The organism is Synechococcus sp. WH 8016 (assembly GCF_000230675.1).
GTDB lineage: Bacteria > Cyanobacteriota > Cyanobacteriia > PCC-6307 > Cyanobiaceae > Synechococcus_C.
The window spans coordinates 930531-985245 of record NZ_AGIK01000001.1 but is presented as its reverse complement, the minus strand read 5'-3'; the positions used below and the strand labels follow the sequence as shown (position 1 = coordinate 985245).

General features: G+C 49.7%; 59 protein-coding genes and 6 pseudogenes (1 of these 65 running past the window's edge). 30 read left to right on the top strand and 35 right to left on the bottom strand.

Going from position 1 to position 54715, the window contains the following annotated elements:
- Window positions 1-157: 157 nt before the first annotated feature.
- The gene (locus tag SYN8016DRAFT_RS05300) at window positions 158-1057 is read left to right on the top strand and encodes a hypothetical protein (protein ID WP_141561378.1); all 900 of its coding nucleotides are present in this window, start codon (window positions 158-160) and stop codon (window positions 1055-1057) included.
- Between the two features lie 319 nt (window positions 1058-1376).
- Here the strand turns inward: SYN8016DRAFT_RS05300 and SYN8016DRAFT_RS15000 are convergent, their stop codons facing one another.
- From SYN8016DRAFT_RS15000 to SYN8016DRAFT_RS15305, 5 genes are all read right to left on the bottom strand, one after another.
- Window positions 1377-2099: a hypothetical protein gene (locus SYN8016DRAFT_RS15000; RefSeq protein WP_141561377.1), complete on the bottom strand. Its 723-nt coding sequence runs from the start codon at window positions 2097-2099 to the stop codon at window positions 1377-1379.
- A gap of 69 nt (window positions 2100-2168) precedes the next feature.
- Window positions 2169-2480 carry a hypothetical protein gene (locus tag SYN8016DRAFT_RS05290; RefSeq protein WP_141561376.1) on the bottom strand — a complete coding sequence of 104 codons (312 nt, stop codon included), beginning with the start codon at window positions 2478-2480 and terminating at the stop codon, window positions 2169-2171.
- Between the two features lie 261 nt (window positions 2481-2741).
- Entirely contained in the window at window positions 2742-2972 is a 231-nt protein-coding gene (locus tag SYN8016DRAFT_RS15310) for a hypothetical protein (protein ID WP_159098304.1), read from the bottom strand.
- 58 nt (window positions 2973-3030) lie between these two features.
- Window positions 3031-3360, bottom strand: a complete 330-nt coding sequence (locus tag SYN8016DRAFT_RS05280) for a hypothetical protein (RefSeq protein WP_006853289.1) — start codon at window positions 3358-3360, stop codon at window positions 3031-3033.
- A 31-nt stretch (window positions 3361-3391) separates the two neighbouring features.
- Window positions 3392-3535, bottom strand: a complete 144-nt coding sequence (locus SYN8016DRAFT_RS15305) for a hypothetical protein (RefSeq protein WP_006853288.1) — start codon at window positions 3533-3535, stop codon at window positions 3392-3394.
- Window positions 3536-3832: 297 nt separating this feature from the next.
- Between SYN8016DRAFT_RS15305 and SYN8016DRAFT_RS15940 the strand changes: the two genes are divergently transcribed.
- The gene (locus SYN8016DRAFT_RS15940; protein ID WP_256364594.1) at window positions 3833-3964 is read left to right on the top strand and encodes a hypothetical protein; all 132 of its coding nucleotides are present in this window, start codon (window positions 3833-3835) and stop codon (window positions 3962-3964) included.
- 303 nt (window positions 3965-4267) lie between these two features.
- On the opposite strand, the gene SYN8016DRAFT_RS14990 is transcribed toward SYN8016DRAFT_RS15940, so the two are convergent.
- Window positions 4268-4501, bottom strand: a complete 234-nt coding sequence (locus SYN8016DRAFT_RS14990) for a hypothetical protein (protein WP_141561374.1) — start codon at window positions 4499-4501, stop codon at window positions 4268-4270.
- Between the two features lie 352 nt (window positions 4502-4853).
- Complete coding sequence (locus SYN8016DRAFT_RS05270; RefSeq protein ID WP_006853284.1) at window positions 4854-5150, bottom strand: hypothetical protein; 297 nt, start codon at window positions 5148-5150, stop codon at window positions 4854-4856.
- A gap of 173 nt (window positions 5151-5323) precedes the next feature.
- Here SYN8016DRAFT_RS05270 and SYN8016DRAFT_RS05265 point away from each other — a divergent pair.
- Window positions 5324-5500: pseudogene (locus tag SYN8016DRAFT_RS05265) on the top strand (phage holin family protein); the annotation flags it as partial.
- A 10-nt stretch (window positions 5501-5510) separates the two neighbouring features.
- On the opposite strand, the pseudogene SYN8016DRAFT_RS05260 reads toward SYN8016DRAFT_RS05265, so the two are convergent.
- Window positions 5511-6155, bottom strand: a pseudogene (locus SYN8016DRAFT_RS05260) (class I SAM-dependent RNA methyltransferase); the annotation flags it as partial.
- On the opposite strand from SYN8016DRAFT_RS05260, the pseudogene SYN8016DRAFT_RS05255 reads away from it, so the two are divergent.
- Window positions 6141-6562 (top strand): annotated as a pseudogene (locus SYN8016DRAFT_RS05255) (DHHA1 domain-containing protein); the annotation flags it as partial. The pseudogenes SYN8016DRAFT_RS05260 and SYN8016DRAFT_RS05255 sit on opposite strands and share 15 nt — an antisense overlap.
- Before the next feature lie 199 nt (window positions 6563-6761).
- Here SYN8016DRAFT_RS05255 and SYN8016DRAFT_RS14440 read toward each other — a convergent pair.
- Window positions 6762-6991: pseudogene (locus SYN8016DRAFT_RS14440) on the bottom strand (arginine decarboxylase); the annotation flags it as partial.
- A gap of 122 nt (window positions 6992-7113) precedes the next feature.
- On the opposite strand from SYN8016DRAFT_RS14440, the pseudogene SYN8016DRAFT_RS14435 reads away from it, so the two are divergent.
- Window positions 7114-7406 (top strand): annotated as a pseudogene (locus tag SYN8016DRAFT_RS14435) (Asp-tRNA(Asn)/Glu-tRNA(Gln) amidotransferase GatCAB subunit B); the annotation flags it as partial.
- A 403-nt stretch (window positions 7407-7809) separates the two neighbouring features.
- Here SYN8016DRAFT_RS14435 and SYN8016DRAFT_RS14985 read toward each other — a convergent pair.
- Window positions 7810-8682, bottom strand: a complete 873-nt coding sequence (locus SYN8016DRAFT_RS14985) for a hypothetical protein (RefSeq protein WP_216725577.1) — start codon at window positions 8680-8682, stop codon at window positions 7810-7812.
- Between the two features lie 216 nt (window positions 8683-8898).
- Between SYN8016DRAFT_RS14985 and SYN8016DRAFT_RS05240 the strand changes: the two are divergent.
- Window positions 8899-9589 (top strand): annotated as a pseudogene (locus SYN8016DRAFT_RS05240) (DHHA1 domain-containing protein); the annotation flags it as partial.
- A 341-nt stretch (window positions 9590-9930) separates the two neighbouring features.
- Here SYN8016DRAFT_RS05240 and SYN8016DRAFT_RS14980 read toward each other — a convergent pair.
- Window positions 9931-11751, bottom strand: a complete 1821-nt coding sequence (locus SYN8016DRAFT_RS14980) for a hypothetical protein (RefSeq protein ID WP_141561373.1) — start codon at window positions 11749-11751, stop codon at window positions 9931-9933.
- A 298-nt stretch (window positions 11752-12049) separates the two neighbouring features.
- Here SYN8016DRAFT_RS14980 and SYN8016DRAFT_RS15300 point away from each other — a divergent pair, with 298 nt between their 5' ends.
- Together SYN8016DRAFT_RS15300 and SYN8016DRAFT_RS14975 are read left to right on the top strand one after the other, a co-directional pair.
- Entirely contained in the window at window positions 12050-12271 is a 222-nt protein-coding gene (locus SYN8016DRAFT_RS15300; RefSeq protein ID WP_006853273.1) for a hypothetical protein, read from the top strand.
- Window positions 12272-13663: 1392 nt separating this feature from the next.
- Window positions 13664-15361, top strand: coding sequence for a hypothetical protein (locus SYN8016DRAFT_RS14975; RefSeq protein WP_141561372.1), 1698 nt, complete (start codon window positions 13664-13666; stop codon window positions 15359-15361).
- Between the two features lie 1114 nt (window positions 15362-16475).
- Here the strand turns inward: SYN8016DRAFT_RS14975 and SYN8016DRAFT_RS05220 are convergent.
- Window positions 16476-17621: a thiol-activated cytolysin family protein gene (locus tag SYN8016DRAFT_RS05220; RefSeq protein WP_006853270.1), complete on the bottom strand. Its 1146-nt coding sequence runs from the start codon at window positions 17619-17621 to the stop codon at window positions 16476-16478.
- A 271-nt stretch (window positions 17622-17892) separates the two neighbouring features.
- Between SYN8016DRAFT_RS05220 and SYN8016DRAFT_RS05215 the strand changes: the two genes are divergently transcribed.
- The 8 genes from SYN8016DRAFT_RS05215 (at window position 17893) to SYN8016DRAFT_RS05180 (ending at window position 22940) form a co-directional block, all read left to right on the top strand.
- Window positions 17893-18303, top strand: coding sequence for a hypothetical protein (locus tag SYN8016DRAFT_RS05215; RefSeq protein WP_006853269.1), 411 nt, complete (start codon window positions 17893-17895; stop codon window positions 18301-18303).
- Between the two features lie 52 nt (window positions 18304-18355).
- Window positions 18356-18592, top strand: a complete 237-nt coding sequence (locus SYN8016DRAFT_RS05210) for a hypothetical protein (protein WP_006853268.1) — start codon at window positions 18356-18358, stop codon at window positions 18590-18592.
- Window positions 18593-18757: 165 nt separating this feature from the next.
- Window positions 18758-19645 carry a hypothetical protein gene (locus tag SYN8016DRAFT_RS05205; RefSeq protein ID WP_038013400.1) on the top strand — a complete coding sequence of 296 codons (888 nt, stop codon included), beginning with the start codon at window positions 18758-18760 and terminating at the stop codon, window positions 19643-19645.
- Between the two features lie 96 nt (window positions 19646-19741).
- Window positions 19742-19993 (top strand): hypothetical protein, encoded by a 252-nt coding sequence (locus SYN8016DRAFT_RS05200; RefSeq protein WP_141561371.1) that lies wholly within the window; start codon window positions 19742-19744, stop codon window positions 19991-19993.
- Between the two features lie 218 nt (window positions 19994-20211).
- Window positions 20212-20580, top strand: coding sequence for a hypothetical protein (locus SYN8016DRAFT_RS05195; protein ID WP_006853264.1), 369 nt, complete (start codon window positions 20212-20214; stop codon window positions 20578-20580).
- Between the two features lie 54 nt (window positions 20581-20634).
- Window positions 20635-21030: a hypothetical protein gene (locus SYN8016DRAFT_RS05190; RefSeq protein ID WP_006853263.1), complete on the top strand. Its 396-nt coding sequence runs from the start codon at window positions 20635-20637 to the stop codon at window positions 21028-21030.
- 332 nt (window positions 21031-21362) lie between these two features.
- Window positions 21363-22292 (top strand): hypothetical protein, encoded by a 930-nt coding sequence (locus SYN8016DRAFT_RS05185; RefSeq protein WP_006853261.1) that lies wholly within the window; start codon window positions 21363-21365, stop codon window positions 22290-22292.
- Between the two features lie 336 nt (window positions 22293-22628).
- Window positions 22629-22940 (top strand): hypothetical protein, encoded by a 312-nt coding sequence (locus SYN8016DRAFT_RS05180; protein ID WP_216725576.1) that lies wholly within the window; start codon window positions 22629-22631, stop codon window positions 22938-22940.
- Here SYN8016DRAFT_RS05180 and SYN8016DRAFT_RS05175 read toward each other — a convergent pair.
- The gene (locus tag SYN8016DRAFT_RS05175) at window positions 22920-23228 is read right to left on the bottom strand and encodes a hypothetical protein (protein ID WP_006853259.1); all 309 of its coding nucleotides are present in this window, start codon (window positions 23226-23228) and stop codon (window positions 22920-22922) included. The two genes, SYN8016DRAFT_RS05180 and SYN8016DRAFT_RS05175, sit on opposite strands and share 21 nt — an antisense overlap.
- A 462-nt stretch (window positions 23229-23690) precedes the next feature.
- On the opposite strand from SYN8016DRAFT_RS05175, the gene SYN8016DRAFT_RS05170 reads away from it, so the two are divergent.
- The 4 genes from SYN8016DRAFT_RS05170 to SYN8016DRAFT_RS05155 all read left to right on the top strand — a co-directional run bounded on the left by SYN8016DRAFT_RS05170 (window position 23691) and on the right by SYN8016DRAFT_RS05155 (window position 25313).
- Window positions 23691-23909 carry a hypothetical protein gene (locus SYN8016DRAFT_RS05170; RefSeq protein ID WP_141561368.1) on the top strand — a complete coding sequence of 73 codons (219 nt, stop codon included), beginning with the start codon at window positions 23691-23693 and terminating at the stop codon, window positions 23907-23909.
- Window positions 23909-24247, top strand: coding sequence for a hypothetical protein (locus tag SYN8016DRAFT_RS05165; protein WP_006853256.1), 339 nt, complete (start codon window positions 23909-23911; stop codon window positions 24245-24247). The genes SYN8016DRAFT_RS05170 and SYN8016DRAFT_RS05165 overlap by 1 nt, the downstream gene beginning before the upstream one ends.
- Before the next feature lie 173 nt (window positions 24248-24420).
- A complete protein-coding gene (locus tag SYN8016DRAFT_RS05160; protein ID WP_006853255.1) occupies window positions 24421-24738 on the top strand; it encodes a hypothetical protein in 318 nt (105 codons plus the stop codon).
- Window positions 24735-25313, top strand: a complete 579-nt coding sequence (locus SYN8016DRAFT_RS05155) for a hypothetical protein (RefSeq protein WP_006853254.1) — start codon at window positions 24735-24737, stop codon at window positions 25311-25313. The genes SYN8016DRAFT_RS05160 and SYN8016DRAFT_RS05155 overlap by 4 nt, the downstream gene beginning before the upstream one ends.
- A 366-nt stretch (window positions 25314-25679) precedes the next feature.
- Here SYN8016DRAFT_RS05155 and SYN8016DRAFT_RS05150 read toward each other — a convergent pair whose 3' ends face one another.
- Window positions 25680-26297, bottom strand: a complete 618-nt coding sequence (locus SYN8016DRAFT_RS05150) for a hypothetical protein (protein ID WP_141561367.1) — start codon at window positions 26295-26297, stop codon at window positions 25680-25682.
- A gap of 367 nt (window positions 26298-26664) precedes the next feature.
- Here SYN8016DRAFT_RS05150 and SYN8016DRAFT_RS05145 point away from each other — a divergent pair, with 367 nt between their 5' ends.
- Window positions 26665-27195 carry a MerR family transcriptional regulator gene (locus SYN8016DRAFT_RS05145; RefSeq protein ID WP_006853251.1) on the top strand — a complete coding sequence of 177 codons (531 nt, stop codon included), beginning with the start codon at window positions 26665-26667 and terminating at the stop codon, window positions 27193-27195.
- Here the strand turns inward: SYN8016DRAFT_RS05145 and SYN8016DRAFT_RS05140 are convergent.
- The 7 genes from SYN8016DRAFT_RS05140 to SYN8016DRAFT_RS05110 all read right to left on the bottom strand — a co-directional run bounded on the left by SYN8016DRAFT_RS05140 (window position 27180) and on the right by SYN8016DRAFT_RS05110 (window position 31317).
- A complete protein-coding gene (locus tag SYN8016DRAFT_RS05140) occupies window positions 27180-27578 on the bottom strand; it encodes a hypothetical protein (RefSeq protein ID WP_006853250.1) in 399 nt (132 codons plus the stop codon). The genes SYN8016DRAFT_RS05145 and SYN8016DRAFT_RS05140 overlap by 16 nt on opposite strands.
- Window positions 27579-27633: 55 nt before the next feature.
- Window positions 27634-27840, bottom strand: a complete 207-nt coding sequence (locus tag SYN8016DRAFT_RS05135) for a hypothetical protein (RefSeq protein WP_006853249.1) — start codon at window positions 27838-27840, stop codon at window positions 27634-27636.
- A 65-nt stretch (window positions 27841-27905) separates the two neighbouring features.
- On the bottom strand, window positions 27906-28160 hold the full coding sequence (locus tag SYN8016DRAFT_RS05130; protein ID WP_006853248.1) for a hypothetical protein: 255 nt from the start codon (window positions 28158-28160) through the stop codon (window positions 27906-27908).
- Between the two features lie 382 nt (window positions 28161-28542).
- Window positions 28543-28770: a hypothetical protein gene (locus SYN8016DRAFT_RS05125; RefSeq protein ID WP_141561366.1), complete on the bottom strand. Its 228-nt coding sequence runs from the start codon at window positions 28768-28770 to the stop codon at window positions 28543-28545.
- A 53-nt stretch (window positions 28771-28823) separates the two neighbouring features.
- Entirely contained in the window at window positions 28824-29495 is a 672-nt protein-coding gene (locus SYN8016DRAFT_RS05120) for a hypothetical protein (protein ID WP_006853245.1), read from the bottom strand.
- An 86-nt stretch (window positions 29496-29581) separates the two neighbouring features.
- A complete protein-coding gene (locus SYN8016DRAFT_RS05115; RefSeq protein WP_159098303.1) occupies window positions 29582-30502 on the bottom strand; it encodes a hypothetical protein in 921 nt (306 codons plus the stop codon).
- A 515-nt stretch (window positions 30503-31017) separates the two neighbouring features.
- Entirely contained in the window at window positions 31018-31317 is a 300-nt protein-coding gene (locus SYN8016DRAFT_RS05110; protein ID WP_006853243.1) for a hypothetical protein, read from the bottom strand.
- 516 nt (window positions 31318-31833) lie between these two features.
- On the opposite strand from SYN8016DRAFT_RS05110, the gene SYN8016DRAFT_RS05105 reads away from it, so the two are divergent.
- Complete coding sequence (locus SYN8016DRAFT_RS05105; protein ID WP_006853242.1) at window positions 31834-32091, top strand: hypothetical protein; 258 nt, start codon at window positions 31834-31836, stop codon at window positions 32089-32091.
- A gap of 14 nt (window positions 32092-32105) precedes the next feature.
- On the opposite strand, the gene SYN8016DRAFT_RS05100 is transcribed toward SYN8016DRAFT_RS05105, so the two are convergent.
- From SYN8016DRAFT_RS05100 to SYN8016DRAFT_RS05045, 12 genes are all read right to left on the bottom strand, one after another.
- Window positions 32106-32336 carry a TIGR03643 family protein gene (locus SYN8016DRAFT_RS05100; protein ID WP_006853241.1) on the bottom strand — a complete coding sequence of 77 codons (231 nt, stop codon included), beginning with the start codon at window positions 32334-32336 and terminating at the stop codon, window positions 32106-32108.
- 90 nt (window positions 32337-32426) lie between these two features.
- Window positions 32427-32630 carry a Nif11-like leader peptide family natural product precursor gene (locus SYN8016DRAFT_RS05095; protein ID WP_006853240.1) on the bottom strand — a complete coding sequence of 68 codons (204 nt, stop codon included), beginning with the start codon at window positions 32628-32630 and terminating at the stop codon, window positions 32427-32429.
- Complete coding sequence (locus SYN8016DRAFT_RS05090) at window positions 32627-32995, bottom strand: c-type cytochrome (RefSeq protein WP_038013829.1); 369 nt, start codon at window positions 32993-32995, stop codon at window positions 32627-32629. Before SYN8016DRAFT_RS05090 ends, SYN8016DRAFT_RS05095 begins: the two co-directional genes overlap by 4 nt.
- 113 nt (window positions 32996-33108) lie before the next feature.
- Window positions 33109-33468, bottom strand: a complete 360-nt coding sequence (gene petE, locus SYN8016DRAFT_RS05085; RefSeq protein WP_006853238.1) for a plastocyanin — start codon at window positions 33466-33468, stop codon at window positions 33109-33111.
- Window positions 33469-33502: 34 nt separating this feature from the next.
- Window positions 33503-34504, bottom strand: coding sequence for an NAD(P)-dependent oxidoreductase (locus SYN8016DRAFT_RS05080; protein ID WP_006853237.1), 1002 nt, complete (start codon window positions 34502-34504; stop codon window positions 33503-33505).
- On the bottom strand, window positions 34501-35559 hold the full coding sequence (hemE, locus tag SYN8016DRAFT_RS05075) for a uroporphyrinogen decarboxylase (RefSeq protein WP_006853236.1): 1059 nt from the start codon (window positions 35557-35559) through the stop codon (window positions 34501-34503). The genes SYN8016DRAFT_RS05080 and hemE overlap by 4 nt, the downstream gene beginning before the upstream one ends.
- A gap of 96 nt (window positions 35560-35655) precedes the next feature.
- Window positions 35656-37953 carry a 1,4-alpha-glucan branching protein GlgB gene (gene glgB / locus SYN8016DRAFT_RS05070; RefSeq protein WP_006853235.1) on the bottom strand — a complete coding sequence of 766 codons (2298 nt, stop codon included), beginning with the start codon at window positions 37951-37953 and terminating at the stop codon, window positions 35656-35658.
- 81 nt (window positions 37954-38034) lie between these two features.
- Window positions 38035-38775, bottom strand: coding sequence for a DUF3887 domain-containing protein (locus tag SYN8016DRAFT_RS05065; protein WP_006853234.1), 741 nt, complete (start codon window positions 38773-38775; stop codon window positions 38035-38037).
- Window positions 38776-38811: 36 nt separating this feature from the next.
- On the bottom strand, window positions 38812-40452 hold the full coding sequence (locus tag SYN8016DRAFT_RS05060; RefSeq protein WP_006853233.1) for a CocE/NonD family hydrolase: 1641 nt from the start codon (window positions 40450-40452) through the stop codon (window positions 38812-38814).
- The gene (locus SYN8016DRAFT_RS05055) at window positions 40442-40678 is read right to left on the bottom strand and encodes a hypothetical protein (RefSeq protein ID WP_141561365.1); all 237 of its coding nucleotides are present in this window, start codon (window positions 40676-40678) and stop codon (window positions 40442-40444) included. The genes SYN8016DRAFT_RS05060 and SYN8016DRAFT_RS05055 overlap by 11 nt, the downstream gene beginning before the upstream one ends.
- Window positions 40679-40817: 139 nt before the next feature.
- Window positions 40818-41222 carry a DUF4332 domain-containing protein gene (locus tag SYN8016DRAFT_RS05050; protein ID WP_006853231.1) on the bottom strand — a complete coding sequence of 135 codons (405 nt, stop codon included), beginning with the start codon at window positions 41220-41222 and terminating at the stop codon, window positions 40818-40820.
- The gene (locus SYN8016DRAFT_RS05045; RefSeq protein WP_006853230.1) at window positions 41219-41659 is read right to left on the bottom strand and encodes a Ycf51 family protein; all 441 of its coding nucleotides are present in this window, start codon (window positions 41657-41659) and stop codon (window positions 41219-41221) included. The genes SYN8016DRAFT_RS05050 and SYN8016DRAFT_RS05045 overlap by 4 nt, the downstream gene beginning before the upstream one ends.
- Window positions 41660-41723: 64 nt before the next feature.
- Between SYN8016DRAFT_RS05045 and SYN8016DRAFT_RS05040 the strand changes: the two genes are divergently transcribed.
- The 8 genes from SYN8016DRAFT_RS05040 to SYN8016DRAFT_RS05005 all read left to right on the top strand — a co-directional run bounded on the left by SYN8016DRAFT_RS05040 (window position 41724) and on the right by SYN8016DRAFT_RS05005 (window position 51813).
- On the top strand, window positions 41724-46145 hold the full coding sequence (locus tag SYN8016DRAFT_RS05040) for a translocation/assembly module TamB domain-containing protein (RefSeq protein WP_006853229.1): 4422 nt from the start codon (window positions 41724-41726) through the stop codon (window positions 46143-46145).
- Between the two features lie 3 nt (window positions 46146-46148).
- On the top strand, window positions 46149-47039 hold the full coding sequence (locus SYN8016DRAFT_RS05035) for an ROK family protein (RefSeq protein WP_006853228.1): 891 nt from the start codon (window positions 46149-46151) through the stop codon (window positions 47037-47039).
- Window positions 47040-47079: 40 nt separating this feature from the next.
- Window positions 47080-48402, top strand: a complete 1323-nt coding sequence (locus tag SYN8016DRAFT_RS05030) for a glutamate-5-semialdehyde dehydrogenase (protein ID WP_006853227.1) — start codon at window positions 47080-47082, stop codon at window positions 48400-48402.
- A gap of 5 nt (window positions 48403-48407) precedes the next feature.
- On the top strand, window positions 48408-48782 hold the full coding sequence (locus tag SYN8016DRAFT_RS05025) for a dihydroneopterin aldolase (RefSeq protein WP_006853226.1): 375 nt from the start codon (window positions 48408-48410) through the stop codon (window positions 48780-48782).
- Window positions 48782-49384 (top strand): triacylglycerol lipase, encoded by a 603-nt coding sequence (locus SYN8016DRAFT_RS05020; RefSeq protein WP_006853225.1) that lies wholly within the window; start codon window positions 48782-48784, stop codon window positions 49382-49384. The genes SYN8016DRAFT_RS05025 and SYN8016DRAFT_RS05020 overlap by 1 nt, the downstream gene beginning before the upstream one ends.
- A gap of 62 nt (window positions 49385-49446) precedes the next feature.
- Window positions 49447-50157 carry a hypothetical protein gene (locus SYN8016DRAFT_RS05015; protein WP_038013390.1) on the top strand — a complete coding sequence of 237 codons (711 nt, stop codon included), beginning with the start codon at window positions 49447-49449 and terminating at the stop codon, window positions 50155-50157.
- Window positions 50158-50161: 4 nt separating this feature from the next.
- Entirely contained in the window at window positions 50162-50713 is a 552-nt protein-coding gene (locus SYN8016DRAFT_RS05010) for a hypothetical protein (RefSeq protein ID WP_006853223.1), read from the top strand.
- A gap of 92 nt (window positions 50714-50805) precedes the next feature.
- A complete protein-coding gene (locus SYN8016DRAFT_RS05005; protein ID WP_253909782.1) occupies window positions 50806-51813 on the top strand; it encodes an alpha/beta hydrolase in 1008 nt (335 codons plus the stop codon).
- Here SYN8016DRAFT_RS05005 and SYN8016DRAFT_RS05000 read toward each other — a convergent pair.
- Both SYN8016DRAFT_RS05000 and SYN8016DRAFT_RS04995 read right to left on the bottom strand, forming a co-directional pair.
- Window positions 51731-53266 carry a hypothetical protein gene (locus SYN8016DRAFT_RS05000; RefSeq protein WP_006853221.1) on the bottom strand — a complete coding sequence of 512 codons (1536 nt, stop codon included), beginning with the start codon at window positions 53264-53266 and terminating at the stop codon, window positions 51731-51733. The two genes, SYN8016DRAFT_RS05005 and SYN8016DRAFT_RS05000, sit on opposite strands and share 83 nt — an antisense overlap.
- Window positions 53267-53276: 10 nt before the next feature.
- Window positions 53277-54715 carry the 3' portion of a M3 family metallopeptidase gene (locus SYN8016DRAFT_RS04995; RefSeq protein ID WP_006853220.1) on the bottom strand. Its footprint extends 679 nt past the window's final position, so the window shows 1439 of its 2118 coding nt (coding positions 680-2118); the start codon falls outside the window, past its right edge; it ends in the stop codon at window positions 53277-53279.

Genomic DNA, 54715 nt, shown 5'->3' with positions numbered 1-54715 from the left:
GCTGTTTCATAAATCGGCGACACTGAGCCCTAATGCTCTTGATCTCGCTTTGGGCAAGATTTCGATCAACGCTCTCCGAGGGAAGCTGTATTTGCTGGGAATGCTCCCGTCCAAAGACGGCTCTGGGGTTGTCAAACAGATGCGGATTCCGTTGGGCTTGTTTGATGCTCCGGCTGATCTCAAAATTGCAGAGAAACGCCGAGCACTTCTTCAACGGCAGGTTGATACAAATACGTTTGATTGGGACGACTGGACTGAGACAACTAAGGGAACGACTTGGAAGTCGGCCATTGATCAGCTCTATCGCAAGCGTGTCGTCTATGGACGAACGGGAGAGAGGACTTGGGAAATTTCTTATATGGGTCGCCTAAGGCAGATGCCAATGGGCAAGGTCGTCACAACTGAAGAAATCAAACGAGCTCTTACTCGCTACGAGCGTGACACAGCTTCCTATCGCGAGTTTTTCTATCTGCTCAAAGACATTTGCGACCTTATAAGCGTCACATTCCCTGAGGCTCCGGTTCCTACGTACGGCTCTAAACCTCCTGTTCTTGAGGTGCCGTCTGACAAAGAAATTGTTGAGTGGGTCCAAAAGGCAATGGACTATCTGCCTGAGCTCGGTTGGACTATGGGGATGATGGCGACCTATGGGCTGAGAGACCACGAGGTGGATACGTGCCGTTTTGTCGATGACAAACATCGGCTCTGGGTTGATAAATCGACAAAAACGGGTGAACGCATTGTTGTTCCCGTGCCTCGGGAGTGGGTGGAATTATTTGATTTGCGAAATGAGAAGAGGCGTAGTGGTCATAGTCCTGGCTACACAACGGCTAAGTGGCTACATGACCGTCGAAAGAAGATAGGCATGCCGTTCCGTCCATACGCTCTTAGGCATGGATTTGCGGGAAGACTTTGGAGCACTGGTAAGTCGAAACTTGATATCTATACAGCCTCAAGGTTGATGGGACATAGCCCCTCAGAGCACTCAAAAACCTACAGAGCATTTCTGGCTCCACACACCATTGCAGACAAGGCAGAAGAGGCGCTATTTGGTTGATAGTTATTTATTGATCAGTACGGCTTCCAAATTGACACGAATGGTCCTGCGAGCTGAGTGACGAGGACTGAGGTTGATCAATTCACGACCATATTTCCAACGGCTGCGTTTGGTGTCAGTGTCTGCTTCAGAAATTAAATTTTGAATGTGGCGAAGAGATACTCCGAGTGCAGTAGCTGCTTCCTTAGTAGTAAGTAATGTGGACACTTAATTGACTTCGTGTCCAGTTGTTGTTTGCGTCTATGTGCGTAGTAAACGAAATTTCAGCAAACTCTCAGATAGCGTAAAAATCCTGTTTCATGGCGCACGATTAGTAGGTCTATTTTTGTCGCTCAAGGCGATCCATCACCCAATTCAGATACGCAGTGGGATCAGTCTTTAGATCGGGAGCACCGAGGTCATCCAGCGTTGTTCGTTCGATTTCACTAAGCAGCTTGAGACTTGAGACCTGTTCAACGTGAGAGATCACCCCGTGGTCACCAGAGGCATTGTTTGGTGGTTGGTATTGGTTTCCATTAACACCAGCTTTCGTGTCCTCTGGGGACCTTCTGGGGTGCCTGACCACTCCAAGATGAGAGAGGTCTTTAGGCGGCGACTGAGCCCTTGGGCTCTGGTCGTCCGCTTCTTTTATTGATCTAAGAGGATTTTTAGTTTGATTAGTAGATGGACTAGTAGAAGTGGATTGATTTGAGACATCCGTTGGGATTGATTTGTTCCCACCGACCAACACAATGCTGACCTCAGGTTTGTCAGGGAGCGTGTAATGGAATGTATGTTTCCATCCGTTGAGGAACTTTTTCTGCCTTACGACAAGACCAATTTCTTCCAATCGTCTGAGTGACGCTTGGCATGTTTTTGGTGATAGGTCACAAAACATTTTCTCGCTAATGAATGAGGCGCATTGCTCAGCCGTGATTGCGGACCATTCAATGCCGTCGTCATCTACAAAGCCGATTTCGCCTTTACGTGATCGGACAGCACGAACCCAAAATGTGACTGCTTGTAGGCAAAGAGCCTGAGCAGGAGTGAGAGGAGGCGACAAAAACGAACATGCATACTATGTCCATAATAATCTGTTTTATGCCTCAAATCCTAGTTGTGGAGCGGGTTCTCAGCTTTCTGGTCGCCAGCTGAACTGAACGAGCTTCCATTCGTTTTCTTGGTCCATGGGCAGCATTACCAGCACAGCCAGATCATCTGGAAATGTCTCTTTGGACCTACTGATAAATGCCGTTAGATCGTCCGTGCCCATCAGCATGCTTCCTCGGCTTTCACGTTCGTCCACAAACGCCTGGTAGGCCTCAGCCCATGCTTCTCCGTGTTCGTCTAAATAGCGATTCATAGCCTCTTCAGCCCCAACTTTTGAGCTCAGAGCAATCCATCCCTTAAGTAATTCGTTGTCGATGGTTGTGCTGACGGGCACGACATTTGACAGCCCACCTACGGGAACAACTGTCGCTTGACTGTCGCTTCGTCTGTTGTCAATCAACACGACAGATGACGACAAGTCCCATACATCTGTGGACTTGAGCTGTTTATATGCGGTTTCTAAAACTGACGAGTGTCTCGCACACAACGACGTAAGAAGGCCTTCTGTCTCTGTCATAAGAGCGAGCATATAGTGCTGCATGCTTACTGACAATAAAAAAAGCCGACCGTTAGAGCCGGCTGGATGAGTTAGTGATCAGGAGTGGAGTGTTCTGAATTTGGTTTCAGCGTCGTCGATTGTGATGACAGAGCGATCAAGCATGTCGATTAGATAATGCTCAAGTGGCATTTCCATTGGAGAGTTCCAAAGGATTTTGGAGCCGAGAGTTTCGAGTTCGGATTTAGTTGTGGCGTTAATGACGGCGGTATCGATTTGGTTTTGAATGGAATCGAAACGTGCTTGAAGTTGTGAGGTAGTGATAGACATCTGGTGTCCTATTTGTTTGCCTCTTAACAATAGCATAGTGGCGTGCTTAATCAACTATTTAGTCTGAGAATTGGCTTTGATTTGCTCTATTAGTTGATGTGAATTTAGGCAGAGTTGGCAGCTCGATTTCTTTGTGTGTTGTGTAGGTCACGTTTGTGATCTGTCCAGCTCTGTCCGCTTCGAGTGCGGCATCGAACATGTCGTTGAAGATAATTCGTACACGAGTTCTTATCAAATCGATTTCAGCTGCTACTCGCTTTTCTGTTAAAGCCTGAGACCGTAGGCCTTTTGTTTCGCAGTCACGTGCGAGTTGCTCCGCTGTGTAGAGGCTGTTGGTTATAGCTGCAATGACGGCTGATTCAGCTGCTGATAGTTCTGAGAGAGTCATGGTTGGTTGGCTGTAGTTGTTGATTGGATGATCAGTCGTCGATGTTGTCGTCTTCGAGTTGGTCGTAAAGATGCTGTGCCCAGTTTCCGTAGGTGGAAAGGTCAGCTTTTGCTTCAGGATCTGATTCGATGGCTGCTAATAGCTGATAGGCCATTATTTTTGTTTTGGGTTGCATGACTTCCTGAGTCGTAGGTGATGTTTTAGGAATCTTATCTCTTATAGATATAGTAATCTTTTTGTGAGATTTGGGCATGCTAAGCACCACCGAATACAGAAGTTGTCCCTGCCTTGTATTTAATTAATTTCAATCGATAGCACTCTCTCGCGTGCTTTCACATCCCATCCTCGTTTGAGGTGATATTTCTCGATACCGGCAGCTGTGCTGACAACTGTCGGATCGATTAGTGATCGCCATCGATGCGATGAAGATCGACGACCTCCTTTCTGTCCCCATTGTTTGAAGGCATCACGAGTGAGTTCCTCCATCAGTGATCAAGCCAAAGCTCAAGACCTAAGCCGCTTAATGCGCAGGCTCTTCTTAGGCAAGAGCTTGCAGCTGACTCAATTGGTGGAGCACCAACGCTGTTTAGAGGTTCTGAGCTGACCGCTTCGTACGTCAGTGTCTTCGCCCCGATAGGGATTGTGAGACGACCAGAGACCATGACGTATTCGCCAATGGTCTTGATCTCCAATATCTGCCATGTCCAACCAGGCACTCGTGCATGGAGACATTTGGTCAGCACTGCCCATGGGACGTACTCGAGCTTGAACTCGCCATTGCGACTCTTCTGAGTGCGAGTGCGGATGTGACGCTGATCTATCGGTGAGCCAAGTACTGCCAGTGTCTCGCTGATAGGAGGTGGAGATGCTTGTGGCCGTATGGGATGGACATTTGTGATTTTGCCGCTCATCTTGCTGACCTCCGTCCGCGTTGGTAAGCCAGGTAGCCAGCACGCAAGTGTCTTGGGATGTCTTCCAGACCCACTCCCTCGTTGTGTTTGTCGCGATAGAAGTCGAGTGTTGCCTCGTCCTTATCGAAAGATGAGAAGCGATCTTGTGGTGCTTGCCGTTGCTTTGCTCTGATAAACGGTTTGCTGATTCCTTCAGTAATTAACTGCTTTCTGAAGTCGAATGACTCCATAGCATCCGTGCATCGAGCGTGGACTATGTAACCCGACTCTGTTTTTTGTATGAGATAAAAGTCGAAGTCCTGAGTTGGGAATGTCTGACGTGACCATGTGAGGTCCCATATTCTTTCGTTTTTGAGGTTTGTGACCTCATAGGGAGGATCAAAGCGTAAGATAGTCATCTGAGTGACTTAAGATAGGCGTATAAAGCAACCAGTTAGTTGCTAAATATCATAATAATTTGCATTAGCAGGCATGGCAAATTATGGCAAGTAAATGTAATAAAAATTATCTTAAACCTGTTGTGCAGTAGTGGGTTGACTCTTTTTGTTGCCCAACCTTATGTTCTGTCTTCGCCTTTTCTCTTCACTTCTTAGATGTTTTGAGGAACTTCGAATACTGATCGCGTGAGGGCAGTTCTCGATTTGTCATGAATGCATCGAAGTAGTGCAACACAGCATCTTCAACAACACTTGAGAGGCTGCTCAGGGAGTCTCCTTCTTGATCTTTCACCCATCTAAGGATTGCGATTTTCTTCGAGATCTTCTCCTCAAGAGCAATTCTGACGACTGGTGTCTTGCCGTCTTGATACCTATCGCGTTGAGGAAACCCTGCTTTGGACCGTTGAGGCTTGCTATTAGGCCTGTATTCCTCGATTGCCATAATTTAATCCTCCTGGGATGTAGTGGTGGCGGTCGATCGATTGATGCGCGTCTAATCAGTTTGAGGGATCGGGCCACATAGCTCATCTCGCTTTGGAGAATTGAAGACCCAAAGTGCTAGATCGTTTTCTACTGGACTTTCGAACAAAGCCGGATTGGGCAGGTTGCCACCGCTGGTCGTTGACCGCTTTCAGTTGGACGTTGCTGCAGTCGTTGCTCACCCTTGCTGTTTTGAATGTGGTGGTTGCTGGAGCGAGCTTGCGGATTGGAGGACAGCTGGCGAAGGGCCCTTATCTGCCCCAGACCCTTGAAGGCTTGTCCAAAACCACCCGTGCCGTGATGGGGCGTTGATCGGTCTTGGCTAACGCACTTGGTAATGGAGCCAACGGCAGTCGAGCCCTCCGTTGTTGATGGGGATACGTCGGGATGCTCTCATCCGGAGGGCTCCCGTGACGCCGGCATTTCCGCTGAGCAGCCAGAAATCCCATCCTGAGGCTTGGGTTTTCACCATTGCCCCGAGATCTCCGTAGAGCGCCTCGAGATCCTGATCGGCTCCGATGCGTAAGCCATAGGGAGGATTGCAAACAATCGTTCCCGGTCCTTCTGGAAGCTGGAGATCTCTGAAATCTCCCGTTTGGATGGAGATCAAGTGGGAAAGGCCAGCGGCCTCTGCGTTGTTGCGAGCCTGTTTGGCGATCGATGGATCCTGCTCGCAGCCAATGATCATGGGCTGGAATTGACCTTGCTCTTGGCGCGTGCGTGCGCGTTCTTTTTCTTCTCTCCAGAGGTCGTCATCAAAATCAGCCCAGCCTTCAAGGGCAAAGCTGCGGTTCAGCCCAGGGGCATGCCCTGCAGCCAGGGATGCCGCTTCGATCAGCAGGGTCCCTGAACCACAGAGGGGATCCACGAGCGGAGTGGTTCCTGTCCATCCGCTTAGGCGGATCAAACCAGCAGCGAGATTTTCTTTTAGTGGAGCATCCCCCATTTCTGCGCGATAGCCGCGGCGCAGGCCGAACTGGCGGTGGCCAAGTCAGCAGCATTGGCGTCTAAGGCAGTTGTGGTGGGCGACTTTCAGCTGCTGGTTGAACGCCTCGATGTGTGGATGGTGCTGGTCTGCAGGGGGCGGCGCAGAGCCTTGCTGATCAGTTGGGGGATGGCGCTGCGGTGGTGATCGGTGGACTGCCGGATCCAGCCGATCAGGGCAAGGTGATCCTGGTGGCGGCCTTCGGCAAGGAGGTGATCGCCGCCAATCTTCAGGCCGGCAAGTTCATTGGCGGAATCGCTAAGCGCTGTGGCGGAGGTGGTGGCGGTCGTCCGAACCTGGCTCAGGCCGGTGGTCGGGATGGCGCGGCCCTGGCCGATGCTCTTGAGGCGGCGCAAACCGAACTGGCGGAAACGCTTCGATCCGTTTGAACATTGTCTGCCGTTATGCAGTGGCAGAGCTCAAAGAAAAGAGCTGCGTTAATGAATAGCTGCAGCTTTGGAAGCTTTATTGAGCCTGCCTCAATTCTCTGTTCGGGTGGTCCAATATGATGCGTAAAATAGCTATTAATACGGGCCCTTTCTAGTAAAGGGTCAACCCATTCAATGTGTGATTTCAGTTGGATGGGACCTGGTAGCCGTTGCAGATCAACAATGCCTCGGGGTCATCCAGCAAAGAGAGGGCAATCAGCAGCTCCGCTTTGCTGCCCGCTTTCAGCCCGAAGTTCCAGCGCTTGCCGCGGCTTACTAACTTCACCACCACGTGTCGTTGTTGGTTGCACTTCGCCGGGAAGGGCCTTGGTATCGCCCTTGATAGCTGTACTGCGTGATGGCGCGTTCAAAGACTGCATGGAGCCGCTCTCAGCGGTTTTCTGCTGGTCATGGTGTCAGAAGAGGGCCCCATATTGATACCGCAGGGCAAAGCATTTGCTGCAGATCACGGCCGCATGGCCGACGCAGAAACCTAATCGGTCTGTGAGAAAGTGATTGGTCTTGAGACCCATGTGCAACTGGAAACGGACAGCAAAAATTTGACAGCATCGTCGTTCACCTTTGGCGATGACCCCCAACATCCACAGTGCCCCGGTGGTGTGCGGTTTGCCCGGCACGCTGCTGGTGCTGAACCAGAAGGTGCTCGAGTATGCGGTGAAGGCTGAGATGGCACTGAACCTCAACATCGCCGAACACTCCAAGTTCGACCGCAAGCAGAACTTCTATCCCGATTTCCCGATGAGTGATTCAGATCTCTCATTACGACCACCTATTCGTTGATGAAATTTGTTGCTTGAGCTGATCACGGGTGGTTGGTTTATATCTTCTATTAGTAGTGAAATGTCTTGCCTGATCTTGTTGACGCATGCGTCAATATTTAGATCTGCTTCATCCACTTCCCTGAAAATTTACCTCCTATGTTCTGATTGGGTGCGATCTGATTTGCAGAGTTTGCTTTCAGGCTTTGATTGTGATTTCCGGTTGCATGGAAATGAAATTAACTGTTTAGTCCTATTATCTAGCCGTTGCTTCTTTGTGTCTTCAATGTCATGAATGTCTCTTTCGCTTAGGTTGATCTTTGGGTTATCTGGTCGGTTATGGTTCTGTTGGGGTTTGGCTGTACCCTGAAGGATGGCCTCAGCGCTAGCGCCATTGATTTGTTTGCAAGTATCTATTTCCCTAGAATATTAACGTCTACGCTTGAATGGGCAGCCAATAGTATTTGGATTTTTAACACAATACTCTTCGACAAGCATCCCTGCTGATTCTGCATAGCAACCTGCCGTTGCCGCTTTGCAACCCCAGCCACCTTGGGGCCGTTGTTTGCCACTGCTGCAGATTCCGTGCCATGGATATTTTTGGTTGGTTTGGCCGTTATACCAATATTCGCCACTGAAGACGCATTCTGATTCAAAGTTAAGCCTAAATCCTCCTTGCTTGCCCTCTCGATTGCTGAATGTGCCATTCACTTCTGATTCTTGGCGTGGGCTTTCTCTCCAATATGTATTTGTGATCGCAATAGTCCCATATCCATTTCCATAACTGCCAGTTTGATATTGACCATTGCTGCTTTTGAATATGAGTGGGCCAAACGTTGTCGTAAACTTTTTTTTGTAAGCGGGTATGAAAAAGCCGGTCATGTTGATCCCGCTGTTTCCAGATCCAGTCATTTTGATTGTTCCTGTCCACTGCGCTCCGGGTGCATAATCGCATACTCCAAATTTTCCGCGAAAACTCTCGGAAGTAAACTTAAGAACGACAGGTCCCCAATAGTACGAACCATTTATGGGGTAATTGCAACGTGGGGTGTTGCGCTTGCTGTTGATCCAGTGCCCAGTGAAATTCCCTGTGGTGCTCCTTGCCCCTAAGAGCATATTGCCCTTGAAATTTCCAGCGTAATTGTTTCTCCCTTTTGATTGAAGTTGGAGCTCTCCTTCGCTGGTATTCCAGTATTCAATAGATTGTGCTTTCGCTTTGTTGGCCGAGCTCGTTCCCACTGCGCAATGAATTGCTAGAGCTGCTACTGAGGCCATCTTCAATGAGTTAATAATTTTGGTCACTGATCACGCTTATTTGCTGATCTAGCGATAGCAATAGCGAGATCCCAGGCCAGAATCTGTATCAGTTCTTAAAAATTATTTTGTGGCTTGAGATCGGTTTGTTCGAATTTGTGAGGTGGTTAGGTTGAATATATCTATCCCTTTGTTCTCATTTGCAGAGAATTCTCATGTGGGAATGTCTCGCTAGCGATGGCATTGCCCTCTCCATCTTTAGGGGCACTGAAGCAGTTGGTGGATCCTGGAATCGGCCAGGCTGGCTCACTAGTTAATTGCGATCGTCTGCGCTTCGACTTCCATTGTCCGCAAGAGGTGACGACTAAGCAGTTAGAGCAGATCGAATCCTTGATTAATGGCTGGACAGCCTAGGCCCATGGTCTGGTCGTGGAGGAGATCGCGATTGATCAGGCGAAGGCTGCTGGTGCCGTCGCCGTGTTTGACGAGAAGTATGCAATGCCTTGTCGCGGCTGTTATTCGCAGGATTGAAGCCGTGGATGGCGCTTCTGCACGGGCTGAATTAGCTGTTGCGAAGTCAGAGGTCTTGGCAACCCAGGCCGTAGCGGTTGGTGAGTATCTGCTCTTGGTGGCCCGTCTTGATGGTGTAGATGGTGACGGCTTACAGGGCGCTGCCTTGGGATTGCTGGATCAGTTGGGTGATTCCACTGCTGTTGTATTGGGAGGTTTGCCTGATCCGAGCGATCAAGGGAAGGTGATTTTGGTGGCAGCTTTTGGCAAGGCTGTGATCGCTCAAGGTCAGCAGGCAGGCAAGTTCATTGGTTCGATTGCCAAGCTCTGTGGCGGCGGCGGCGGCGGTCGCCCGAATCTTGCTCAGGCGGGCGGGCGCGATGGAGGAGCTTTGGATGGGACGCTTGAGGTTGCACGTGTGCAGCTCATGGGTGCAATGGGGTGACTCCCTTGGAGGGAATTTATATTTCTGTTTTGTAGCAGGGCGTATGGTGCTGCAGTTGAAATAGCAGCAGAAGTATTAGAGGAATAAATTATCGATCACAATGGCTTTCATGATGAGTTATCAATTAAGAACATTGCTAATGTAGGCACCTTGTAAGTTGTGGTCGAATCAAATAATTGGATGGGGGTTACGGCAAACGCTAACGATGATAAGTTGATCTAAGGGAGAAAATTTATTAATCGTACGCTCTAACTTTTCCTAAAAGCCATTCAGCAGAGAGTCCTTGATTGTAGGCACTCTGCCGAATAGATTGGCTTCAGCAAGATATCAAGAAGAAATCTTCATGGATATGAAATGTTGATCAATGGAATCTGACTTCTCATGAATGCGGGCGTGACAAATGGCACTTTGGGCTGATATTTTAGACTGATGGTTTTCGCGGTAGCATTAACATGAATATTGGGAACTATATCGGGATTTATTCCGAGAAAATATTCAAGTGGATTGGCGTTGATCCCAGGAATGGCTCCAATGGTAGGCATGGGAAATTTTCTCGCGCTTATTGGTCTTAGACTCGTTTGCAGGCTTTTACCAATACCTTTTGAGATAGTCTCCTGAACATTTCCAGTTATCTTACTTTTATTGACATTGAACGCTCTTAAAATGAAGTTAGGGGTGCCTGTCAGGTCAAAGCCAAATCCTGAGATATTGGTCGAGCATTCTCCCCTTGCACAATTTTTTAGCTGGTTAACTTTGATCGCATTGCCCTCCTTGACGATGGCAAAGGGAATCTTCATGTCGATTTTGCCTCGCTTTATCTCGTAGTCGTAATCAATACCCCCGTCGTTATAGATCTCACCCGTAACTTTGCTGACGTTGACTCTGAAGTTGATCTCAAACTGATTATTCTGTGAACTTGTTAGTCTCGCATTGCTAATGTTCATGCTCGGGCGATTGTCAATTGTAAGGCCTTTGTAATCCCCGTCTATATCTCTAGTGGTTTTGCCAACATCGACTGTCATTGTTTCTCCTGCAACCGTGACGGTCCACCGTGAACCTCTTGAGTTGGCTCTTACTGAGCCTCGAATATTGTTAATGCCTGCGATTGCATTAGTAAGGTTAACTATTTCAATGAATTGATTTCTATTTGAGGGGTAGATATTCCTGACAACATATAAGGATTTGCCGGGGCTTTTGAAAGTGTCTTGGAGCTTTTCTCGCACACTTGTGTTGAAGGACGATATTAATGATACGCTTTTATTGTTGCTGTCATATATAAATGTTTTGTAAGTTCTTCCTAGGCTCCAATAATTTTTACCAGGTGCGCCAGGTGCGCCAGGCATGCTCGATAATGCGGAGTTTGAAAAGTAAGATGATGCGCCTCCTGCTGTTAGTGCAATCATGTCGCTTAGCTTTAAGTTTTTAGTGATGAAACCAGAGCGCCCTTGAAATGTCCTGCTACACCATTGACTCAGTGCTGAATCCGATGCCCCGCTAGCTAGATAATTACTGCTTGTTCCATTCGCATTCACTCTCCCGATTCTTCCCCCAAAATAGGGAATGTAAGTAACTGCAGGGGGCCTTCGGCTGCATATCAAAAGTTCTGCCGCAGGTGTAGAAGTATTACCTTTAAATGCCATTCCTTGTCCCAGCTTGACTGATGTTGTCGCTGGATTTGGTCTTATCGTCAGTTCTGCAGATTCTCTGCTGATAGAGCGCAATGCTCCACCTGAGCGACATCGATCTCCAGGAATACATATCTGGAAGGTTGGCTCAAATCCTTGATGTCCTAAGCTTGCTTTAAATGATGCTCTTCTATACATTTCCGAATGGAGGGGGCCTGCGGAATGATTGAAAATTGCCTTGCTAGGACTATTTCGATCGATGATCCTAAATTCGAAATTGGCTGTTGCTCCAGGCCTCAATCTGGCTGTTTTGGTTATCGTGGCTCCTCTGCCAATAGTCTCCCATTGGCTTCCTTTCTTTTGTTGAATAGTGAATCTTAATGGGTTTTTGATGGTCAGGGTTCCCGTCTTCGTCGTGTGCAGCGAATTATTGATCTCCTCTACAGGCTTCCTTGGCGAGAATTGAGCTTTGGCTATTCCTATGTCCGTGGTAGTCGCTGCTAGGACTGCTGCCAGCCCAAGTGTTGTTGCTTTCATATGATTGGAATGCGATGCGTGCATACTCTTTAAGAATGCAACTGATATGCCTGTTGCATTCTGCTTCTTTACAATTCGCTTATGATCGCAGTAACTTTTGTAAACCCTTTTGTTTTTATTGGAGGTATGTATTCTTTAATTGATTGCATTGATTTGTGGATATTCCAAAGGTTTTTCGGGTTTTGATGGAGTTTTAGTTTGTTCGGGGGAGCTTTGATTTGCTAATTAACCTCTGTGGTTATTCTTCCATTGGCGAGGTCTCTTCTCATCTTGACGGTGTTGGAGAAACCTCTATGGTGTGACTATTTTTTTTAGAGGACTGCTCAATATTTTTAGTCTGCTTGCTGCTGTTTATATGGCGTATAACCTTTGGCAAGTCTTCTTGGTATTGGCATACGAGCATAAGGTCCTATTTACTGGCAGCATTTCAGTATTTGTGCTCTATCGAATAGCAGGGGTTGTAGATTTCGCCATTGCCGTTTTCGATGAAGCTGGAGTGCCTTGTTCTACCATTACTTGAGAGCAACTTCTCTTCACCTGTGCCTGAACCCTGGATAAAGGCCCGGGGTCGACATGTTCCGCTACGAGCACATTAATGTGTACCAGAAATCCCCATCTGTATCTACTCCAGTCGGAGCTATGTCGATTTTGGTTCGGTGATCTGTGTGTCAGTTGCGATGTTCCTTGGCGTTGGCTGACGCCCCATCTTTGCCTAGGTCATGTAACCCGATATTATTAACGCTTCTGGAGTGAGGATTAGGGCTTTCGCTTGAAAGGGCAGCCAAGAGTATTTGGGTTTTTAAGGCAATATTTTTCGACCAGTATTCCCCTTGATTGTGCAAGGCAGCTGGCGTTTAGGGCTTTGCAGCCCCACCCGCCTTTTGGACGCTGTTTGCCGCTGCTACAGATACCGTGCCATGAATACTTTTGGTTAATCTGTCTGTCATACCAATATTCGCCACTAAACGCACTCTAATTTAAAGTTAAATATAAACCCTCTTTGCTTACCATCTCGGTTTTTAAATGTACCATATACCTCCGATTCTTCGCGTGGTTGTTCTCTCCAGTATGAACGTGTGATCGAAATCATTCCATATCCGTCGCCATGACTCCCACCTTTATATTGCCCACTATTGTTCTTGCTGATAATCCAGTGCCCTGTGAAGTTCCCCGTTGTACTTCTTGCACCTAGGAGCATATTACCCTTAAAGTTGCCCCTGTAATTGTTTTTGCCCTTAGATTGTAGTTGTAGTTGTAGTTGTAGTTCTCCTTCGCTAGCATCCCAGTATTCAATTTATTGCGCTTTTGCTTTGTAAGGTGTGATTGTTCCTGTCGCAAAATGAACTCCTATTGCGGCAACTATCCCAATGTTCAATGAGTCCATGGCTTTTCTCATCGTCAACGCTGAGTCTCTGATCCATCTATAGCAATGATGATGAACAGGATGAGATGATGTTTCAGTTCTTGAAATCCGTTTTGTATGTTGAGATAGCTCTGTCTCGATTTGTGTTGCGGTTCGGTTGTGTACCTTGAACCCTTTTCTTCCATGTCAGAAAAACATTCTTTCTGTACTGACGAGGAACCGATTGTCTAGATCCTTCAATCCGCAGGCTGCCTTGAAACAGCTATTGAGTCAGTGTTTGGACAGGCTGGACGACTGGTCTATGTCGAGTGGGTGCGCTTTGACTACTACTGTTGGCGGGTGGTGAAACGTGTGGAGCTTGAGTCGGTGACGTATGGCTTTTTGAGTTGAAGATTGTAGGGGCCAGAAAGTTATTGGCCTAAAACTCAATTTGTCCAAAATTCGATCGGGATCATGAACGGTATCAATTCGTTGAAGGCTCGTTGTTTCAGCTCTTTCTCTTATTGAGAAAGTAGTTCATTTCGTTTTGCTTCAGCGCTACTCAGTAGTTTGCGCGTCGTTGCTACCAAAGCTACAGAGACTGGTGTGCTGATGAAACTCATTGGAAAATTGGCTTTTTTGCTTGCTGCTGTGGGTGTTGGCGTAGCCCCTTCAATGGCACCGGCTATGTCGAAACAGCTGCTTGCCCAACAATTCTCACCGTCGTTGCTTCGCCTTAACGTACCGACCACAACTATTAACAAGCCTGCGTCATCGACGACAAAGAAGAAGTCTTCATCAGTTGGTTCAGATTCAAATAAAAGCAAAAAAACTATTCAGTACAAGCCACCTAAAACTAAACATGAAAAGCCTAAGACGCCTAAGTATGAAAAGCCTAAGACGCCTAAGTATGAAAAGCCTAAGACGCCTAAGTATGAAAAGCCTAAGACGCCTAAGTATGAAAAGCTTAAGACACCTAAGTATGAGAAGTCGCCACAAACAACAAATCCAACTCAGCCAAAACTCACCCCCAAGGAACCTCGGCGTAGATCTTATATCTCTTTGCGTAAACCAATTCTTGCGTGTAGATCTTTTAGAAAAGATGGGAACCTTGTGCGTGGCTTTAAGGTAAGGCTTTATGGGCAAAGGCCTACTTCCACAGCATCGATATTGAGATCAAAGCTATTTAGTTATCAGACGTCCGGTGGAAGCCTTTCAAGATGCTTATATTCTGGAGTTATCGCGCCATCTATATTTATTAAGTATTTTAATGGTCGCAAGCCTCAAGCGCTTATTCGATCATCAGACAATTATAAGCTCCCTTTGTATTCTAGTTTTTCACAACTTCTTGAGGCGAGTAATGGAAGACGAGCAAGGTTCGGTTTAATTGCCAGCACTTCTTCTGTTCGTAGCTCAAGAGGTCAGCAAGATTTACTTCGAATTACTGCGAATAATGCGCTGATATTGTTTATTGACGGTCGAAACCAGTCTTTATTTAAAGCGCCTCCTTCTAGGCTTCCATTGCGGCTTTTCAGTATTTCTTCCCAAGTGAGGGAAGTTTTATCTGATGCTTCAAAATCTTCTTTGAAGCGAATGATTGATTACAAGAAAAAAAGAAAGACTTCCTTGAAGAAGTCATCCCTTTTCCCATCCGAATGGGAGTGGGGCCAAGATTCCGAATCGTATTTCAACGCCTTGTCAATTGCAGCTGCAAGTAGCCACTCTGGCCTTGGCGTCTTGGCTCAGTTAGACAACGTTGGCCCTTGGATGCAAGTTCTTCCGAGCATTAACGCGAATAGGGTTCAGCTTTTGGCCGAAGTTGATCCACAAATTGCCGAGACATGCATGCAGGCTCAGGATTTTAGCGGTTGTGTGGAGACGTTGCAAGGCTCTTCTGAGAGCGAGTACCAGGATTCAGGTTCCAATGAAGAGAGTGACGATTACAGTTCTGAATGCCCCGAAGGAGAGATCTTCGACTTTGATATGGGTGAATGCTTGCCTGATGATTTTAGTGATAATGGTTCTGACGATTCTCAATATGAATATGTGGACGATTATGGTGAAGAGTCAGAAACTGGTTTTGACGATGAGCAGGATTCAGATTATATAGAGGAGGATGATTATGATATTGGAGATGGGCAGTATCCCGATGATATGGGTGCTCCAACAGGGCAGGCTTGTACTGGAAAGACATTTGGAGAGCAGTTAGCTTGTGCTCTTATATCGGCGCTTACAACAATGTTGCAACAAGCTTTTACCACTAATTAGCTACGCATCGCAACCGGTTTATTTTGCTTGTTTGTGTTAAATTCTGTTATTCGTATTTGTGTAAAATCTCCTTGTATAAGCTTTGCCTCTTAGGCATTTGTTTCGTATAAGTATGCGATGAATTGATTTTGCGCTGCTTGCTGGGGGCATATTGTCGCTTTGCTTATTATTTGATTTGTATTTCTGTATTTATATGTCTTCTGTTCGAGCCTGTCTATCCGTGCTTTTTAGCACTTGCTTGAAATGCATTTCTTTGTGTATTCAGCGCCTTTAGTGTCTTTGCCTTTGTATTACCTTTAGTGGTACGCAATAGTCTGAGAAATTTTGAAGTGTATAGCTCTTTGTTTTGCCAGGAATTGTTGAATAATCTGTCTGGTTATTAGGTATTTGTTTGGGTATGTGGTCGTTTGTTTGTAATCTCAGGCTAGCAACATTAGATTCTGTTTCATGCTGCAGTGATCTGCAATAGGTTGTTTTCTGCCTATTTTAATTGTTAAGGTCGATCGAAATTGTCTGAAGCTATTATGAGACACTTGTAAGCGAAATTCTTAGAGATGTGCATGTTTATAAGGCAGGCATTGGTTGCATATCCTCTTGTTCGTTCTAATTAATTGTACAGGTATTGTAATGCCTTGCTTTTATACCTGGCCGTTTACATTAAGTATTAACCGTCATTTCTGTTTTTGATGTTTCATGGTCATCTTCCCTAGTATTTCTTCTTAGAAGCTCTGCCCCTTTCAACAGTGTTTGCGTTAGTTCTTATATAATAGATTTATTGGTGGTTATTTGTTTGCATTGCTTGACTGGTTGTTATACCATTGACCTTCTATGATCGTACTCTTCGGCGCGATGTTTTTTTATTGCAGTCTATCTGCTTGATGTGTCAAGAATCAGCTTTTGGTTTTTTGTTCTTTGTTATTCGCTTTTAATTTGTTTATCCTTAAATCTTTATTCCTTTATCGATACTTGGTTGAAATTTTGTCTGTGAAGGCTTGATATAGACCTACCCGAAACCTTGATTCTTCTTGGTCGTCATCTTCTATTATGCATATTGCAACTATGAACAAGGCTCCCTTGATGGGAGCCTTGTTCTGTACGTTAGATGTACAGGATCTTAGTTGCTACATGTAACATTAGGGCTAACGCGTATTGTAAGTCTACCTCTTGCTCCATCTCTTCCACCATTCCGAACTGTTTGTTCGAATGGCTCATTTTCTTCCCGAAGCTGTCTGGCGAGAGTTGAAAGATTAATGTCATCTCGATATTCTCCCCAGACCCTATCATTGCTATCCATGAAACCAGTGTCCCTATCGTAGAACGTTGACTGCACTTCTAAGAATTTATCCCTTCCACGCATTGGGACTTCAACGCATGTGTCTCTATAAAGGGTAACAGAGTCACCATCATTCATACTTCTATTTCCCACATTCCAGATTTCGTTATCCGTTTTTTGTCCTTCGTTCCTACCGTTTCTACCATTTATATTGAATGTACTGAAACTCATTTCGTCGGCACCAGTAGTGTCTTCAGTTTCAATATGCTTGTATATCAGAGAAATATTCATGGCTGTTGCATTTTGTCGGCAACTTTCTCGTTCCTCGACAATAATTGTGCTATTGCTTATGCTCCTCCCGTTGGATAAGAATCGGAGATTGTAGCTTATTGCGGGATAGAGGTTTAGGCTTTCGTTTGTAGTATTAAAGTAGTTGGCTAGAGAAGCTCTTGCATCTCCTTCAGACCAGCTGCTAATTGTATTCAGTATGGATTGATTGTTTCCACCAAGAGACCATACTGAAAATTTAGCTTTTGAGAGTGTTTCTTTAGTCTTTCCTTCGAAGTTTGCCCTGCCTTCTGACGTGAGGCCTTTATAGGATGCATCTATGGCTGCTTCCATTGCTTCAAGAGTATCAACTGACTCCATTTTCATAAGCAATATTTTGCCATAAGTGATTGATGAAATATATGCTGCTTTCCCTTGCCAACCATTTGGCAGACGGTTGGTAGCTTCTGCTCCTAGTAGTCCCTCTGCGGGTGAGTTTGGTCCGTAATCAACAGCCGTGGTGAAGGGTTTTTGTATAAACATTAGCATTAGGGTATTCTTTTTACTATTTGATTCGGTTTCCCCTCGGAATGCTGCGCTCCAGTTCATTCCTGATCCGTTTATCCCTGCCTTGGCTAAAACTGATTCTACACTATTAGTTTTAGCACTATAAAAATAAATTTCGCTCCCTACATCCTGGATAGTGTTTCCCCTGGTCATTCGTCTCAGTGCATTGTCGTAACCAACTCGACGAGCTGGAGCCACAATTTGATCTGATAATGCTGCCTGGTTCGCTCCTATGGCATAGATCTGTCTAGTTAGCCCAGTTGGAAGCGAGTACTGTGTAAAGTTTCCACTTGTGGATCTGCCGCCTTGTTGGTTTTGGGCTTGGACTAGTGCTGAAGATGTGTCAGTGCAACGGAAGAATGCTTGACACAACTGTTTTCATAACGATGATTGGGCAATAAGGCGCTACATCTCTCACTGACTGATGAACAAAGCAGAAGCGTCATTTGCACCTGATGCCTATCCAGGTGTCGATTTTTGGCACCTCGAGAAGAATCTGAAGTTGAGCGTCACGGTCCTTGCTGAAGCAGAGACGCCAGAAGAAGAGCCTGCTAATGCCGTTGCCAGAGCCCTACTCGATAAAAATCATCCTCTTGGCGGGTGGGTCGAGGCAGATGATGCTTTGAAAGAGTTTTTAGACGACTACTTCAAAACGCATCCTGAAGCTGCTGAGGTCTGGGAAGACATGTGCAAGGCATTGGTCGAAGAGACAGCAGGCAAAGCAGTGATAGAAGGTGTGAGAAAAGGGGCAACAGAGCTTGTCACAGGCATAGATGAGACACGGATCTCGAAACTGATAAATGAGTTAGGTCTTGATAAAGATGTAAGTGATTAGATTCACTTCTCGGGTGGGTGGTAAAAATAGATTTGTAAGTCGCCATAAGTCAATGGAAGTGATTGAAGTGCAAAAGGCTTGGTTAGAGGCATGTCTCGCCCATCCAGATGCAATTGGAAAAGAGCAACGACATGAGCGAAGAATGAAAGAAGACTATGACTGGACAGGAGTGATTGTTGAACGCTTTTGCGATAAGCAGGTTGTTGCAGAGTTGGCGAGGTCTGGAGTCACTGTCTTTATTACCGATGAACAAGCAAAAGAAGCAAAAGTCAAAGCAGAAGTGAAATAAGCAAATGCGTCTGAGATTTGCAAAAACTTAGAAATTGCATAATTAGATTAGCTATCAAGCTGGGCTCCTCTGTGCTCGTAAGTGGTGAGTTGGTAGATGGGATTGCGCCCCCATCTACTTCTCATGAAAACACTACACAGATGCCACATAAACCCATTTACAAACATGAACAACATTGAAAGACACTGGTCAAAAATCAGTGAAGAGATTGCATGCAAAGATGCACGCATAGCAGCATTAGAAGCTGAGAAGAAAGAAGCACTTGAGATCGTCGGATGCTCAAACCCTGGCTACTACCTCAAATCACTAAAGGCATTAGTAGAGAAAAATGCCTTATTGGAATCACAGAATCAGCAGCTGATCGAAGCAGCGAACACCAACAGCTACTCAAATCTCTTTAGCAAGGTCACAACTGCCTTTAGCAACGAGCCTGCTCCTCCATCAGAACAAGAGCTCGCTTACGCAGCAGAACAAGCAGAAACTCATGCACGAGTGGTTAGCCAAGCATTGACAATCTCTGTGTTCGACTCAATCCTCTTCGCTATCTGCAACTGGTCAAACGATGGACAGACGGCACCTGACATAGAGCTTGCTATGCAATCAGTGCTATTCCCATCGGTGTATGAACGAGTGCTGCAAGACAATCAGGACTATGTCTTAGAGACAATGCCTGAAAGCGCACTTGATGTCGTCAAAAAAGGTAGAGAGTTGATTCGGGACCTAAGAGCTGAGACAGATAGGTTTGTGACTGATCAGGATCTTTGGAATGACCTCGCACCAAGACTTCAATCATGGGTCAAAAATGAGATGCTCCATTCGCTGTATGGCGCTTCAGACCCTCAATGGCTAACTGATCAACCTCTAAGCCTTGAGCAAATGATCACCTGGCGAGACATGCCAGCAAGTAGAGCCTTAGAGCAACCTCTTATTTGGGACGCTTACGAGAAAACCAAACTCTTGACTTATGAAGACAAAGAAGAGTATGGATTGCCTGACTTCAACAAAGAGCAAGTAGCAAACAGGATTGACGCCGAACAAACCATAAATCGCTGAATTACCACCACCGTGATGATCTTCTTTTTTTTTGGATGATCATCGTGGTGGTGGTCTATAAAAAAAATTAGAAACGATAGAACAAAGATGACATCAGTGAAAGAAAAACTCGAAAAGCTTAGAGACAGCCTTACTGCTGCTCATCAAGCACATGTTGATTCTGGCAACAGAGTCGATGCCATTGACCAGAGTGCGAGCGAACGGGTAGATGAATTGCTCATCTCAAAAGATAATCTCATCGATAAGCAACAGGACATGATTGATGGGTTGTTGCATTGGATTGCAGCTATACGACTCAATCAAAGCCTCAAAGCAAAAAGCAATGACGAATCTACAAAACAAGAGTGAGTGCTACGAAATCCATCGGCAACTAACGACCTCTTCATCAGCAAAGACTGAAGATGGTTGGACTGTCACCTATAGCGGCGATAAAAACAATAGTCGTAGTCAAACGGTCAAAGCGACAAGAAGAGAAGAGGACGTTGAGATAAGGCATATGCACGGATCAGAGGGTGTCGCTCGAGTCTTGATGAAGGCACGAAGCACAAGTGATTAGCAATGTTTTTATGAAGCCAATCGTAAGAGAAACCCATCCACTTACACAATCCAACTCAATCCCTAAAGACGCTGAGACTGTTTTGATTTACGGTCAGATCTATAAAGTCATCCGTCTAAAACAAGTCAGGACGATAAAGCCTAAGAAGATCGTCAAACGAGGCGCTAACGCTCAGGAAAAGAGAATCATCGAAGCATCACCTGAGAAGCAACGTCTGATGGTAAGAGCTGTGCTTGAGACGAAACGGAAAGATGCTCTGAAGAAAGAGTTAGAGGTTAGGACTCTGAATAAAGCTTTGAGAGAAAAGCATCAAAGCAAATTGACCGTTAGTGAAAATGATGTTGAAAGCTACTTAGGACTCGTTTTACAAAAGGCATAAAATGGACTTAGAGACAAAATAAGTCTCTGAATGCACATTGATGCTTCAACCTAAATGCAAAGACTCAATCCACCGGTCAGATTTACAATCCTCAAAGAAGAAATGTTTTGGACGCTTGAGTTTGCCGAAGACAAGCTCCCAGATGCAAAGTTCTGTTTTTACGTCCTACGCAAAGCAGCAGAGGGCAGTTACGAATCTCATGGTTGGGCTTCTGAGCCATCCGAAGACTTTGCTCTAAGACGAGAGCTGGTAAGTGAAACAGGCATCACCAATTACTTCGTAAGAGCCAAGAGAGTCACAAAGCGATTCATCAGCTCTGATGGCGATGACGATTCAGCACTCGACTTCTTCCGCGATAAGCACGATGAAGGCGTAGGCATTGAAAACATCCCGAGACATTTGCGTCTTGGCTATCTCGCTTATTGCAGAGGCAGAAGATCAGCACACTAAACAAAGGAAACAATGATTATTGACTCACGACTCACCAAAGACGAAATCTTGACTCATACAGCTGAGATGCTCGATTCAACAGTTAGTAAAAAGCATCACAATCAAAGACTGCTTATGGCACTGACGATCGGATTGCTATTCGGTTTGATGGCATAGGACCATGGAGACATTGAGCCACTTCTGACCGAGTGGCTTTTTTTGTGCCTACGTCAATGTCATTGAGATCGTTTGATCCTGAAATTGCAAAAGATGAAAAGTCACAACCTGAAAAGGCATAAGTGACGGGCATGTGACGTCTGGTCCATTTACGCTCTCGCAAAAGGGACAAACGAGTGCTCGAGAACCTGCTCTCTGACATTGCAAAAGTCGATGGAGAGCTCGAGACGCTGAAGGAGCTGGCGATTGAACTCGGCGCCTCTCCAACAAATCTCCATCTCGCAAACGTTGTGAGAGTGATTCAAAAGGGTGTGAAGGAAAAGCTTGAGGCTGACGAGAGAGCCAAAGCAGCGGGCTACAAATCGACTCTCATAGCGATCAAGGCTCTTGGGCAAAAGAGCACCTTTGAGAATGTGCCGACTGAATTGACCGTTGCCCCCTCTCAATGGATCGTGCCTCGATCAATCTCTGAAGTCAGGACAGGCAGCAAGACGCTCACTCGAACGAACCCAGCAGTCACAGCAACGCAGGCTCAGACCAAGCTCAAGAAGCTCTTGCCACTCATCGAGGAGTTCTGCTCGGACAACAACGAAGAAGGCATCGAGTCACTCAAGACTGCCTTCTACTCACTGAGCAATGAGGACTTCTCTGCTGAGCTGCTCGGGTTGATTGCTCAGAGCAGAGGTAGAGGTGAAGGACTGGACAAGACAGAAGACAAGACCAATGGACTGGAGCCTTTGGGTCTTCCTGTTGGCGAATTGATCCTGAGCTATCAAACCTGGACCGAGATCTGGGCAAAAGACAACAGCGACTATCAACGCTTGATCAAAGAGACGAAGTCACCAATGCGTTTAGATCTGGTCGAAGAAGCGGCAGCTATTGACCTACTCAGGGACAACGAAAATGCTGAGGTCGCATCACTTCTGATTCCGACTGCCTTCTTTGAGCTTTGTGGCATCAGTCTTCAAGAGGTGACCGGCTATGAGATGAATCATGCAGATGAATTGCCAACGCGAGGCAAAGACTTCCTCCATCGGCTGAGAAAGATCGGCTTAGGAGCATCGATCAAGGACTATCAGGAAGCCTTTGGATCAATGAGGTCGTGATGCAAGAACTCGATAGCCATCCCAATCACGGTCTCTAAAGACGAGTGCTTCCCAGCAGCATTGAGCAACTCCTGAATCTTTTGAGCTCGCTGAAGCGTTGCTGAATCAAGCCTCAATCGAATTTGCTTTGCCTGCTCGGACAAGACACATGAACCATCTACGCAAACGACACTAAGCATGAAAGTCAATTGGAGCGAACTGGAGAGGCATTGGCAAAGGCTGAGAGATAGGACCGCATTTGATCTGTCTGTGCCTTGTGTTGTGGTGAGTGAGGAAGCAGAAGTGATGGAGACGACGGTGAGTGGTTTGTCGAATCATCTGAAGGTCTCGTCAGCCATGTCATCACCTCCGATCAAGCGCTACATCGAACTGACTGAGCAGATGGGAGCTGAGAGAGCGATGAACAAGCTCTTGATGGATGAAGACGGTGGTGAGGAGTTTGCATTGCTATGGGAAGAAGCAAGGCGTGATGTGGAAGGTGGGGCGATAGCGACGATGGATGATCTGGTCGCTGCTATCGACACCGCTAAAAAAGGCTTCAACACCTATCCACGCAAAATCTTGGTCGTTCAGATCAATCAAAGAGATTGCGACATCCTGCTCGTGGCTCCTCCAACCGAAGAATGGTCAGACGAACTCAACGCTTGAGAGTGGCGTGATCTGAGGAAGTGATGGACGAGTGATTGTGGTCTGATGCTCAGCAATCATCGAAGTGCAAGCGTCATCCCAGATGTCGTGAAGCAATAGGAAAATCTCGAGCTGCATGCTGTCGAGCTCTCTTGCAGCATGTGCCAACTGCTTTGAGTAGTTCGTCATGCCTGATGCTGTCTCGGCAGCTTGTGACTCCAGCTCACAGACTTTGTCTTTGATCAGATCACGAATCATCATCTGGACTTCGTGGATGGTGTGAGGGTCGAGCAGTGGTTGGTTTGTCATGAGTGCAGTAGCTCAGTAGCTCAGTAGCTCAGTTGCGCAGTAGCTCAGTAGCTCAGTAGGTCAGTTGCGCAGTAGCTCAGTAGCTCAGTAGGTCAGTTGCGCAGTAGCTCAGTAGCTCAGTTTTCGTCGGTGTCAGCGAGTTAATCCTCGAGATGAGTCATCCAATCTCCATAGATCGGCATGTCTGCGAGAGCATCAGAGTCAGTGCTGAGTGCTGCAAGTAGTCGATAAGCAGCAGCTTTTGTTTGATCAGTCATTTGTTTGTTACTTCTAAGAGCAATCAGAGACGTGATCGTCTCTATGACCATTTTACTCTATAAATAGGCACTGGGTAAGATTTACTTGCGAGGATTACTCAAAAGATTACTCAAAGGGTCACCATTTATGAGAATGAATTACGCAAGGAGACGCTACAACCGCTTACTTGAGAGTGGGCAAACCACTCGTGGAAAAACAATCAAGATGGATGAGCGATCAAGACTTGTTGCTGAGACCGTGTTGAGGTCTGGCTATGTAAATGTCGGAGAGATGTTTATTGATCTTCTTTACAAAGAAGCCAATCGAATTAATCCGAGCATGTGCTTGCCGATGGTGTCTGGATTGAAAGAGAAAGAAGATGAGCTCAGTCGGCAACTAATCGAACTACAAACGCTCATCGCTAAGCAACGGAGCATCATCTGATGGAAAGCACTGATTTTGAAATCACGTCTCATCATCGGACGGTCACTGAGCTTGTGAGTTCGACAAAACGAGCACTAAGCACAGCTGAGAATGAAGGATCGATCAGCGATTGGCTCAAAGCAATTGAGACTTCAATCAAAGTCAATGAGTATGCAGGTAAAGAGCTGGTTCGTAGCAGGCTCCGTCGTCACCTCTTAGAAGCAGCAAACGTCCTTGCAGGCACTTATGACGGATGCGAAGAGGTAGAGCTTGGTGAATGGGCATCAGGAGCTACTGAAGACACGCTTGGTTGTAGAGCTCAAGAGTTTTTGAATCTGCATAGATCGTTATTTGCCTAATAGGTCAGCAATGGCAAAATTCAACTTCAGACAAAAAGCAATCGGACTTGATTGGACACAACGACTACTCAAACGAGCTCAATCGATAAGCCCTGATCTTGACTCAAAGAAAATAAGTCACGCCCAATTCTGCAAAGATAGAGCAGACCATTGGCTATCAATCATTACTAATCATGGCTAAAGAAAGACAAGGTGCCGAAGGGCATGAAGAGATAAGCAAAAAGGATTACGAGTGTAAGCAGGGAGAAGCAATAGTCACGCCACCTAAAAGCATCATTGATCGCTTTACGAAAGAAGTGATTGAGGAAGGCATGACGGATGCTCAAATCAAATTTGGCATCAATAAGTTGATCGAGGATCATCAAAAGAGTTTCATAAAAGAAGCTAAGGCTCAGAAGGCTGCATCAGAGGCAATTTACGAATCCTTAGAGCGAACCGAGAAAAAGATCAAAGAAATCAGAAAGCGAATTGACTATGGCGAAACGAGGTGAAGCTATCTACAGATGAGCTAAAACAGGTCATCAATAAATTTGGTCTTGCCTTTAGCGGAATTGACGCTATCGACTGGTTCATCTCTAAGACAAAACGAATAGGTCATAAGAGATGGACTTTATTTCTGAACCTACTAAGACAAATCAACTTCTTTGGTGGCATCACGCTCATTGCAAGTGAGAATGAAATGAACTGGTGGAACAAGTCAAAGACTCTTCAATGGCATAAAGATGATGCTGATGTCGTTGGGCTTTACCGGTCTCAAGACCATTGGATCGAATTGATCGTCTCTCGAATGACGAGTTGGAGTCGAATGGAAGCAGTGCTGAGACATGAGTTTGTCCATTTGCTTCAAGACGTAACCTTTGATGGCTCAAGAAATGATGTTCAGGCATGGGCTAAAGCGGACAATCTGATTCGTCCTTATGGCAAACGAGCTGCGAAATTTGATGAGGCTGTAGAAGCTGAGGCTTATTGGCTGATGATTCGACCAGGTGAGGTCAAGAGAGAAGCAGACAAGATCATCAATCAACCCGATCGTTGGAGCAATTGGTTTTGCTCGATCCACTATTAGACAGACAAATGCAAAAACATTTCAATCCAGTCCTCAAAGACGAGGCACTGGACGAGCTACTCAAACGGTTTGATGAATCAGCACCGACTGCGGAAGAGAAGCTAGATCAAAAAAGCAAAGTGACTCCAAGCAGATCACTAGAGGAGATACGTGCTGCTTACTGGGGAAACCAATAGCTCATCTCAAAGAAGCTGTGATATTGCTCTGAAGCTCAATCGGCCGTTTAAAACCCTGCTCTTGGTGGACAGTGAATATTCAGTCGGGAGATCGATAGCGACACATAACGCCCCCTGCTTTTCTCTTCCGGGTTTTGTATTGCTTTCAGCCACCAGGCTTCAGGCTTCCCGATAAATTTTGTCTTTTAGGTCACATCTTCCTTGGATCGGTAGTCATCTTGATGCGCTCTTGTTCTGCCATGGCTGGGTTAGCTGCAGCCCAGGCTTTTGTTGCAGGGTTGGCATCTAGGTAGGCGTTCCAGTCGCATTCAAAGGGCACGAGTTTGGCATCGCACTTAGGGCGGTTTGCTTCTGCCTCGATGGCACGCCAATTTGGCTTGGCATGTTCGCAACTACTTTTCCAACCGATCTTGGGCGACACAGAAGGGCAGCCGTCAGATTGCTCAATATCAACTGTTGCACCTAGGCGAAGTAAACCGACTTGAAGTTCGTCTTTCCAAAAGTTGTAGTTGTTTTTGCACTTCCATGTTGACTTGCCAGCAACAAGTGGTTCATGGTGTCCACCACCAAGCCCGACCCAATCGCAATAAACGCGTTGGCACTTGCCATCACCAATAAATGCATGATTGGTAGGACATTTATTGCCTACATACTCAGGAGTGCCTTTTTGAGCTTCAATGCAACCTCGATAGTCAGCTGCCTTCAGGCACAATTCGTGGATCTCTGGAGAGACATCACCAGCGGCAGCTACGGGTAGGGCTCCAGCAATTAGAGCGAATGCTGTAAAGAGTTTCACTGTTAGAGACATTGTGTGGAGGTCATCCCTCTTGGACCTCTTAACCATCGCTGAAACGAACTGAATCCGAATCCCTCATCTGAGTGTTTTTCGTTGCTGAGTTGTCCCTCAAAAGGGCTAGAAGCTTACTCCTAGCTGCAAAACCATCGCTGTGTTCTTGCTCGCATAGCAAACGCTGTCCAGCGTCACTGCTTAGATGACAGTTGCTCTGATCGTTTTCTTATCGCTATCACTACCTTCTACGAGGGGGTTAAGACGAGTTGGACATGGCGACACTTGTTTTCAGCTTGGACTTCACACTATTCAATTGGTTTAACCGGCTTGAGCTGTCTGTCGTTTTGGTGTGTCGTGTTGTCATTAGACGGCTTACGCAAGACAGATGCTCACCATTACCGATCTGGCTCAGAGATACGGCATTTCAAGGCAGCAACTGTATGTGCGACTTGGTGCCACTGATGTCAAACCGATGAAGCGTGGCAATCGTTCGTTCTTCGCTCCAGAGCAAGTGGAGGAGTTGGATCGAGTCGACGCGTTGCTCAAAGAGGGATTCAGTCTCAATGACATAGGTGGACAGACATCAGACGTCAGACAGATGACAGTGGATATACAGGCGACACCGATCACCAATTCACCTGAAGTCTGCGGTGCCAATGGATTCGAGTTATTGGCTGATGCGATTGCGTCTGCTGTCAATCAAGTGTCAGCCGTGCCGACACACAACCCACTCCGCAATCACGAACTTTTATCGAAAGCAGCTGATGAGCAATGGACACTCAGCAGTAAGCAGGTTGCAGAGTGCTGTGGAGTCTCGTCCTCCACAACAAATGGATGGAAATCATCGGTCGTTCGCTGCGGTCACAGACTTGAACGGTCCGGGACTGGGCTTTGGAGGATCTATCGCGAAGCGTGATGAGCTTTGGCAGCTTTAACGGCGTAAGCACTACGGCCATCCGGCAACTTTTTAGAGTGCAGTGTCAATGCGGCTTCTCGTTTGAGCTCGTGCATCCAGTAGTCGAATGAATCGAGTAGGTCAAACCATCCGTCAACGAAAGGTCCGTTGAGGATTACTCGTCCCTCCCAGGCAAATATCGATGCTGATCCGGTCTCCTCAGATTGAATCACGCCATGAAGAGCGTGGTGATATTTAGTTAGTGGCACTTTTTGTTTGCCGCCGATATGGCGAGGAGTTGGATAATTCGCCATCTCCCATACATGGTCAGGATCGCCAGCTTTGAGGTTCACAGACTCGTAGTAGTCCTGAATATCGGTCAGAAAGGCTTGTTGTGTTTGCATAAAAAATGAGGAGTGTGACCTCCTCTGTTATGTGTTTATTGGTTGGAGGTAAAGCTCAGCCGACGAACTCGGCTTCATCATCAGCTTCGATGGCTATGAGCTTGGTGATCGTGCTGCTATCTGAGAGCAGTTGAGCCACGACCATGTTTCGTCCTTCGTCTGTCTTGATCCAATCGTTTAGTTCTTCGACCGTCATCTGCTTATAGACGTTGAGGTTGTTGCTGATTTCGATGCAGAAGCTGACTTTTTGTGCGTAATCCATTTGTTTAGTAGTTGATAAGTTGATAGGAGGTGCGAAGACCTCCTGTTAGTTGCGATCGTTATAGATCAGGAGTTTTTAGTGAGTTGATAGTTCTGTCGTGCTTTTTCGAGTTGTTCTTGTGTCGTCCAGCTGTCTTCCGTGCTTGTGGCATTTTCGGGCAACCAGCGATCAAGAGCGATTTGATCTTCGAGGCACTGATGTATTTGTTCTGTCACGTCGCGAGTGAAGAACGGATCCAATTCTTTTGATGCAAGTTTCTTGTGAGCGTCTTCTATGTTCTTTGCGATGAGCGGGACATTGATGCGGTTTGAGTTAGTCATATTGGGACTTAGTTGAGTGTGAATGTGAGTAGTTGGTAGGAGGTGCGATGACCTCCTTTTGTTATGTGTTGATGCTCAGTGCTGTTTGAACTTAGCGGCTTTAGCTTTTCCTTCTTCTCCGTAAACACCGTTTTGGCAGTCAGCGATGAAGTTTAGGATTGCGACTTCTGATTCTACATCGGGGTAGAGACTGTTTAGTGTGTCGAGAATGTTTGCGTATTCGTTGGAGTTAGTCATCTTGTAACTTGGTTAGTTGTGAATAGTGGAAAGAGTTGATTGCCTTTCCATGTATTAAGTATGCCATGTTGAGTGACTATGTATATCCCCCAAATGGGTGATTTGGCATTACTTTTGCTCCCCTAAAAGGGTGAACGAATTGCTATTAGCGCCGAATATCCATTGCGTAGAGCTGAATAGTTGGTGCGTTGCCAATGCTCGGCAAGTTTTTGATCAGCACAGCTCCGGCCATCTCACTCTCTTGTTGGTCACTCACTTTGGTAGCGATAGCGATTTCTTCAGGGTCATCTGATTCGATATCAAAAATGATCTGAACGAATTTGCTTGGGTCAGTGACATCAGGCAAGTCATCGCTAAGGATGTCAGGAAGCATCTCGATGATGGAGTCGAGATTGGTCTGTTGCTTAGAGGTGAGTTCCATAGTGGTCAGTCGTTTTCTCGTGGTCCCCAATGACCCTTGTAGTGGGGATAAATAAATGCCCAATCACGTTGGACGCGAATGCCGCATGACTTCAGCAAACGTTCTGACGATGGTGATGACGTGTAGCTGATAGCGACTTTCTTCTTTTGTCCGCACCAGTCAGCGAGACCGTCGAGCACTGAGTGGAGCCCTGTCTTGTCTGCCAGCACGGCCTTTTTCCATTGCTCGTATCCGTCTTCTCCGTGGATTGCGACAATTACTTTTCGTATATCTGCTGCGTCAGTTTTGTAGGCATTGCCGACAAGCACCGACAAGCTCCACATCGGATACTTCGAGTTCGGTCTCCCTGGCTCATCGACATTCACAAGTGCCGACCAAAAGCCGTTTTGCCAAACAATCATCTGCATGTCTCCCCTTGCTTTCCCCTTGTGGCAAAAGAGACCTTTGTCCTCTTTTGGTGTCAGCATTTTTTCTAAGGAAGGCAATGTCGGTGCTTCTCCCTTGGCAGATGCCCATGCGTTTTGCATCTTCCATCGATCTTTGTCCTCTCCTCTCAGTGATTCCGCAGCTTCTTCTGGTGTCATCTCTTTGAAGGATTTGTCACGCTTAAAGATCTCGTTGCTGACTCGATAGGAGTAGCCGTCGTCTCTGGTGATCTCGTCTTTGAATCCAGCCATTTGTCAGTCCTCAGGCTTGTTGTTTAGGTGAGGGGGTCAATAGTGATTAGTCCTTCAAGTGGCTATCGATGTAACCAACTGGCTTGTCACAGGTCATCTGGGCTGTGTGCCACGCAGAACAACCAGGTGTCGCCATCAAGCTCAAACCTCCAGTGCATCTCATTGACGAAGCCCTGCCAATAAGGCACTCCATGGTCAAATTCCGAGCAGTGTTGGTTTTCGACCTTGATGCCGTAAATGGCCGTGTATAGGGAACCGGCCAACATTGCAGCCCCGTCATCGCTCATCTCAGGAATATCGTCGAATGACTCAATGCCTGGGACTTGAGCTTCGTCCAGGTCCTCTTGTGTAAAGCCAATGGATGTGGCGTCGCCTGCCTCAGGCAGTGGTTCGAATTCGTTGCTCTTGACCTCCGGCACCCAGTAGCCCGTCACGATTTGTTCCAGACCCTCATCCCATGCTTCCGCGAGCCAGAAGATCAGTGTTTCGTCTGGGTTGTCTTTCGGGATTTGAAGTCGGTCATAGACCTCTCCGTAAAGGTCATCATCGATTTTTGTCATCTCCTCAGCGTCGTCTGATTCCTCTAAGACAAACGATCGCGCTTCACAGAAGTCCTCGTCATATTCCTTATACGCCTCCCCCAACGCCTTGAAATACTTGTCTGCTCTCTCTACAGAGACTTCTGCAAGTCCAGAGAGTATTTCCGTGACCCTGTCTTGTAGGTATTGGGTGCCCTTAACATCGCCTAAATCCAATAATTCTTTGATCGTATACATGCCTATGCGTATGGGTTTCTTCTCAATCAGTATTCCTTTGTTGTCATCCATATCGGACCACTCAAACTCGTCCTCACCACCGATATGGAATGTTTGGCCGCCAGTCGCTCGACCCCTGCCTTCAAGCTTGTATCCCTTTGCTTCAACAGCCTCCATCACAAAAGAAATGATGCTCGATTGATCGACCTCACCAGTTCCAGCCCCTTCGAGGTCTTCTTCCGTGATCACCATCCCATCAACTGCCTCGGCTAAGGGCGTCTGTGTCTCTGTCTCTTTGCTCATAGAGGTCTTTGGCTCTAACCATTCTTTGAACAGAGCTTTCTGCTGTCAGCCTTTGTCCGTCGTCAGTTGTTTACTCATGCCCTATTGGGATCATTTGATGTCAGGTGGCTGTAAGCCCTCACTGTGCCTTTGATTGCCTCTAACTTGCTGCTTCTATGCACATTTTATGCACGCTATCTAAAAAATAAGTAAGGGACTTAAGTCGATTTCTACATCCGCGAGATTGACGAGGATCTGTATCTTGCCGTGTTGGAGGCTGTTCGAAAGTGATATGAAGGCTCGTCAAGTACTGAATGGTGAGGTGTGTCAAGATAAAATAATTAAACAAATCACAGTATTAATTGTATTTTTCATGGCTATGCAGGCTTGCTTCTTCAAGCGTTAATAGGCGGCATCTTTTGTTGATAAAAGCAAGAAAAATTACGGTAATACGCTCTTCTTTTTGATCAAAAGAAATAGGTGCCTTAGTTGCATGATTTGGGGTGTCCGGATGGATAACCATTTAAAGCATTCGTCTTTTTGTCGCTTTCGAAGAATTCGTGCCACCGGCTGAGTGCTTCTTGGCGTTGACCAATGGGCCGAGCTGCCATGATCAGTCCCGCTTCCACAAGTGCGCCGGAGCCGGCTTCAGGCATGTCTAAGCGCACTTGCTGAAGGGCTTCATCATGCTCGGTTCTCCAGGCCTCGCCATTGTTTTGATATTCCTCCCAGGCTTGCGCGTAGGTCATTTCGCTTGGGCTTGGGCGGTTTTGGATGTCAGTCATTTCTTTCCTTCTGGTTTCACGAAGCCAACCTATCTCAATAATTGCCTAGAAAAAGTTTTTGGCATCGAGCTTTCGTCTGTTGCATGTCTGATAATGTGCATTTGCATGGATTATTTTTGGTTGGAGCATGCATCGCTTAATAGGAAGTTGCTTTATTCTTGACTCGTGGAACGCATGTTCATGAAATAATTATTCGGTCATGATTGTTTGTGTTGTCGTAGTTGTCTCTTGGCTTGTTGGTTCGTAGCTTTTGATGGATCTTTTGAGCCTAACAAATACTTTCTATCTCTTTTGCTTCAAGGATTGTGCTGTTGAGCCTGTTTCTACGCTCTTAGGCATCCTCCGAAGCTTGGCTCTGAAATGGACCTGCTGCTTCTTGGATATCTTGTTCAAGAGACTGTCCCTGCCTCGTTGATGGGAGTTCACTCCTCATGGCCAGGGTTTGCTCAGGAGACCCATGGCACCCTGGATCGCTGTTGGGATTGTGGATGCTGCTTCTTGGTTGGGTGGAGATGGATGCCCGTGATGGAAGAATCTATTAGCGTGAGGATTCCTTGGTTGATTTCAATGAATCCTAAACAGGTTGGAGCTCTTCGCCGAGCTGGTATTTATTTTGTTGTTGGCTATGGAGGCTTGGTTCTCGTTAACAACAGCGGACTGGAGCTAGACAATATGTGGGTTGCTTACCTGCCGATGTTTATTGCCGTTTATTTTTTCTCACGTTGGGCAGATGCCAAGATTGCGAGTCGCTCAAGCAATCAATCAAAGGATTGAATTTGCGGTGTTGCTTAGTGGTGGCAGGCTGCTTTAAAGCGGTTGGAACGGCTGGTGGCCGCATGCTTGGTTTTGCGGCCTGAAACGCGTTGACGCCAGCTACGGAAGGATCCTGGTTTTAAGGTTTGTCGCATCAAGCTGATCACATCTTTCTCCATGAGACCAAACTGATATTCAATCGCCTCGAATGGTGTGCGGTCTTCCCAGGCCATCTCAATCACACGATCCAACTGTTCGCTGGTCATTGCATTCGCTTTGATCAACGTCTTGATGTCCTTAATACCTAATGACTCTAAGGCCGAGATTTTTAGGATGTGACGTGGTGGTTTTGCTGATTATTGGATTGTGCTTTGCTCGAACCACTTGCCAATGGCTTCGGCTTGCGCGTCATGGTTGAGGTCGTCCAAGCACAAGGCAAAACCAAGCCGCTTGCCAATCTGAATGATGTCTTGTGTTTCCTTGCAGGCGTTGAGCTCACGCTGAAGAGCGGGACTTCGTTCTGCAGCGTGCAAAAAGTCTTTCCAACCCTCTCGGCTCATCGTTGCCAGCCCTTTTCAGCCTTCAGTTCTACGTAGGCAGCCACATCAATGATGTCTTGTTCGCTCAACTTCCCTACAAACGAGGGCATCGCATTTTTTCCGTTTTCAATTTGGTGCTCGATGGCCTCGATGTGATCGTCGCCGTACTCATTGAGATGCGCTTGCAGATCACTTTGACTCAAGGTTCTGGAGGCACTGATCACGTTGCCACCGCCCATATGACAGGCAGCACAATTGGCTGAAAACAGTTGGCCACCATGATCGAGGTCAACGGCAGGAGTGCTGGCCGCAAATGCAGGCGAGACTCCCAAGAGGTTGAGGCTGATGCAGAGCATCAAAGCAAACAGGGAAATGGGATTAAGCATCACCATCGGCGTGACTTTCTTAAACCCTATCCATTTCAGGGGACAAAAAAAGAGCCCGGTGCGCATCTGTTAAAACGCTCACCGGACTTGTGTTCAACTGCTGATCTAAACGATCATTCAACGATGACTTTGCCAACCATGCCGGCGCCACGGTGTGGCTCGCAGTAGAAGTCGAAGGTTCCAGCTTCAGTGAAGGTCTCTTCCCATGACTCGCCGGGAGCAAACGCAAGATCGCTGTGGCTCAGTTCGTCATGGCCATCAAACACGGCGTTGTGGGGGGCCAGCTTGTTGTTGACGAATTTGACTGTGTCACCCGTTTTGATATTCAGAGTGTTTGGCTCGAAAGCCAGCATTCCGGAATCTGTACCGAGCTTCACTTCAACAGTGGCAGCGTTGGCTGTGCCAACACCTAACCCGAGAACGAGAGCGAAAGCAATCGCGGCTGAGAGGAGAGAACGCAAACGGCTGATCATGAGCTCATAAACACTGCGATCAGTTTAACGCTGTTCAGATGCTTCCACGGTGTGGAAGGCCCGAATCCATCAGAACTGTTTCAAGGTCTGGTCCATGGCTGCGACCTCCAAAGCGTTCAGGCTGGGTGACGGGATCATGAACGAAGTGGCGCTGGTGGATGGAAAAGCGATCCCATGCGTTGATTTCGATCGGAAGGATCTTGATCAAGCCTTCAATCAGCCAGCTCCAAAGGGGGATCCCAGGAGTTCGTGAAACACCTCTCCAGCGGCAGAGGGTGGCAACAGCATCGTTCACGCTGATCCATGGTTGCCCCATCACAAGTCTGCGGACGGGTCCCTGGCCAGGTTCTGGATTCGGTTGATGAGGCGTGGTCGCCAGGATTCCGCAGATGGCTGCAATGTCAGCCGCATGGATGAAATGAAAGCTGGCATCGGCTCTCAGCCAGCGAGCCAGCCATAACCATTTGCTGGCTTCTGCTAGGCCTTCCGTGAGGTAACTCGTGGGGAAGGGGCTTGTTCCATCCACCCTTCCGCCGAAGACCAATGTTGGAAACACGGCCACAATGCGTTCAGCCAAGGGGTGTTGTTCCAGCTCCCTCAAGCATTGCGCCTTGGTTTGAATGTATTCGGTGCCGTAGGCCAGGGCTTCCTGGAGCGGCTGCAACGAACGATCGAGAATGCTGGCGGTAGAGAAGTAGATGATTTGCTCTACGACGGCTGGATTCAGCAGGGCCAGCATCCGCTTGACGGCAACAACATTGACCTGGTGGGCACGTTCAGGATCTCCCCATGCGGTGGCCGTATGAATCACCCTGGTCACAGTGGAGAGTTCGCTGGCAAATCGGTCTGTTTCTCGAAGATCACCGATTAACAGGCGTACACGCGGTTGATCCGCTGAGATCGCCGAAAGTTTGGCTGGATCACGCAGCCAAAGCAGCAACTCGGCATCAGAATTTTCCAGTAGCCAAGCTGCTGTGTACTGGCCGACGCAACCACTAGCGCCGGTAATCAGGATTCGTTCGGGTGCCTGGATCAATCAGCCCCCCCGATTCGATCCATGACGGTCTTGCCGGCTTCAAAGAAAGCGCGGCCGTTCTCCTCAGGCGTTCCAGGCAGAATTCCATGGCCCAGGTTCAGGATGTGGCGGCGGCCACGGGCCTTGCGCACGCAATCATCGATGCGATCGCGAATGGCCTCAGGTGTGCCAAAGAGCAGTCCTGGATCCACGTTGCCCTGGACGCCGATGTGGTCAGGAAGGCGCGCAAGTCCTTCAGCCATGTCCACCGTCCAATCCAGAGAAATGATGTCGACACCTGTGCGACCCATTCGCTCTAAGACCCCGGCACTTCCAGAGATGTAAAGGATGAAGGGGGTGTCGGGATGCGTTTGTTTGACGAGATCGACAACTTTTTTCTGATACGGCGCAGCAAAGGTGTCGTAATCGGCGGGGCTGAGTTGCCCGGCCCAGGAGTCAAACATTTGTACGACCTGGGCTCCGGAATCAATTTGATAGCGGAGGTAGGTGGCAATCGATGTCGCGAAGTGATCGAGGAGTTTGTGCAGGAGTGCTGGCTCCTGAAAGGCCATCTTTTTGATGACCGCATAGTTCTTGCTGCTTTTGCCCTCCACGACGTAGGCCGCAAGGGTCCAGGGTGCCCCTACAAACCCGAGGACGGCAGCCTGATTGCCAACACTGCTGCGCAGGCGGCCAAGCACTTCGCCCACAAACGGCATGCTTTCTTCAGGTTGAAGATGTCTCAGAGCTTCAACTTGACTGAGGCTCCTGATCGGATCGCCAATTTGAGGGCCTTTGCTCTCAACAATGTCGAACTCGATCCCCATGCCAGGAAGTGGGGTCAGAATGTCTGAAAACAGAATCACCCCATCCGGCTGGAAGGCCTTGAACGGCTGCATCGAAATCTCATAGGAGAGATCCGGGTTCTCAGATCGTTCACGGAAGCTTGGGTGGCGATCGCGAAGGTCGCGATAGACCTTCATGTAGCGACCTGCCTGGCGCATCATCCAGACAGGAGGACGCTCTACCGCTTCTCCGCGGGCGGCACGGAGCAGTAGGGGCAGGGTCTCGCTCATGAATGCGTGCAGATCAAGGCGGCAACCTACCTGACGAAACTGACCAAAACGCTGTGTTTTACGGCGATCCGGGCAGTTTTGTCACATCACCTGAACCTAAGCACTCTCTTTGACGGAGACTTCAGCCAAACTTTTTTTGGGGTCGTGCTTAAACACCATCAGGCTGAGCGGTGGCAGGCAGAGATCTAGGGAGTTGTCGTAACCATGGATGCCCCACTCATCGGAGGGCTTGCCACCAAGATTTCCAAGATTGCTGCCGCCGTATTTGGCAGCATCCGTATTGAAGATCTCTTCGTAGAAGCCAGAGATGGGAACTCCCACCCTGTAATGGGAATGGCTTTGGGGGGTGAAGTTGGCCACGACCACAAGCCAGGAGCCACTTGTGCTTTCTCGGCGCATGAAACTGATCACGGAATGGCGATTGTCATTGCAATCGATCCACTGGAAGCCGTACTGATCAAAATCGTCCTGCCAGAGAGCAGGCTCTTTTTTATAGAGCGCATTTAGTTCTCTCACCATTCGGTGCACGCCCGCGTGCGGCTCGTAGTTCAGCAAATCCCACTGGAGATCTCCCCACACGTTCCATTCAGCACGTTGGCCGAACTCCATGCCCATGAAGATCGTTTTCTTGCCTGGGTGCGTCCACATGTAGGCCAGTAAGGCCCGCGTGTTGGCGTACTTCTGCCAGTCATCACCGGGCATCTTGTGCAGAAGATGACTCTTGCCATGCACGACTTCGTCGTGACTGAGGGCAAGCATGAAGTTTTCGGTGTACGTGTACCAGATCGAAAACGTGATGTTGTTTTGATGAAACTGGCGGAACCACGGATCCAGCTCGAAATAATCGAGCATGTCGTGCATCCAACCCATGTTCCATTTGAGGTTGAAGCCCAGGCCACCACTCTCTGTGGGCTGAGTCACCATGGGCCAAGTGGTGGATTCTTCGGCGATCGAGAGAGCACCGGGGAAATGCTCAAACAGGACGTGATTGGCTTGTTGAAGGAAGCGCACCGCTTCCGTGTTTTCTCTACCCCCGTGTTCGTTCGCTAGCCACTCACCATCAGGCCGCAAATAATCTCGGTAGAGCATCGATGCCACCGCATCCACTCGGATGCCATCGATATGGAATTGGTCAAACCAGAAAACGAGATTGGCAACAAGGAAGTTTCTAACTTCATTGCGGCTGTAATTGAAGATCAGGGTCCCCCATTCCTTGTGCTCGCCAATCCGTGGGTCGGCGTGTTCGTACAGGTGGCAGCCATCGAAGAAGGCAAGCCCATGACTGTCTTTGGGGAAGTGACCAGGCACCCAATCGATAATCACTCCGATGCCCTCGGCATGGCAGCGATCGACGAAGGCGCGAAATTCGTCGGGAGTGCCGTAGCGGCTTGTGGGTGCGTACCAACCGGTGACTTGGTATCCCCATGAACCATCGAAGGGATGCTCTGTGATCGGCATCAATTCGATGTGGCTGAATCCTTGCTCTTTGACGTAAGGGATCAGACGATCGGCAAGCTCTGGGTAGGTGAGCAGACGGGCCCCTGGCTTGAGATCGGCCGCAGGCACCGGTGGGCGTGGCGTTCCATCGGCTTCGATGAATGGATCGTCTGCTGAGGCGTGAATCCAGCTGCCAAGGTGCATCTCGTAGACCGAGATCGGCTGATCGAGAGGGTTCCTACGATCTCGGCTACTGATCCAGGCGTCATCACTCCACTGAAATCCGTCGAGATGACTAACGATTGAGCTGGTATCAGGCCTGACTTCATGCTGGAAGCCATAGGGGTCAGCCTTCTGATAACAGTGGCCGTCTTGGGTGCGGATCTCATATTTGTAAAAGTGTCCTTCCTCAAGCTCAGGAACGAACAACTCCCAGATGCCGCCCAGTCTCTGCTGCATGGGGTGGTAGCGGCCATCCCATGAATTGAGATTTCCGATCACGCTGACGGTGAGTGCATTCGGTGCCCACAGGCAGAACATCACACCTTCAATGCCACCTTGTTGGCAGCGGTGGGCTCCCATCCGACGCCAAATGTGATGGTGATTGCCCTCTGCAAAGAGGTGGCGATCCATCTCGCCCATCCACTCATGCCGAAAAGCCCAAGGATCGAATTGTTCGTGTTCGATCCCGCCACGGCGGATCTGCAATTTGTAGTTATGGCCTGGATCCCGAGAACATTCGGCCTCAAAAACCCATGGGTGATGAGGCGTTTGCATCGATAGGCGTTCGCCATTGAGGATCAACTCAACGGTTTCAGCTTCGGGAACCCAAGCTCTCACGACCCATTGGCCCGACTCCAGCTGTTGGGGCCCCAAAAGAGAGAAGGGATGGTCGTGTCGGCATTCAGCCAGCCTCTGGCTGTCCTGAACCATCCAGTCGAGAACAGCGCCGGTCATGCAGGGGGATGGTCTTCGTTAGCCCGGGAGCTTAAGCGGAAAACCCGCCTTGGCTGCATGGAATGTGCTGAGTTTTTGGGATCAGACCAGATCCTCAGAGAAGTCCACATTGATGATTCGGCCTTGGCCATCGAAGATGACGAACAAGTTGTCGGTCACGGTTCCAAATTCAATGGTGACCAAAACGAGTTGTTGATCGGCCCCTTTGCTTGAGATGACAGCATTTTTTATCCGCTTCACGCCTCCCAGGACGCGGCTTAATTTGCTCCACTTACGTTCCAGATCTTCTGGGGAGATTTCTTTTTGAAAATCGAGCGAAAGGTAGTAGCGAGCTGCAATCCAGCGTTGTGCGTCGAGATCACGCACAAATTTCAGAGCGGTTGTCTCGATCGGCAGCGTTTCCCCTAACCATTTCCAGGCCACGAGCTTGCCTTCATCGTCGAGAACGAGAAGCAGTTCTTTGCTGCCTTGCTCGGTTTGGGCAATGACATCGACGGTGGTGTCATCGATCCCTGGATAAATCGCCACAACACGGGTGGATTTGATGCGATGAGCCTTGTTCAAGCGCCCCTTGACGGCTTCAACGGTGGTTGCGTTTTGCAGTGGCGTTGATAGGCGATCAAACAAAGCCTGGGCGTTACGGGCTTGCAGCGCTTTCAGGAGTGCATCTGCTGCTTCACTGGCCTCACTGGCACTCAGTGGGGTGCGTGGCGCCAACGCTCCCTGGGCTAAAAGCTGTTCTCCTCGTGCCGCTGGCACAGGGAACGCCTGCAGCATCGGTGCCGCGAGAGCGCAGACCAGAAGGCAGGAGGAGAGCTTCATGAACGTGGAGCGACAATGGACTTAGTTTGCCGGAGTTCATCCGGCTTGGGGAACGAGCAGTGGCGCCATTTGCAGTGTCGCCCCATCCAGCTGCAGGCAAAGGGTGATGACGCGGCAATCGCTCGTGGGGGGGCCAAAGCGTTGGTCACCAGCTCCTGGATTGACAGCGATGGCTGGCCATGAGGCCCCTGCAAGTGAGAGACGCAGCCGATCTCCAGGCTGGAAGCTCACGAGCAGCGGCTGCAGTTCCAGGGTGATGGGGCTGGATGGCTCATCAAAGTCCCGTCGAACCCGCAACACACCGGTTGAGATCTGCTGCACCTCATCGCAATCAGCAGGGAGTTTTGACACGGCCGCGCAGAGGTCAAAGGCTGGCTGATCGGCGGATACCTTGAGTTTCAAAAGGGGGCGACCGCAGAGCTGGACAGCTGTTTTGAGCGGTTCGGAACTAAAAACGGCCACGTCCGAGCGTTGATCAACGATTTTCCGATCGCACGGCCCCGCCGTGGGACTCAAATGCCCACCAACTGCCGGTGCTGGTCGCCATGGGTCATGAACGATGACGCAGGTTCCTGATCCAGGCAGCGTGGCATCGAGCAATTGCCCATCGGTGGCATCAAGGCAAGCCAAACCATTGCTGTGGAGATGCCAAGAGGCCTTGCTGCATTCGTTTCCGCTCTGACCTGACCAGGTCCCATCGCCTAGATCCCAAAGCCTGATCGCAGTTGTTTTGTCTTGGCTGGGGGTTGGGGGATGTTTGAGATGTTGATTGAAAAAATCCAGCAGAAGCTGGGTCGTTCCCGGCCACCACTGCAGATGGGTGGCGGGGCCGATGTGCAGTTCGGGGTTGCCGCCGCTGGATCGGGCCGTTTGGAGAAGGTCGAGGAGACCCCGCAGATGGGGATCCCACCAGCCGCCGATCAGCAGCATGGGTTTCTGGAGCCAGGTTTGCGCTGGGCGATGGAGAATCCAGCGCTCGTCCTGATCTGCCGGTTGTCGCAACCAGCGCAAAGCCATTCCCTGGGGGTCATGTCGCTCTAAGAGCTCGACGCCTTCGCGTAGATAGCGACCTTCCACCAAAGCGCTGTAGATCTCGTTCCAGGCGCCAGAATCGTTGCGGCGCTTGGCCTGAAGGGCTGCCAGCTGCAACCCCCAGCCAACGCCGAGGTGCCACCAGTGGGCGCCGCCTTCGCAACTCCAATCCTCCCGTTCAGCTAAGCCACACATGGCTGGCGCAAGGCAGTCAGGAGCCTGGCAATCCGCTGGTGCGAGCAGCTGGGTCAGCCCTTGATAGGACAGTCCGTACAGGCCGATGCGTCCGTTGCATTCGGGCCGCTCGCGGAGCCACGTAAGGGTCGCGGCGGTGTCGAGAGCTTCTTGGCCGAATCCTTGAAATGTTCCCTCAGAGCTACCCTGGCCGCGGACGTCTTGGACGACGACTGCAAACCCTTGGTCGGTCCACCAGAGCGGGTGGGGGAGGGTCACCGTGGAAGCAATCGCCCGCCCATAGGGTTGTCTCATCAGCAGGGTGGGCCAAGGACCGGCCCCCTGCGGTGTCCAGATGCGCGCGACCAGATTCACGCCATCAGGAGTGATCAAAGTCGCGTCTATGAACTGTTGATCAGTGCACTCTGGATCCTTGAACTTTTGATCAGACAACATCTGATCAGCGAACATCCGAGCAGTGCAATCCGATCACGTAAGTAGCCAAAATTTCAGCGTTATTGGTGCTGAGGTTGCGTTGACTTGCCAGCTGATTGATCGCTTCGGGTGACAGTGCGGACTGGCCATTGCTGTTCATGGCTTTGAACGACTGACACATCGCTTTGGCTTCCGCTGGGTTTCGTTTGACACTCTCGAGAAGGGTTGATTGAGCAAACCCTGCTGAAGCAGATATCAACAACGAAAGTGATAGGCCCCTAATCGCCCGATGGCAAAAAGTCCAAGTCCTGCCGAGACCCTGATGGAGGGGACGCATGGTTCCTCCTTAAATGACTGAAACCATTTCAAAGGGGTAAGACCTGGGTTGCTGCGTTGAACGGTCAGTTCGTGGTTTGCCTGGCTTTGGCTCGCAGGATCCACTGTTTGGCTATCGCCAAATCCACAACCGGAGCTCTGCCACTCCCCAACTGGCGTTCCAAACGCCCGGTCCGGTTCGTAATGTCCTGCGGGGAAGAGCCTGCGATCGCCGCGACTGTGGCAAAGCCTGCGTGCATCAATAGGGCCGCGTCGGCTGGCGCAAGTTCCAAACAACACACCAAATCAGCGATGCCGCGGAGACGTTTGAGGTTTCGTGCTGTGGATCGTCCAGTGGCGACAAGACGGCTCAGCTTTTGATCTGTCAGATCGCTTAGCTGTCCCCAGTTGGTAATGCCAGCTTGTGTTAGATCCCGTTGTTCATCGCGAAAACCTTGCGGTAATCCACGGAGAGGGGCAGTTGCGCTCATCCCTGGCTGAAGTCCCGTTTGGTTTCCCCAAGCACCACGGGTCTTGAGCTGCCCTTGCTCTCGGTTTGAAGTTGCCGAAGTCGAACACGGACCTCCATGTTGCGACCTCCGGGGCGGAGGTTCGCAGCGATTTGGTTCAGGGTGGGGGTGATGGCTTCTTGTGCAAAGCCACTGGAAGCCTGTGCCACGACGAGGTCGGTGCCGTTATCAAACACAATCGGCACCTGCACAGCACCTTCAATGCGCACCGGGGGCGAATAACTGATCGAAAAAGCCCAGCAGCTCACGGCTAACAAGAACGTGAAACTACTGACGCCTACAAGCCGAAAACGCAGCCCCCAACGGGTTACGAAGGCAACCACGGTAAGAACGGAGAGGCCCAGGCCACTCCAGGCCAGCCATTTGCTGGATACCTCCAATAATTCCGGAAGCGGCATGGGCTGGTTAGGGACAAATCTCCTCTCTATATTGCGTCGACCTTGGCTGGGATGACGGTCATCAATGCGGAGCACAGGCAAAGGCGCGATGGCTCCACGAGTGGTGATCTCTGGACTGGGGCTCACAGTTGTGGCTGCTGCCGTTTGGTTCAGTGCTGACCGCTTGATTGCACGAGCCATCAATGGCTTGCGTCCCTCCCTGGAACAGCAATTTTCCGTCCCTCTGGGGCATCCGATTGAGATTGGCCCTTATCGCGGACTTGGGCTCGATGGAATCGGAATTGGACCGATCACGATTCTTCCTGGAACGAAGGATGCGTCGACCCTGCGTGTGCAGAAACTCACCCTGGGGATTGATCCCCTCTCCAGCATTCGCCACTTGCGGCTGGTGGTCGTCGCCCGACTGAAGGGGACAAAACTCAATCTCAACCGCAACCAACAAGGACAGTTTTGGGTGCCAGGCCCTCGGGCAAATAATGAGTTCCTTCATCGCGTCGACCTTCGTGTGCGGCTCATCGATCCAGCCAACATTCGTGTTGAGCCCTCTGACCTTCAGCTCTCCTTGGCGGGAGCCGCGCGTCTTCGTCTCAATGAGAAATGGGCCGATGGTGCCTTTCAAATCGCTCTGCCCGATCGAGGCACGGTGAAGCTAAAGGGGCGTGCTCACTGGGATCGTCCTGAATTTCTGCTCACCACGCAACTGAAGCGGATTCGCCTTAACCGCTTGCAAGGGTTGCTTCCGATGGCGCAGCCCATCGAGCTGGGGGGCCAGGTGGGTGGTGATCTCAGTTTTGATTGGAATCGAGGGCAAATCAGCTGTGGGGGTGGCCTCTCTGTTGTGGGCTTGACCGTTAGCGGCAAGCCGCTTCAGCACGCACTTGCATCGCAACAATTGCGTCTTAATTGTGATCGAGATCGACTCACGATTCCACGCAGTCAGTGGCGTTACGGCTCCTACAGGGCCGACCTGGGCGGTCGGGTTCACCTCAATAAGCGCTTTGATTTAAGCGCCACCTTGAAGGAGCTGAACCAGGACAATCAGTTGGCTCTAAGCCTTGATGGTGACTGGTCTCAGCCCCGTTTCAAACTTGCAGGAAAATGGAGACTTCCAGAGGCCAAGGTCCTGGATCAACCCGTTGCCATTGATCTGCAGGTGCGCGGAGATGGGCGTCGCCCGAAAGCATGGAAAGCCAGGCTTGAAAACCTTTCTCTAGAAGCATCCGGTGCCTCAATCAAGGCACAGGGTTCCTTGTTTCCGCTGCTGGATGTCAAGACAAAGCAGCTGCAAGTGGTCGGGAAAGCCTGGAAGGGCCTGCCCTTGATTCCTGAGCTGTTGGGCACGAAGGCTCCTTTAAAGGGGGAGTTGCGCCTGTTTGGCCCCAGCCTCTCGCCTCAACTTCAGTTGGCGCTCAACCAGGAGAGCAATCCCTTGCTTGACCATTGGTCGCTCAAGGCCGGTTGGTCTTCAGAGCAGGGTTTGTTGACTCTGAACCGCTTCACGAGCCCTCAGTTCAATGCTGATGCTGTCTTGCCCCTTCAACTCGGGAAAGGTGGGCTGCAAGTTGGCGCGTTGGAATCCAATCTGCGCTTACAGGCCTATCCGCTCAGCAGGATCGGTTCTCTGATTGGGACGGAGATGGATGGCACGATTGCGGCCGAAGGGGAGGTCCGTGGTCCTCTTCAGTCGTTACAGCCTGATCTTCAGATCGAAGTTCATAGCCCTCGTGCGGGAGCTATTCGTCTTGTTGAACGTTGGCAAGGCCGCTTTGAAGGACGACCTGGTGGTGGCGGTCAGCTCCAGATGGCCTCCGTTGGAGCCGTGATTCCTGGCTCATTGGATGCTCAACTTGGGCGCAATTGGTTGCCAGAAACCGTGCGCCTGCAGCGCAGGAAAGGTGAGCTGCAGATCAGCGGTAGTCCTGCCCTCTATCGCTGGACAGCGAACGATCTGAGTGTGGATGGTTTGGAGTTGGTGTTGCCTCCAAAACAGCGTTGGGAAGGGGTGTATGGCCGTTTGAGTGGTTCCGGTGATTTGAGTTTGCAGCCCTGGAGCATGTCGGCCGACCTGAAGCTTGCCCAACCGGGATTGCTGGGGATCCAGTTACGCCAGGCCCTGATGACGGTTCAGTACAAAAATGATCGCTATGACATCAGCGGGGAACTGTTGCCGCGCGATAGCGGACAGATCACGTTTGAGGCTGATGGATATCGGAATGCTGGACTCAACGCCGAGATTCAGGCGCGTGGTCTCAGTGCACGCTGGCTAACGGCCAGTGCGCTCAGCCTCCCCCAGCTGTCCCAGTCACTTCCTGCTGATCAGGGCGATGCCACGGATTTAGGCACCTTGCTGGTCAACACCTTTGGTGGCTCTCTGGATGGGCAGTTGAAGGCGCTTAGGCGATCCCAACGGGCCCTTGATGATGCCCGTCGAGATCGCAGGGAGAAAGAAGCGTTTCATCCTGAAGATCTAAGGGGGCAAGTGGATGCTGTGATTGATCTTCAGGGGCCAAACCTCAATAGCCTCGACATTGATCTCACCGCGCGTGGTCATCTTTGGATCGATGGTGAAGATGAAGACATCGCTCTGCAGGTGAAACCGTTCATCGCTGAGCTCAAGGGGCCTCTTTCTTCAGGCGAGGGCAGCTTTTCATTGGTTCATCTGCCGTTCAGCCTTCTTGCACTGGTGGCTCCGGTTCCCTCTGCTCTGCAAGGGGCTCTTGGGCTTACGGGTAGCTATCGCTTGGGGGAAGGCTCACCAGTACTGACAACCGAGCTTGTGCTTGAGAAGGCACGCGTAGGTCAGGAACCGATTGCCCTTGATCGCGGTCAGATTTTGTTCTCCAACGAGACGTTGCAGCTTGATTTGGCTTTGCGGGCAGAGGGGGCTGATGAGCCACTGACAGTGATTGGGCAAGTTCCCTTAACGCCTGATCGCCCCTTAGACGTTCGGGTGGAAAGTCATGGTGATGGTCTTCACTTCCTGGCTGGATTTTCGAGAGATGTGGTGGCTTGGAATCAGGGAGATACTGATCTGAGACTGTTAATTGGAGGCAGTCTTCGGGCCCCTGAGGCCAATGGATTCATCGTGATGAAAGACGGGAAATTTGTTGTTCAGGACCAAATTGTCAGCAAGGTCAATACTTCTGTTGTCTTCGATTTTGATCGCCTTGAGGTACAAGAACTCAAGGGGAAAATTGGTTCCTCTGGCATCCTTCAGGCCAGTGGTGCTCTGGCGTTGTTTAAGCCTGCGCCTGAAGACGTTCCTTTGGCCATCACCATTGAAAAGGCCCGAATCAAGGTGCCCACGGCTGACCTAGCGATTGCTGCTGATCTTCGCGTGAGTGGTGCATTGGTGAGTCCTGATTTCCAAGGGAATCTTCAGTTGAGTGAAGGGGCGATTACTCCGCAACAATCAATGTTCTCTAGATTAAGATTAAATAATGGTAACAGTGGTCAGAAAGAAGATCAGGTGGTCTCTGGACCTTTGGTTTCAGTAAATGATCTGCTTGAAGAAGATTGGAATTTCAAGGAGCCTCTTGTATTGCTTGGTCCAAATATTGAGGAAGACCCAAGCAGAAGCGTTAAAGCATCGGTGCCTGATTTGCCCTTCGTTAACTTTAATGATTTCAGGGTAAAGTTTGGCCCTCGCTTAAAGGTTCAAGTGCAACCTATAGCTAACTTTACGACGGCGGGATTGATCACAGTGAATGGTCCTTTGGATTCAGATATTGAGTTGCGAGGCGTCTTGCAATTGCTTTCAGGGCGGGTTTCGATGTTTACCAGTACCTTTAATTTGGATCGCAAAGCTCCGAATGTGGCAGTCTTTACTCCTTCGCAGGGGCTGATCCCTTATGTGGACATTGCAATGGAGACTAGTGTCTCAGATAGCGTTAATCTGGGTGTTGGCAATAATCCCTCAACCACAACTGTTTTTGATACCAATGGCACAGGTGCCCTTGGTGCTGGAGGTCAATTACGTTTAGTGAAAGTGAATCTTCAAGCTGAAGGTCCAGCCAATCTTCTCTCTAATAGTATTCGTCTAAGAAGTTCTCCTCCAATGTCGCAGACCCAGTTGCTTGGTTTGATTGGCGGTAACTCGTTAGCTGGGCTTACTGGTGCAGGTGCAGGGACTGCTTTAGCCGCGGTGCTTGGTCAATCTTTGCTTTCACCATTATTGGGAACGTTTACTGATGCTTTTAATCAGAGGCTTCAATTTGCTCTTTATCCTACTTATGTTACGCCTGTAGTTGATAACGATGGCGAGCGAGTGTCAGGGCGTGTTCCACCACAAATGGCAATTGTGACCGATTTTGGAGTGAATGTTTCTGATCGTTTTGACTTGTCCATATTGGCTGCGCCTAATCGCAATGATATTCCTCCTCAGGGAAGCCTTAGTTATCAAATAGACCAAAAATTAAGCATTTCAGGTTCTGTTGATACGCAAGGTACTTGGCAAAGCCAATTGCAGCTTTTCTTCCGCTTTTAAATGATGAATCCTCCTGAAGTGATTGGAATCGATTTGGGTGGAACGGCCATTAAGTTAGGTCGCTTCTCAATCGATGGTCATCTTCTTGAGGATCAGCAGCTGCAGACCCCTCAGCCGGCTACGCCAGGTGCTGTTTGTGTTGCCTTGGTAGAGGCGATTGAAGCCTTGGATCCTGATCGTCGCGCCTCGATCGTTGGGATTGGGTTGCCGGGTCCGATGGATGTGGAGGCCCGTGTGGCGAGGGTTTGCATCAACTTGCCTGGCTGGGAGGAGGTTCCGCTTGCCGATTGGCTTGAGCCTCGTCTCCAGCGTCGGGTCACTCTCGCCAACGATGGCAACTGTGCATTGGTCGGAGAGGCATGGAAGGGGGCGGCCAAGGGGTATTCCGATGTGGTGATGCTCACTCTCGGAACTGGTGTGGGCGGAGGGGTCATGCTATTCGGCCAGCTATTCACGGGACACAATGGGGCCGCGGCCGAGCCGGGTCTGATCGGTCTCGATCCCGAGGGGCCACCCTGCAACAGCGGCAATCGAGGCAGTCTCGAACAATTCGCCAGCATCTCGGCGTTGAGGAGGTTGTGGGATGGAGATCCAGTCGAATTGGCAGCTTTGGCCGCGAATGGTGATGCGGAAGCCCAAGCGGTGTGGTCCCGTTATGGGAGCACTCTTGGCGTAGGGATCAGCTCGTTGGTTTACATGTTCACGCCAGAACTGGTGCTGGTGGGTGGCGGGATTTCTGGCGCTGCGACCCATTTCCTGCCTTCCGTGCGCAAGGAGGTTGCTCAAAGGGTTCAGGCCATGAGTCGTCAAGGTCTGCGTATTGACGTCTGTGCGCTCGGTAACGGTGCAGGCCGACTTGGCGCAGCCCGATTAGCAATCGAACGCTTGACGTGACGTGAAACGAGATGATGAAGCAAAGAACACGCGCGCGACGATGAACAGTCAGGGTGTGCCAGAACCATCAGCTGATCTTTTGCGCTTGGCTACAGCCGTTCGGCGTGCCGCTGTTGGTTTGGGTCAGAGTTCCAACCAACAGCGTCAACAGGCGCTGATGGCGATGGCCGCGTCTCTGGAGGCCCAAGCCGATCTCATCGTTGCTGCCAATGCGGACGATCTCGCTCAGGCTTCCGCGGATGGTTTGGCTCCTGCGTTGGTGGCTCGTCTCAAATTGGACGCGGGCAAACTGGCTGGAGCCATTGATGGCGTTCGTCAATTGTCGGAACTGCATGACCCTCTGGGGGCCAGGCAATTGCATCGCGAGCTTGCCGATGGGTTGGTGTTGGAGCGCGTCACGGTGCCCCTTGGAGTTTTAGGGGTGATTTTTGAGGCCAGGCCTGATGCGGTGATCCAAATCGCTGCCCTTGCCATTCGCTCAGGCAATGGCGCAATCCTGAAGGGTGGCAGCGAGGCCAAGTGCACGAATCAAGCTGTGATGCAGGCGTTGAAAGAGGGCTTGGCTGGCACATCGGTGTCTGCTGATGCGTTGGATTTACTCACAACCCGAGCGGAGAGCTTGGCTTTGCTTCGCCTCGATGGTCTTGTGGATTTGATTATTCCCCGGGGTAGCAACGAGCTGGTTCGTTTCATTCAGGACAACACCCGAATTCCGGTTCTTGGCCATGCCGATGGTGTTTGCCATCTATATGTGGACAAAGAGGTTGATTGCGCACAGGCCTTGCGCATTGCGATCGACAGCAAAACCCAGTATCCGGCGGCTTGTAATGCGATCGAGACGCTCCTGGTGCATCAGAAAATTGCGCCGAGCTTTCTGAAAGAGGCTGTTCCTGCTTTTAAAAATGCTGGTGTCTGCTTGCGTGGCGATGAGACCAGTCGAGGCTTTGGGGTGGAGCAGGCTGCAACCAGCGAAGATTGGAGTGAGGAGTATCTGGATCTCGTGCTTGCTGTGCGAGTGGTGAAGGATTTCGACGAGGCCCTCGAACACATTCAGAGGTATGGCTCACGCCATACGGAGGCGATTGCGACGGTCAATCAAGACACCGCAGAACGGTTCTTGCGGGCCGTGGATAGCGCTGGTGTCTATCACAATTGCTCAACCCGTTTTGCGGATGGTTTCCGCTATGGCTTTGGCGCAGAAGTTGGCATCAGCACCCAGACCTTGCCCCCGCGCGGACCTGTCGGGTTGGAAGGGTTGGTGACCTATCGCTACCGATTGCGTGGTGAGGGGCACCTTGCTGCGGATTTTGCTGGTGGGCGCGCACAGTTCAGCCACCGCGATTTACCAACCGCTACAACCTGATAGCTATGGATTTGATCCATATCCGAGATCTCCGCCTCTGGGCTCATGTTGGAGTGCTGGACCATGAACGACGGGATGGTCAATGGTTTCAGCTCGATATCTCGTTGGGTTTAGATCTCAGTGAATCGGCGAGGTCGGACGATCTCAGCGCGACCGCTGATTACAGCCTGGCAGTGCTGGCACTTCAGGAGTTGGCCAGAGATTTGTGTTGCCTCACCATCGAGCGTTTCAGTGAGGAGATCTTTGAGGTTCTAGAACGTCTTTATGGTCCCTTGCCTATGCACCTGGTCCTCCAGAAGTGCCAGCCTCCGATTGCTGGTTTTACAGGTGCTGTCGCGCTGGAGCGTCGGCGCAACTGGTCAGCTGAGCAGGGCCATTGATGCCATCTGAAGCTTCCAGCCGGCCTCTCGTTTTAGTGCACGGTCTTCTTGATACGCCTCGGCTGTTCTCTCGTCTGGAGCGTCGTCTTGAAGGTCAAGATCGTCCGGTGATGTCTCCCCATTTGCCCCATCGCTTTGGTGCGACCCCTCTTCGCCAGCTCGCTCAGCAGCTGGATGGCCTGATTCAAGAACGGTGGGGACTGGAGACGTCGATTGACATTCTTGGTTTTTCCATGGGTGGGGTGATTGCTCGGACTTGGCTCCAAGAGTTGGGAGGTGCCAAGCGAACGCATCGGTTCCTTAGCGTCGGTAGCCCCCAACAGGGAACACTCACCGCCCAGTGCGTTCCAGCCTGGTTGTTCGCTGGTTTGGCAGACATGAAGCGTGGTAGTCCCCTGCTGCGCTCTTTGAATGGGAATTATTTCGACTTGCAGGCTGTGGAGTGCATCAGCTTCTTTTGCCGTTGGGATCTCATGGTGTGCCCTGGGTGGCAAGCCGTGCTTCCAATTGGGAAGAGCTCAGCTGTGCCCGTCTGGACGCATCAGCAGTTGATGTCACATCCCAGATCGCTTGATCTACTAATCGAAGCACTTCTTCATTGATTGACTGACAACTCTGGCGTATGTGGACAAGCTTGGTCGTTCGTTGATTTTGCTTAAAACTCATGTGCTTCTCGGCTTCTGCGAGTTTCACGGCGTCTGCGGTCCTCATGCCCTTAGGGCTGTATTCCCATCACCTTGCCTCTAAGGCTGAACAACCTGGATATAAACGATTAGCACTCGTGCCTTTCTTTTTTGGTGTTCAGCAATTTGTAGAGGGTCTGGAGTGGACTGGAATCGTCGGTGGAAAGATTGAACCGTTGACATCTATAGCTGGTCTTGGATTTTTATTCTTTGCTTATTGTTTTTGGATGATTTGGATTCCATGGAGCGCTTGGTCTATTAGTCGAACGACAGATTCAGTTGGTCTACAAAGACGTTTGAAATGGGTGGCCATTGTTGCAACCGTTTTGGGTATCTTTTTCTATGTTCCTTTGTTGCTCAATCCCCCAGCTCTTCAGCCGTCCGTATTTAGTAACGGTCGATTGATGTATGACGTTTCGAATCTGCAAAGTATCTTCCATAATTTTGTGAATACAGAGCCTGTTGGTGAGCTTGTTTACTGGGGCTTTATTGTTCTCCCCCTGGTCGCGGTTAGTGATCGAGCTGTGAAATTATTTGGCGTGCTGATTTTTGTCTCGATCTTCCTTACCTGGATTACCTATAGCGCAACATTTAATTCTGTTTGGTGTTTCTACTGTGCCGTCCTTTCCATCATGGTGGTGTGGATTGTAAATCGTCCTCAAGTTCAGCGTTCTCAAGTTCAGCGTTCCTGAGCTGATGATTCAGCAACTTAACGAGCAGTTGGTTTCGATGGGCCAGATTCTTCTGGCCCTTGACACAGGTGTGGGCCTTCTTGTGGCTGTCGGCTTTTCAATGTCTGCGTCCCATCTGTTCTCTCTGCTTGCCAATCGACTGACGCCCAGGCAAATCTTTTTTCACATGGTGGTGGATGCGCTCGTTCTTAGCCTGGCTCTTTTGCTATGCCTTATTTGTCATTGTTTGATGCTGGCTTTGATGGAAGGGGTCCCCTTACAGCCCATTGCTTTTGGGAATCGGATGGCTGTGGCACTCTGGCCTGGCCTTTTTTATGTACTGGTTGCAGCTCCTTACGTGAGTGATCTGATTGCCGTCACACTTCTTGCTTGGATGCATCTCAATATGGTGGTTTTAATTAATGCCATGTACGGAATTCCTTTTCTTCACGCCCTATTTGTTTGCCTTCCTGGTTATGTGATTGCTTTGATGCTTGTAGGGGCTTTGTTCTCGCAAAGATGGCGATCGAGTTATGACACATTGGCGAAAGAAGTTGCTCTCCAAATCCAGCGATGACTAAAAGCAACGCCGTTGTCCACGCTCATAGGCACAGCATTCGTCTTGGGGCTCGTGTCCTGATTGCTGTGTTGATCTTGGTGGGCATCTTGATGCTGATCGGTGTTGGTGTGGTGCGGAGGGATGCAGCTTCTCTTCTGCAATCAGGGTCTCTCTTAGAGCTTCTAGGTGTGTCGGGAGGAGTGATTGTTGTTGTCTTGGCTTTGGTGGGTGTGTATTCGGTGATGGTTGATTTTGTGTTCTGGGAAGGGTGGATGCAAAGTTTTCCAGATGCCAGCGGTTTGTTTGTTGGGAATGAAGAGAAGCGGTCGGTGCATCGCCATTTCTTGGTGTATCTCGATGGCATTCATCAAAGCGAAGAGAGTCATCCGCCGAGAGTTCAGGAGTTTCTCAATTGCTTAGAATCTGAAATTGCCAATGATTCCCTGTTAGTGAAAGGGATTGAGGCTTATACCATCACGGATGTTGGTCTTCGTGCTGCTTCTTACTCCCGGTGGTTTTGGCAGCGATTGTTTGCTCTTCAAGAGCATCATGCCAACGCTTTTGTTCGGTTTATTTGTGCGTTTTGTATTCAGGCAAATAATGTTATTAAGGTCGGTATTTCGTCTGATCGTCGTTATGGGCCTGTCATGAATTATGAATTGGCTCTGAAAATTGCACGACGATTAGAGCGGTTAGATTTTCATCCTTCGCACGCATCTCGCGTGGTTTTGGTTGGTTACAGTGGCGGAGCTGAAATGGCTATTGGCACTGCTGAAATCTTGCAAAAGCTTTGCTGCAGTCCTGTTCAAGTGATTACTGTCTGTGGGGTGTTTAGCGGCAATGCTGCTCTGGAAAGTATTCAGGATGTGGCGATGGTTGTTGGAAGCAAAGATCCTGTTGCTGCTTTCGGTCGTCTCGCCTATCCCGGACGCTTGAGTTTATTGCCCCTTACAAATTGGAATCGTTGGCAGCGATCGCATTCCTTGCATCGTTACCAAATTGATCGTATGAGTCATAACGGTTCGTCAGGACCTTTTAGTGTGGCGTTTCGCCATAAGGTTGTTGCTGCAATTTGTCGTGAACTTGAACGCAGTTTGGTTGGCGCCCCTTCAGGTTGAGATGTTGGATGAGTAAGAACGGTGATTGCGTCGGTTGACTCGCAAGAAGGCGTCTCTTGGCATCTTTTCGGGTCTCTGAATTGTGATAAACGTCTTGAGGCATCTCTTCTAGGGCCCGTTTGTAGCGATCTACCGCATCATCATTCGGCTGCATGTTCTGCTCGAGTAAGTGATGCAGCTGTGCTCTGAGCCGTTCTCGCCATAACCCTCCGAGCGTGAGTGGAAACAGGTTGGTCCTCCCTGTCAGCGCCTGTTCCAGCAGCGCGGTGGAGTCGATGCAGAAGCCAATCGCTCCGTATCCGCCGAGATGGAGGTTCTCCATGCTGGCCTCGCTGTTGTGAATGGCGCCCATCAGTTCGCAGAGATCAATGGCGTCGGAAAGTTGTTGATCGCGAAAGACGGTTGGGCCGTATCGGACGGTGCCGTTGGAGCGTCCGTTTTGCCATGGTCGATCCAAGTCATTCATGGCGGCCCAGCCATTTAGACCCTCTGTGCCTTGGTAGTACTGCAGCAGAACTGCCTCACCCTCTGGCGGTTGTAATTCCATTTCGAGGCAGGCGTGGGGGAGCAAGGCATGGATCTCTGTTTGGTCGATCTCTTGCAAGCCCGTTCGGTAAGGAACCGCAAGAGGGATTTGATCCCAATGCTTGTCGTCAGCACTGGGTGCACTCGCTCCCAGCCCGAAGCTGGCCACGCTGGTGCGCACTCTCGCCTGGCATGTCCATCCTTTGGCTTGAAGGCAATGAATGAGGTCCTTCCCGCAGGACTGACCTTCGAATTGATAGATCTCGACGTTGCCACCCTGTTGATCCGGCAGGTGGCTCCCAAGAACGTTGCTTCCAAGAACGTTGAATACTTGCGCCATTTGCTGGTTCCGATGTCTGGCCTCGATGGACTGCAGATAGGAGAGTCCCTGATTGCACCAGGCAATCTCACCCCCGAGTGAGGTCACTGCCGCTAGCCCTAATCGAGGCTTTGCTTGGCTTGGTTTGGTTTGCGACTGGAGGAATGCAGCGGCTTGCGATTTCCATGTGTCCAGTCCATCGGGCAGTGACCATGGGCTGCGGCCAGGATCGTTGCAAGAGCGCTGGCACCAACGATCTAAGGCTGAGCGGCTTGGGCTTTTGCTCGGAGGTAGCAAGTGCTGTAAGTCATCAGCGAATGCAGCAAGGAGTAGCGGACTGATCAGGCCCTCTCCAAGCAAGAGTCCTAGGCCTCTCAGCTGTTCCGGCAGTGAGGCAGGTTCCTGCCTCCAGCGCCGAGGCAGCATGGCGAGTAGAGGGAGCAAGCGTTGATGCTGAATGTCATGAAGGATCAACGCAAGAAAATCTCGACGGCTAATCCCTTTTTTCAAACTGCCGCGCTCAAGGGCCTCTTCCAGCGATATCAGCCGCACATGGGCCGATTGAGAGAGGTTCCAGCTGGAACTCAGCGCAAGCAGGTCATGCTCCATGCCTGCAAGCTCAACGACCTGCTACTGCCAAGCCGGAGTGGCGAATTAATGCCTCAGTGCTGGCTGTTCGCCCCCTGAAAGACTTGTAGACATCCGCTGGTCTTTGACTGCCACCGAGGCTCAAAACCGTGTTTCGGAAGCGTTGACCGGTGGCTTGGATGTCCTCTTCCTGATCGAGTCCCACTTCCTCAAAAGCGGCAAAAGCATCGGCACTTAAGACCTCTGCCCACTTGTAGGAGTAGTAACCAGCGGAGTAACCACCAGCAAAAATATGGCCAAAGGCGCAAAGGAATCGGTCTTCCGGAATCGGTGGCAACACGGTTGTGGTCTCTGCGATCGACCGTCTGAAGGCATCCGGGGATTGACCAAGCTCGGGGCTCCAAACGCTGTGAAGACGTAGATCAGTCAAGGCGAAATGAACCTGGCGGAGCGTTCCGCATCCCTGCATGAAGGTGCGGCTGTTGCGCAGTTTGTTGTAGTCCTCTTCAGGCAATGGCTCCCCTGTTTTCCAATGACGGGCCATTCCCATCAAGGTTTGGCGATCAAGGCACCAGTTCTCCATGAACTGACTGGGTAGTTCCACCGCGTCCCATTCCACATTGTTGATGCCTGCGGCTTGGGGATGTTCCACCGTGGTGAGCATGTGTTGAAGGCCGTGGCCAAACTCATGGAAGAGGGTCTCTACCTCTTCAAAACTCATCAGGCTTGGAATGTCTCCGGCGGGAGGGGTCTGATTGCAAATCAGATAGGCCACAGGGTGGGTGATCTCACCTTCAGAATTGCGAGACCGGTTCAGACATTCATCCATCCAGGCTCCACCTCGTTTGCTGGCGGGTCTGCTGAAGGGATCGAGATAAAAGGCTGCGAGTGGCTTCCCCTCTTGATCGCTCACTCGGAAAAAGCGCACATCCTGATGCCAGATCGGTGCTTCGCCATCAGCAGCTTCAATCTGGATGGAGAACAAACGTTCGCAAAGATGGAACAGGCCATCGAGCACTTGTGGCAGTGGGAACCATGGACGCAACGCTTCTTGATTGAGATTGAATCGCTCTTGACGAAGTTTCTCTGCCCAGTAGCTCACATCCCAGGCGCTGAAAGCATCAGCTTCTGTTGCGCCATGACGACGGGCACAGTCCCTCAATTCTTCAATCTCTCGTTCCGCGACGGGCAGGGCGGCAACGCGAAGTTCTTCGAGAAGCCTTTCAACGGCTTCGACGTTGTCAGCCATTTTTGAAGCCAGGCTTTTCTCAGCCCAGTTTTGATAGCCCAGCCGTGCTGCTTGATGGGACCTCAGGTCCAGGATTTCCTCGATGAGAGGAGTGTTGTCGAGTTCTCCAGAGCTCGCCCGACTCACCTGAGCCCTGTAAACCGTTTCTCTCAGATGGCGGTTGTCGGCATGGGTCAGTACGGGGAGGTATCGGGGCATATCGAGGCCCAGACGCCAAGGCC

Coding starts and splice junctions, on each gene's coding strand:
- SYN8016DRAFT_RS05050 (WP_006853231.1), bottom strand. CDS start 41,222: ATGAGCGCAACTGCCCCTCTCCGTGGATTACCGCAAGGTTTTCGCGAT.
- SYN8016DRAFT_RS05120 (WP_006853245.1), bottom strand. CDS start 29,495: ATGGCTGGATTCAAAGACGAGATCACCAGAGACGACGGCTACTCCTAT.
- SYN8016DRAFT_RS05040 (WP_006853229.1), top strand. CDS start 41,724: ATGCGGAGCACAGGCAAAGGCGCGATGGCTCCACGAGTGGTGATCTCT.
- SYN8016DRAFT_RS05100 (WP_006853241.1), bottom strand. CDS start 32,336: ATGACCAGCGAACAGTTGGATCGTGTGATTGAGATGGCCTGGGAAGAC.
- SYN8016DRAFT_RS05065 (WP_006853234.1), bottom strand. CDS start 38,775: ATGAAGCTCTCCTCCTGCCTTCTGGTCTGCGCTCTCGCGGCACCGATG.
- SYN8016DRAFT_RS05010 (WP_006853223.1), top strand. CDS start 50,162: ATGATTCAGCAACTTAACGAGCAGTTGGTTTCGATGGGCCAGATTCTT.
- SYN8016DRAFT_RS05220 (WP_006853270.1), bottom strand. CDS start 17,621: ATGACCAGGGGAAACACTATCCAGGATGTAGGGAGCGAAATTTATTTT.
- SYN8016DRAFT_RS05180 (WP_216725576.1), top strand. CDS start 22,629: ATGTCATCACCTCCGATCAAGCGCTACATCGAACTGACTGAGCAGATG.
- SYN8016DRAFT_RS05110 (WP_006853243.1), bottom strand. CDS start 31,317: ATGACTGACATCCAAAACCGCCCAAGCCCAAGCGAAATGACCTACGCG.
- SYN8016DRAFT_RS05205 (WP_038013400.1), top strand. CDS start 18,758: ATGAACAACATTGAAAGACACTGGTCAAAAATCAGTGAAGAGATTGCA.
- SYN8016DRAFT_RS05090 (WP_038013829.1), bottom strand. CDS start 32,995: ATGCTTAATCCCATTTCCCTGTTTGCTTTGATGCTCTGCATCAGCCTC.
- SYN8016DRAFT_RS05095 (WP_006853240.1), bottom strand. CDS start 32,630: ATGAGCCGAGAGGGTTGGAAAGACTTTTTGCACGCTGCAGAACGAAGT.
- SYN8016DRAFT_RS05190 (WP_006853263.1), top strand. CDS start 20,635: ATGCAAAGACTCAATCCACCGGTCAGATTTACAATCCTCAAAGAAGAA.
- SYN8016DRAFT_RS05160 (WP_006853255.1), top strand. CDS start 24,421: ATGGCTAAAGAAAGACAAGGTGCCGAAGGGCATGAAGAGATAAGCAAA.
- SYN8016DRAFT_RS05140 (WP_006853250.1), bottom strand. CDS start 27,578: ATGCAAACACAACAAGCCTTTCTGACCGATATTCAGGACTACTACGAG.
- SYN8016DRAFT_RS05030 (WP_006853227.1), top strand. CDS start 47,080: ATGAACAGTCAGGGTGTGCCAGAACCATCAGCTGATCTTTTGCGCTTG.
- SYN8016DRAFT_RS05135 (WP_006853249.1), bottom strand. CDS start 27,840: ATGGATTACGCACAAAAAGTCAGCTTCTGCATCGAAATCAGCAACAAC.
- SYN8016DRAFT_RS14990 (WP_141561374.1), bottom strand. CDS start 4,501: ATGGAGTCATTCGACTTCAGAAAGCAGTTAATTACTGAAGGAATCAGC.
- SYN8016DRAFT_RS05115 (WP_159098303.1), bottom strand. CDS start 30,502: ATGGTGATCACGGAAGAAGACCTCGAAGGGGCTGGAACTGGTGAGGTC.
- SYN8016DRAFT_RS14980 (WP_141561373.1), bottom strand. CDS start 11,751: ATGAAAGCAACAACACTTGGGCTGGCAGCAGTCCTAGCAGCGACTACC.
- SYN8016DRAFT_RS05175 (WP_006853259.1), bottom strand. CDS start 23,228: ATGACAAACCAACCACTGCTCGACCCTCACACCATCCACGAAGTCCAG.
- SYN8016DRAFT_RS05215 (WP_006853269.1), top strand. CDS start 17,893: ATGAACAAAGCAGAAGCGTCATTTGCACCTGATGCCTATCCAGGTGTC.
- SYN8016DRAFT_RS05170 (WP_141561368.1), top strand. CDS start 23,691: ATGGATGAGCGATCAAGACTTGTTGCTGAGACCGTGTTGAGGTCTGGC.
- SYN8016DRAFT_RS05130 (WP_006853248.1), bottom strand. CDS start 28,160: ATGACTAACTCAAACCGCATCAATGTCCCGCTCATCGCAAAGAACATA.
- hemE (WP_006853236.1), bottom strand. CDS start 35,559: ATGAGCGAGACCCTGCCCCTACTGCTCCGTGCCGCCCGCGGAGAAGCG.
- SYN8016DRAFT_RS05210 (WP_006853268.1), top strand. CDS start 18,356: ATGGAAGTGATTGAAGTGCAAAAGGCTTGGTTAGAGGCATGTCTCGCC.
- SYN8016DRAFT_RS05165 (WP_006853256.1), top strand. CDS start 23,909: ATGGAAAGCACTGATTTTGAAATCACGTCTCATCATCGGACGGTCACT.
- SYN8016DRAFT_RS05015 (WP_038013390.1), top strand. CDS start 49,447: ATGTGCTTCTCGGCTTCTGCGAGTTTCACGGCGTCTGCGGTCCTCATG.
- SYN8016DRAFT_RS05195 (WP_006853264.1), top strand. CDS start 20,212: ATGAAGCCAATCGTAAGAGAAACCCATCCACTTACACAATCCAACTCA.
- SYN8016DRAFT_RS05035 (WP_006853228.1), top strand. CDS start 46,149: ATGAATCCTCCTGAAGTGATTGGAATCGATTTGGGTGGAACGGCCATT.
- glgB (WP_006853235.1), bottom strand. CDS start 37,953: ATGACCGGCGCTGTTCTCGACTGGATGGTTCAGGACAGCCAGAGGCTG.
- SYN8016DRAFT_RS05145 (WP_006853251.1), top strand. CDS start 26,665: ATGCTCACCATTACCGATCTGGCTCAGAGATACGGCATTTCAAGGCAG.
- petE (WP_006853238.1), bottom strand. CDS start 33,468: ATGATCAGCCGTTTGCGTTCTCTCCTCTCAGCCGCGATTGCTTTCGCT.
- SYN8016DRAFT_RS15310 (WP_159098304.1), bottom strand. CDS start 2,972: ATGTCTATCACTACCTCACAACTTCAAGCACGTTTCGATTCCATTCAA.
- SYN8016DRAFT_RS05125 (WP_141561366.1), bottom strand. CDS start 28,770: ATGCTTCCTGACATCCTTAGCGATGACTTGCCTGATGTCACTGACCCA.
- SYN8016DRAFT_RS05280 (WP_006853289.1), bottom strand. CDS start 3,360: ATGACTCTCTCAGAACTATCAGCAGCTGAATCAGCCGTCATTGCAGCT.
- SYN8016DRAFT_RS05105 (WP_006853242.1), top strand. CDS start 31,834: ATGCCCGTGATGGAAGAATCTATTAGCGTGAGGATTCCTTGGTTGATT.
- SYN8016DRAFT_RS15305 (WP_006853288.1), bottom strand. CDS start 3,535: ATGCAACCCAAAACAAAAATAATGGCCTATCAGCTATTAGCAGCCATC.
- SYN8016DRAFT_RS05150 (WP_141561367.1), bottom strand. CDS start 26,297: ATGTCTCTAACAGTGAAACTCTTTACAGCATTCGCTCTAATTGCTGGA.
- SYN8016DRAFT_RS05270 (WP_006853284.1), bottom strand. CDS start 5,150: ATGGCAATCGAGGAATACAGGCCTAATAGCAAGCCTCAACGGTCCAAA.
- SYN8016DRAFT_RS05000 (WP_006853221.1), bottom strand. CDS start 53,266: ATGGAGCATGACCTGCTTGCGCTGAGTTCCAGCTGGAACCTCTCTCAA.
- SYN8016DRAFT_RS05025 (WP_006853226.1), top strand. CDS start 48,408: ATGGATTTGATCCATATCCGAGATCTCCGCCTCTGGGCTCATGTTGGA.
- SYN8016DRAFT_RS05060 (WP_006853233.1), bottom strand. CDS start 40,452: ATGTTCGCTGATCAGATGTTGTCTGATCAAAAGTTCAAGGATCCAGAG.
- SYN8016DRAFT_RS05020 (WP_006853225.1), top strand. CDS start 48,782: ATGCCATCTGAAGCTTCCAGCCGGCCTCTCGTTTTAGTGCACGGTCTT.
- SYN8016DRAFT_RS05005 (WP_253909782.1), top strand. CDS start 50,806: ATGCTGATCGGTGTTGGTGTGGTGCGGAGGGATGCAGCTTCTCTTCTG.
- SYN8016DRAFT_RS05045 (WP_006853230.1), bottom strand. CDS start 41,659: ATGCCGCTTCCGGAATTATTGGAGGTATCCAGCAAATGGCTGGCCTGG.